The sequence below is a fragment of the Alteromonas lipotrueiana genome, assembly GCF_019249245.1.
Classification (GTDB): Bacteria; Pseudomonadota; Gammaproteobacteria; order Enterobacterales; family Alteromonadaceae; genus Alteromonas; species Alteromonas lipotrueiana.
The window spans coordinates 346,029-391,245 of sequence record NZ_JAESDK010000001.1 but is presented as its reverse complement, the minus strand read 5'-3'; the positions used below and the strand labels follow the sequence as shown (position 1 = coordinate 391,245).

The following is a 45,217-nucleotide window of genomic DNA, read 5'->3' as shown; positions in this document are numbered from 1 at the left end:
GAATAGCTCAGTTGGTAGAGCACAACCTTGCCAAGGTTGGGGTCGCGAGTTCGAGTCTCGTTTCCCGCTCCAAATTTAAAATTTCTTTGTTTATGATCCAACTGCTCAGTTGGCAGAGCACACTTTCCTCGCCGAGAAACGGTCGTCATGAAGTGATTGCCAGGGCTGGGGGCGCGACAACGTGGTTGCCAGTTGCGAATCTGTTTCCCGCTCCAAATTTCAGATTTAAAATTTCTTTGATTATCATCCAATTGCTCAGTTAGTAGAGCACCCTTGCTTCTCTTACGCCCTCCTTTGTTGTCACTATGCGATAACCCGATAGTGTCTATTGATATAGTCTGACAGACCCTGACCCATCAATAAAATTCCCGATTATTAGCAATTTAAAACTTAACATTGTATTTATGCTTTGCTCACGCTATCTTTACTGGTCTTACCAGAAGGCAAGGTGTCTTTTATAGGTCGTTTTAATCCGGTAGGTCTTTTTGCTGAGAAGGCGAATCAATATCCTGATTGGTCGTCCCGTCGAGGTTTAGCCTGGATGATCCGGTATAAAGTGAAACAGATTCCTTCGATTTGCAATTGATAAAATTTTGTACAAAAAGATAAGAATTAATATGGCCGATAATTATTTACTGAAAATATATGACAAATTTTTGAAGCTGCCATATGGCAGGCAACTTTTTAGCTGGTATTCAGCGCGAAGAGCTCCTTACTTCTCAACAATATCGCCCTTAATTACAGTATTAAGACCTGACCATTGCGAGGTAGCGATTAAGAAGCGAAAACTATTACAAAATCACATTGGCACTATGCACGTCATAGCGATTTGTAATGGGCTGGAAATGGCCATGGGCTTCATGTGTGAGGCATCTATTCCAAAAAATCTACGCTGGATTCCAAAGGGTATGGAAGTGAAATATCCGGCAAAAGCTGCTACGGACATTCGTTGTGTTGCTAAGGTCGCGCATGATGCCTGGAAACCGGGGGATTTATCGGTAGAGGTAAAGGCCTATGACCTTGACGACAACATTGTTATTGAAGGTACGATAACAATATGGGTTAGTGAAAAAAGTAAACAAGTCAAATAGGACAGTCATACTGCACTGCCTGGCAAAACAATCCGGTCGTCACTTTCATACAAAAAGCGCGGCAAAATTAATGATGCCGCCGCTCCTATGCTCATTTGAGTTGAGTTAGAGCATATCGGCTCGATATATTACTGCTCAATGCATTTCAAACACAATTTAAAATCTCGCCAAGCCTCGAAAGCCTGCTGTTTCGACCCAGAAAAGACGTAAAACACAATTCAGTTTAGATGTGATAAACGCTTATCTTTAATCACATCCTGTAACCCCATATATACTAGTCGAAACTGGTCATTACGCTTTTGTATCCAGTTTTCTGTTCTAAGACTGCCTTTGTATACAAAAATCTTCTAAAGCGGTAAGAACGAAATGTGGACGTTGCTTCACAAAGCCTCCAGGTGATCAATATGGCGTGAGGGCGATGCCAACCTGTCTTTGATTAATTGTTTTAGCCCTTGTTTCACATCAGAAGGGATATACTTGTCAGTAGCAGCCCAAAAGTACTCTGCATTGTTTTTACCCGCCTTTCTATTGGTATTTTTAAAGTCTTTCCAAACATCAAAAATAGTGTATTTACCCTGTGATAGCTCGCGAGTTTTTTTATCAATTATGGAGTGAATAATCATTCCACATTGATAATACGGCCTATATTTCCCTTTATCAGCGGCATCTGCTAAACGATAGCTGATTAGCACATCAATACAGTTGGCCTTGGCTTCGTCCCACTTTTTGGCGATAAATGACTCACTTATTTCTGGATAAAGTTCGCGTAACGCAATGGCTGCTAACCACTCGGCGTTGCCCTCATGTATCCAGCTTTCAGATTTATCTTTGCCAAGTAATGGACTATTTTGATAAAAATGCGCGGCTTCATGGGCAAACGTCCATAAAGTGGCAGTAATAAAGTCTTCATCTTTTAGTCGTTCGTTCAGGTTGTTCATATTCCAGTGTATGAACACTTGATTGGGCAAAACGCCGCCTTGAATATCCTGCCCTGAGGTATTCGAATAAGAAGCAAATAGCATGGGTTTTACATTACTGCTGTATTTTCCCAGGTGAGATTCAAAGAATGCCATTATTTTTGGCAGAGACTGATTCAGAGGTATCTTAATTTTTTCAGGAAGATTTGCATCTACCACCGCAATAAAAGTGTCCTCCTCAATAGGGGATTGCCTGCCAATATAGACATATTGGCCATCGTCATACCCCTTCCAGTTTGCAGACTGCTGATAAATTTTTCCATTGGCAATGATATGAGTATTATCTTCGACTTCAACCTGCAGCTGCCCCCCATTAGCGTCTTCATCACAGCGGTTCATACATGCGAATAACCGGCCAGTGTGAATAAGCGCACCGCCATCAGAATAGGGGGCAAAAGGGGCATAAGATTTCGGTAAATGTGTATAAGTGGGGGTTAAAGTAAGTTGCACTCGACTAAAGGCTTTTCCATCTTTTTTCTGAATAAACTCCTGTTTGTTGTCATAAACAACTTCGAATTCATCATTAGTAGATTTCCATCTTTTAGTACGGGCGTCATCAGGGTTACTAATAAAGGCGATTCTATCGGTCAAAGTATTGGTGGTGTAGGTAACATACCAGGTATCGGCTTTTTTACTGAGGTGTATGTTGACCTCTTCCTTAGCAAGGACTTTTGCCTGAACCAGTATGCATAATCCTAATAAAAATGAGAGGTAATGTACTGCTTTCATAGACCAAAAAATCCTTTTTCGTTGCATGTTTGATTTACTATACCTTGCTATTGTATTAGTTCAATTGTGGGTGGGTTTTGTTTACCCATGTAGATAAAAAGGTCAGCTAGTACTAGCGTCTGGTGCCAATGAGCCGTCTGAGCAGCCCAGAAATACTCACACTTCAATAGACCTTAATATCTTAAGTGCAGCATCTACTTTGATTCCAGGATAGCAGACAGTGCTCTGCAGTTTTATGTAGCGAAATCTCGCTTTTTACCTTTTGGCTCAAACCCGATATGAATATGCCAATTGTGGGATATCTGAAGGAGACCATTGGTTTTCAAGGTTATTATTTTTTTGTTCGCCAGGACCAGGATGACAGTACATCAAAACGCTGCAGTTTACGAAGCGTACGTTTTTTATTGACACTGGTTAAAAATCAATCTAAAAAGTCTGAGTCGGGCTGCTGTTTCAATTTATGTGGGATGTCATAGATAGTTAACCGGTTACCCATAGTCTTTTTATCTTTTTAAGGGCAGGCAAACTGTTTGAGATTGATTATGACAAAGTTAACCCGAGCTTCTTTACTAAAACATCCATTCTCGGATAAACGTTTTTATCCTTATGGATTTTCCCGTTCCGGGGATTTTTCTATAAACGAAAGTAATCTGCTTACCCAGTACGGCTCGTTGATCGCGGCGTTAATCGACGGAGAGCTGTTACCCGAATGCGATGCTGAAAAAGGCTATATTGATGTAGCGTTGGGACGTCGTCCGCCAAATGATGCTATCGAAAGGGTTTGGTCTAAGTATCAGCAACGAATTAATCGTCCGCATCCGGGGAGTATTTATGGTACCAAAATGTCCGTAAATAATGATGAGATCGACGAAACTACCTCTTCAAATAAAGATGATATTACGCAACTGAATATTCAGCCCGATACTGACTAAGTGTTAACGGTATGTTAAATCTCATCCTAAAATGCGTTTATTAATACACTCGTAAAGTATATTCATCCTAATATTTCCAGATAATAGGATAATTATCTCACTTTTTGTTCGTTTTACTGTTTTCACTTTTGATATCCTTCGTTATAGTCGAGTTATGCCCTGGACAACTGATATTAGCGAAAACTGGAGAAATGACTGTGAAAATGATGTCGGGCGCAGCCATGGTGGTAGAAGCGCTGAAAGATGTAGGAGTTACACACGTATTTGGTTACCCCGGTGGGGCCGTACTAGACATCTATGATGCGCTGTTTGCGCAAGACGCAGTCAAACATGTGTTAGTACGTCATGAGCAAGCCGCAGCCCATATGGCTGACGGGTACGCCCGTGCCACAGGACAAACCGGCACGGTGTTGGCCACTTCCGGACCAGGGGCGACCAATACCATCACCGGTATTGCAACCGCGTACATGGACTCAATCCCTATGGTAATTTTGTCGGGTCAGGTCCCTTCAATGCACATCGGCGAAGATGCTTTTCAGGAAACCGACATGGTGGGATGTTCAAGACCCATCGTAAAGCATAGCTTTTTAGTAAAGCGCGCCGTCGATATTCCAGAAGCCATTGCCAAAGCGTACTATATTGCCAATACCGGCAGACCGGGCCCAGTGGTGGTTGACCTTCCCAAAGATTTGGTTAACGTTCAGGATGAACATGCTTATCATTTTCCAGAAAAAATTGCCTTACGTTCTTATAATCCCACGCTAAAAGGGCATCCAAAGCAAATTAAAAAGGCAGTGGCAAGCCTGGTGAAGGCCCAAAGACCGGTGTTGTATGTGGGAGGGGGATCTGTAGCCAGCGAAGCCAGTGCGCAGGTTATTGCACTGGCAGAACGCCTGCAGGCACCTGTGACCTGTACATTAATGGGACTGGGAGCCTTTCCAGGGACGCATGACCAGTTTGTTGGTATGTTGGGTATGCACGGTACGCTGGAAGCCAACAAAGCTATGCACAATGCCGACTGCATAATTGCATTAGGGGCCCGGTTTGATGACAGGGTAACGAATAATGTCAGTAAATTTTGTCCTCATGCCGATATTATTCATGTAGATATTGACCCGGCATCTATCTCTAAAACGGTAAATGCGCATATTCCGGTGGTGGGAGCCGTAGATAAAGTTTTGGATCAGATGCTGTCGTATCTCAAGCAGCATGATTTGGCCGATCAAAGTAGTAAAGTAGCCGAATGGTGGGAGCAGATTAACCAGTGGCGCAGTCGTCAGTGCTTAAATTATACCGATTCCGCCGAAACCATTAAGCCACAAAAAGTGATTCAGTCGCTGTACAAGCACACTCATGGTGACGCATATGTTAGCTCCGATGTAGGACAGCACCAGATGTTTGCTGCGCTTTATTATCCTTATAAAAAGCCGCGTCAGTGGATTAATTCAGGCGGTCTGGGCACCATGGGCTTTGGTTTGCCGGCTGCCATGGGCGTGCAATTTGCTCACCCCGACGCGCTTTCGGTAGTGGTTACCGGTGATGGCAGCATACAAATGAATATTCAGGAGCTATCTACCTGCTTGCAATATAACCTGCCGATCAAAATTATCTCGCTAAACAACCGGGCGCTGGGCATGGTCAGACAATGGCAGGACATGAACTATCAGGGACGGCATTCGCATTCTTATATGGACTCTATGCCTGATTTTGTGCGACTGGCCGAGGCCTATGGGCATGTGGGTATTCGGGTAACGCATCCCGATGAGCTAGAGGACGCCATGCAGCGATGCTTTAGTTATACCGACCGGCTGGTGTTTATGGACATCGAGGTTGACCAGAATGAACATGTGTACCCTATGCAAATTAAATTTGGGGCCATGGATGATATGCGTCTGAGCAAAACGGAGCGCACCTGATGAAAAGAATTATTTCAGTATTGATGGAAAACGCACCCGGCGCACTGTCACGTATCGTAGGGGTATTTTCGCAACGTGGCTATAATGTAGACTCTTTGTGCGTGGCGCCCACCGCCGACGCCAGCTTGTCGCGGTTGACTATTATTACCCATGGTGATGATAAAATTATTGAGCAAATTACAAAGCAGGTTAATAAGCTTATTGATGTGCTTAAGGTGGTAGACTTGACCGAAGGCACCCACATTGAGCGTGAACTTATGCTGATAAAGGTGGCTACCCGAACCGAGTCGGTGCGGGCTGAAGTCAAACGGAATACCGATATATTCAGAGCCAGAATTGTTGATGTTAATGTCAGTAATTACACTATTGAAATTACCGGCACAACTGAAAAACTTGATGCGTTTTCAAGCACTCTGGGACAGTGTGCTGAAATTATTGAGTCTTCGCGTACCGGGGTCTGTGGTCTGGCCCGGGGCGAGCGTGCTTTACGTCCCTAAAATCTGTGGCCCGCTAGCGCGGGCTGCCGTAATACACTTCAATACGCATGGCTACACCATACGATGGCGAGAAGTCTTCGTCGCGCAAAAATAAAATAAAGGGCTCAACCTCATAAAATAACCAGTCGCGGGTGGGGTTACTACGCCACTTTGCACTTAGGTATACCTCGTTCAGGCGATAGTTCGGGCGCGAACTGCCTTCGCTGAACAAGGTATAAATTAATGCAGTATGTGCGTCAACGGGCTGCAGGTATTGCCCTTCATGTTGCCAAATCCAGTCTTCAGAACGATCGCGATAGTAAAAGCGGTGATTAAACCGAAATACATGGTCGTGAGGACTAATGTACTGAATAGTTGCCCCGGCCTCGGCGCCAAACTGATCGCGGTTATAAAGATAGGCTTCGGCATCGTAAAACAAAGCCAGCTGCTTATTAAATGCGGCCATGTCGTCAAACCGGGATTTTACATATATCTGGCCCCGACGACCGGTTCCAATTCGGTGCGACAATTTGGCATCTTCGCTTGACCGATAGCGCAGGGCGATGGTGGTATTGCGACGGTTACGCTCAATGGGTTGTCGGGCTGCTTTTATAGAGGTGTCCTGTTCGTAATCTTCATCGTCGCTAAGCAGCAAGTCTACCCGGTCTTGTAGCGCGGGTAACCGTACCCGAATTTTAAAGCGCAAATCTACCTCTGACATATCCCGGCTTCTGGGCTCCCATCCTAAGCTGATGCGGCCCTGAGCACGGGCATCTTCATAGCGGTCAGAGCCTTTCATCGCAAAAAAACTATCAATTTGCTGAACCGAATAGTTCATAGAGTCGGTTAAACTTAGCTGCCACTCGTCCATCCAGTGAACAGTATTTTGCTGTTTAAACGAGGATTCTGTTATGGAAGAGCGCCCAACAGGGTACCTATCAGACTGCGCCGAATGTACTGGCATACTCAGTAATGTGCAAAAAACCAAAGAGATACAAGCCATAAGATGCTTAGTAATTCGTCCTTTTGTGTGCTGATATCAAAAGTAAAACAATAAGGTCAACAGCAACCTTCGTGGGCTCTACTAAATAACGCCACAATATACTTTAGGTTTCAAGTGTACGTCACCTTACACATGGCTGAATATACTTTTAAATATGTTGGTGAAAGGTTTAGTTTGCAATGGCATACTGTAACGACAAACAAATAGGAGAATTTTTATGGGCGGTATTGGTATCTGGCAGTTGCTGATTGTGTTGGCTATTGTAGTACTTTTATTTGGTACTAAACGTCTCAAAAGTATTGGGTCAGACCTGGGCAGCGCGATAAAAGGCTTTAAAAAAGAAATTACCGACGAAGAAAAAAGTGATGCCGACTTTGAACAAAAACAGCAGGTTGAAAAAAAAGACGCAGCTGAGCCTGTTCAAACCACCTCACAGAGTAATACAAAAGAAAAATCCTGATGTTTGATATTGGTTTCTGGGAACTACTGGTCATCGGTGTTCTGGCGTTATTGATTCTGGGGCCAGAGCGTCTGCCCGGAGCTATTCGCTCGACCTTGGATACGGTTCGCGGTGTACGTAATGCAGCCACGGGATTTAAACAGGAAGTAGAACACCAGCTGCGGGTTCATGAGCTGCATGAAAACCTGAAAAAAGCAGAGCAGCAAGGCCTCAAGGACATGTCGCCTGACCTAAAAAAAAGTGTTGATGAGCTTAAAGATGCGGCAAAATCAGTGCAGGAACCTTATAAGAAAGACAAATGACCGACGCTTCGAGTCTGATATCTCATTTAATTGAACTGCGTAACCGGGTACTTCGCGCACTACTTAGTGTGTTGGTCGTCTTTTTGTGCCTGGTTTATTTTGCTGAAGATCTGTATCACTACCTTGCTAAACCCTTACTGGAAGTGCTGCCTGAAAATTCATCGATGATCGCCACAGACGTCGCTTCGCCTTTTTTCGCTCCTTTCAAATTAACCCTGGTATTGTCATTTTTTCTGGCCATTCCTTATGTTCTGTATCAGGTTTGGGCTTTTGTAGCGCCTGGTCTCTACAAAAATGAAAAAAAACTGGTGATACCCTTACTGGTCTCCAGTACTTTGTTATTTTATGCCGGAATGGCCTTCGCCTATTTTGTGGTTTTTCCGTTGGCGTTCGCTTTTTTCACCAGTGTTGCCCCCAGCGGGGTGACGGTCAGTACCGACATCACCAGTTACCTGGACTTTGTGCTTAAGCTGTTTTTCGCCTTTGGCGTGTCTTTTGAAATACCCATTGCCATTATTTTATTGTGCTGGACCGGGGTCACCGATGCAAAATCATTACGTGCAAAAAGACCCTTTGTCATTGTCGGCGCTTTTGTCGTGGGCATGTTGTTGACCCCGCCTGATGTTATTTCTCAAACCTTACTGGCTTTACCTATGTGGGTTTTGTTTGAAGTAGGGGTTATTGCTGGCAGTATGTATGTAAACAAAAAAGAGCCTGAGGGCGACGACTCCTCAGCCGATGATTCAACACAATAACAATAGGATCATAACTTATGCGTTTGTTCAGTATTTTACTGGTGATTGCCAGCGTGCATCCGATAACTGCCCAGGCCAGCCCGGTATCTTCTCAAGCACTATTAAAATGTACCAAAATAGCGCAAAACGAGGATCGCCTGCATTGTTTTGATGCCGTAGCAAGTCAGCTTCAGGTAGCGCCTGAAGCCGTGGATTCTACAAAACCGCAGTCTGCTCAATCGACTCATTCTGTCATAAAGCCGGCGCCGGTGGCGCAGGAAAATACGCCATCATCTTCTGAGGCCACCGCACAGTTTGGTCTTGAGCAAAAACAGGTACAGCAGGCAGCTGATGAAATATCAGCTATGATTACCAAAGTAGACAAAGGACCAAGAGACAAGCTTATCATTGCATTAGACAATAATATGGTTTGGAAACAAAAAGATTCAGCATACCTGCGAGCCAGAAAAAATATGACAGCCAGTGTTGAAAAAGGCGCACTTGGTGTGTTTTATCTGAAAGTGGAAGGCAGTAATCGTCGCATCAAAGTAGAGCGCGTGCGCTAAATGAAATGGTTTGATGCAGGGGTGAACCTGCTTGATTCTCGCTTTGATGCAGAAGCCGTAATACAGCGTGCCAGCCAGGCAGGGGTAGAGCGCTTGTGCATCATTACCACGTCTCCCCGAGAATGGGAGGCTGCCGCAGACCTTTATCAGCGTTTTCCTGAACAATTATGTTATACCGTAGGTGTGCATCCGCATCATGCCAAAGAGGTAAGCAAAGGCGACTTACAACGCCTTGAGCAAAAAGCTACTGCACCGGGTGTTGTGGCTATTGGTGAGTGTGGACTAGACTACAACCGCAACTTTTCACCCGCTAACGTGCAACGAGACGTATTTGAGGCACAACTGGCCATTGCAAGCCGATTATCGCTGCCGGTGTATCTGCACGAACGTGACGCCTTTGATGATCAACTTGCGCTGTTGCAGCGTTATCAGCCTGAAGCTGGTATCGCTCACTGTTTTACCGGCGACCTTCAACAAATGCAGGCTTATTTAGCCCTGGGTCTGTATATTGGGATCACCGGCTGGGTATGCGACCCTAAACGAGGCGATACGCTACGCGAAGCGGTTCAGCAACTTCCGCTTGAACGGCTTATTTTAGAAACCGATGCGCCTTACTTGTTCCCCAAAAATCTGAAGCCGCGAAATCGTAATAATGAACCGGCTTTTATTGGCGCAATTGCCGCTAATCTGGCCGATATTCTGGGCCTTAGTCAGGCTCACCTCAGCGCTATATGTATGCAAAATACAAAGCAGCTATTCAGGGTGAATTAGGAAGTAAACACTATGCAGTTAGGCTCGCAACTACAACGAAATTACGACGGTTGGTTGCTTTTTTTCAGCGCGTTGGTGACTGCATTTTTTATCTTCATCTATAGCTCTTTAACCACTCATCATATTGCCGCTTACAATCACTTTGATGTTCATTACCAGCTACAAACCGAAAACCTGGCCACAATATCGGATGTAACCGCCAGCTCCCAGCAATGGCTGGAAATTGAAGAGCCGGTGAACTTAGGAATGAAAACCGCGCCTTATTGGTTTCGCTTAACTTTGCCTCCTACCCCTAACGAGCAAGGGCGCTTTTTACTAAACATCAATTATCCGCTGCTGGATAATGTCACGCTGTACTTTTACAACCCGCGTACAAAAACTGTGGTCAGTCAGGCAGAAGGTGGAGATAAGCTTGAATATAACAAGCGGTCTATTATGCTGCCGTCGCTGGTATACGTTGTGCCCGCCAGCTCTGAAGGGTTGCTTGTCTACTTAAAGGTTAAGACCAGTGGAACCTTAAAACTACCCATGCGACTGTGGGAAGCGCACGACTTTTTAGCCTACAGCGCCACAGATAACCTCATGCTTGGAATATTTCTGGGGATTTTAGTAGCTATAGGTTTAAGCAATTTATTTTTGTACATTACCACCCGGTCGGTCACATTCTTTATTTATTCGGGCTATGTAATTTCCCTTGCAATGACCATCACCGCGCTATACGGCTTGGGGTATGCCTATTTATGGCCTAGCTTGACGGGCTTTCAAGGTCAGGCGGTGGCGCTGTTTGCAAATGCGACTTTAATGTTTGCGATGATATTTTGTAATCTGATCCTCAACGTTCAGGACTACAGCAAAAAGTTATCGAAAGCATTGCAAATTCTTGCCAGTATATTTTTTATCAATGTCATTATCAGCTTCTTTCTGCCGTACGCGTTCTTAATCCGTGTATTTTTAGTTTTGTTAGCTTTTTCTGCAATTTTAACCCTTAGTATAGGGGTCTGGATTGCCTATAAAGGTTCTACCATCGCCCGTTATTATTCATTTGCCTGGTGTGTATTGTTGGTAAGTGCTTTTACCGCAGCGGTAGACAATTTAGGGTTATTCGACTCCCCGGTTCCTTCAAATTACTTACTCATGCTGGGCGCTGGGGTTGAAACCTTACTACTGGTGTTGGTATTAGCAATTGATTACAGCCATAATCGAGAGACAATGCTTGAGATAAAAGAAAAAACCCTGAAACAAGAACAGGACATTCTCAAAGCGCGCGAAGAATTGCTTGATGTACAACAACAATATCAGGATGACTTGGAATATAAGGTACAAGAGCGTACTTTAGAATTAGAAGTAGCGCTACGGGAATTATCCAGCGCAAATATAGAGCTGGAAAACTTAAATACCATCGACCCACTAACCGGTATTCGCAATCGCCGGCATTTTGACAAGCGACTGCTGGCAGAAGGACGACGTAGCCGGCGCGAACAGACCTCCTTATCATTAGCCATCATCGACATAGACCACTTTAAAAACATCAACGATACCTATGGGCATAGTATCGGTGATGCGTGTATTTCCCATTTGGCTCAACTTCTGCAAAGTGTATTAAAACGGCATACTGACGATATTTGTCGCTACGGGGGGGAAGAGTTTGTGGTAATACTTCCAAACACAGACCTTGAGGGCGCCAGCCAGGTTATTGAATGTATGCGTCGTGAAGTTGAAAAAGACACCCTTGAGATTGAAGGCCATCAACTCAATATGACTATAAGTGCAGGGGTGGCAACCGCTGTTATCGCCTTCGAAGCCCACGAAAACGCGCTATTCAAACATGCAGATACGTTATTGTATCAAGCTAAAAAAGCGGGCCGAAACCGTATCCAAACCGACAATTTCACAGGACTTACTTCATGACACAAGCTTCATTTCCAGCCCGTCGTATGCGTCGGCTAAGAGCTCACGATGCAATGCGCACACTGGTCGCCGAGCATCATTTAAAAGCACAGGATTTAATTTACCCCATATTTATTCTTCCGGGCCATAATCAGTCGCAGTCGGTTCCTTCTATGCCGGGCGTAATGCGGCGTTCTGTAGACTTATGGTTGCCAGAGATAGAAAAGTTGCTGGCCTTAGGTATTCGCGTCTTTGCACCGTTTCCGGTGACGCCAGCCGAGTTAAAAACCGATTGTGCCAGTGAAGCTTTCAACCCTGAGGGTCTGGTGCAGCAGGCTATTGGTGAAATTAAACAGCGTTTCAGCGACGCTATTATTATGAGTGATGTCGCACTGGACCCATTTACCTCTCATGGGCAAGACGGACTGATTGATAGCACCGGGTATGTGGTCAACGATAGCACTATTGAGGTGTTACAAAAGCAGGCGCTGTCGCATGCGCAAGCGGGCGCAGATATCGTTGCACCGTCAGATATGATGGACGGCCGGGTAGGGGCTATACGCCAGACGCTTGAGCAATATGGCCATATAAATACCTGCATTATGGCTTACTCTGCAAAGTACGCGTCAGCCTATTACGGTCCTTTTCGTGATGCTGTTGGCTCGGCCGGCAATATTAAAGGCGGCAATAAAAAGGCGTATCAAATGGACCCGGCAAACAGCGATGAGGCAATACATGAAATCGCTCTGGATATTGCCGAAGGCGCTGATATGGTCATGGTTAAACCCGGTATGCCGTATCTGGATATTGTACGTCGCTGCAAGCAGGAGCTGAAAGTACCGACCTTTGCTTATCAGGTAAGCGGCGAATATGCCATGCACCAGGCCGCGTTTGCGAATGGCTGGCTGAATCGCGACGCGGTAATTTTAGAGTCGTTGTTGAGTTTTAAGCGAGCCGGTGCTGATGGAATTTTGACCTACTTTGCTCCAGAGGCAGCCAAATTGCTACAACGCTAACTAACAGATACCGGTAGGCGTTACTGGCAGGTAAGCTGCCAGCCTGCCCGATGCTGTAACCAGCTTTCGTTGGCCAGTTCAACATTTATCAATGGATGTGCTGACAACCAGCCCTCGGGCAATTTGAGCGTCCAATGATCGCCCTTAACAATCAGCTCAGCCTCGGGCACGTGTTTGTTTTGTCGACGCAAACATAATACTGTGGCAATACGCAAAATACGCACAAGAGCCAATAACATCGGGCGTACTTTTTCATGGTAATTATTAAAAATAGCGGGATCTATGGTTAGCCGATGGCACAGTACCAGATCGCGTATGGCTTCACGCTGAAGCCTTGTGTAACCGGGCAGGTCGATATGTGACAGAATATAGGCGCCATGTTCATGATGCTTTTTGTATTCAATGTGCAAGCCTGTTTCATGCAAGGTCGCGGCCGCACCCAGTACCGCTTCGGTGTCAAGATGACATATTTCAGCCTGTCGACACATTTGGTGACATAGCGTTAATGCCACACCACGTACGGCTTCGGCATGAGACTTTTCGATATGATAACGACGAATGGCCTGATTGAGTGTCTGAGCTCGTCGGTCGTTGTCTTGTAAGTTATCTAACATCCCGTAAATGAGGCCCTCACGCAGAGCGCCGCCAGAGATATTCATGGCCTCGATATTTAATCGCTCGAAAAGACAAATAAGAATAGCCAAACCACTGGGAAAAATAGGTTTTCTGCCCTCTTCTAAACCGTCTATGTCGAGGTTATCGATAGTGGCGCAGGTAATACATTGCTTTTCCAGGTCATATAGGTAATTCAGGCGAATTGCGTCACTGATGTTTTGTGCGACCAAAATCTCAGTAATAGCCTGAGGGGTGCCTGAAGCGCCCAGGCAGTTATTAAAATCAAAACACAAAAAGGCATCGGCGACATTATCTATTAGCCGATTGGCGTGCTGCTTAGCCGCAGCAAAATTTTCAGCAGTAAGCTTGCCTGCTTTAAAATAACGTTCCATAAAGGTCACGCATCCCATATCCAGGCTTTTCAGATGGATAGGCTGCATATCATTACCAATAATGATTTCGGTGCTGGCTCCGCCAATATCAATCACCAACGAATTTCCCTGGTTGGCCGAGGTATACGCTACGCCCAAATAGATTTGACGGGCTTCTTCTTCGCCGGTAATTACATTAAGCTTATGATTTAATATACTTTCGGCTTTGCTGATAAAGGTTTGTGCATTGGTCGCCAGGCGCAGGGTTGCGGTCGCTACGATCCGAATGTTTGATGCCGGGATATCCTGCAAACGTTCTGCGAAGGTTTTCAGGCATTCCCAGCCTCGCTCCATGCTAACCTCATCCAGCTCCAGTTTCTTGTTCAGGCCAGCAGCCAGGCGCACCTTCTGTTTGACCTTACCAATAATCTGAACACTGCCATTAACCACATGCACAATAACCATGTGGAAGCTGTTAGAGCCTAAATCCACAGCGGCGTAGTATTCGCTGTGAATTAAGGTATCGTGCTGGATTTCTGGTTGCATAAATTAATTTTTCTTGGCCGGTGAAGGCTTGTTATTATGATTGCGACTACGGCCACGGCGGTTAGAATTGCGAGCATTCGGAGTACGCTTTCGTGGCCGGGCTTTAGGTGCTTTCACATCTTCAAGCAGCGCGGTGCTATCATAGTCTGTCACCGGAATACTATGCTGAATATATTGTTCGATTGCCGGCAAGTTTAACGCATATTTTTCACAGGCAAAACTAATCGCAATGCCGCTTCTGCCGGCTCGCCCGGTACGACCAATGCGGTGAACATAGTCTTCTGCATCATCGGGCAAATCATAGTTAAATACATGAGATACCGCATCAATGTGCAAACCTCTGGCTGCTACATCGGTGGCAACCAAAACATCTAGCTGGCCTTTGGTGAACTCATCCAGAATACTCATGCGTTTCTTTTGCGGTACATCACCACTTAATAAACCCACACGATGACCATCAGACTCTAGCCAATCGTTCACTTTCTCGCAAGAGTGCTTAGTGTTGGCAAACACAATCGCCCGCTCAGGCCATTCTTCTTCCATGAGAGTAAGCAGCAGACGCATTTTATCTTCATCAGAAGGATAAAACAGTTCTTCAGAAACCCGCTTAGCGGTTTTAGTCTCAGGTTCTACTTGTACATGGGTAGGATTGTTCATGTGTTCGTAGGCTAATTCCTGTACCCGGTAACTCAGGGTTGCAGAAAAAAGCATACTCAACCGATTAGCCGCAGGCGGCATGCGATTGAACAAATAACGAATATCTTTGATAAAGCCTAAATCGAACATACGATCGGCTTCATCTAATACCGCCACCTGAATATTGTTCAGGGTGAAGATATTTTGTTTATAATAGTCAAGGATGCGGCCGGTGGTGCCAATCATAATATCGACACCTTCTTCTAGCGCTTCACGTTGACTTTGATATCCTTCACCCCCATATATCAATCCAAGCGATAAACCCGTATGTTCGCTAAGGGGCTTCGCGTCATTGTAGATCTGCATCGCGAGTTCGCGAGTAGGAGCCATAATGATAGCGCGTGGACCTTTTGAGTTAGACGTGTTTTCCTGGGTATTGGAAAGCAGGTAGTGAAATGTTGCCACCAAAAAGGCAATAGTTTTACCCGTGCCGGTTTGGGCTTGTCCGGCAATATCCAACCCTTCTAACAAGGGGGGTAATGACAACGCCTGAATCGGTGTACAATGGGTAAAATTAGCTGCTTTAAGTGCATCAAGCACTTTTGAGTTGATAGGCAGATCGGAAAAATTTGTTTCGGTTAAATGAGTTGTTTGCATAGCTTATAGCTTATCGGTGCTTGCATTAAAAAAGACAGTTTCTTATAACACTTATGGTGTGGCTGAACAAATCAGCGACAGTCCAAACAATGGAGAACAGAATGAGCGACAAAATTATCCAGTTAACTGACGACAAGTTTGAAGCGGATGTAATCAATGCTGATAATCCTGTGCTGGTAGACTTCTGGGCTGAGTGGTGCGGCCCTTGTAAAATGATCGCACCTATCTTGGAAGAAGTTGCTTCCGAGTTTGAAGGCAAGTTAACAGTTGGTAAGTTGAATGTCGATGAAAATAATGAAACACCGCCAAAATACGGTATTCGTGGCATTCCTACACTTCTGCTTTTCAAAGGCGGTAATGTAGCTGCAACTAAAGTGGGCGCGTTATCAAAAGCCCAGTTAACTGAATTCTTGAACGAAAATCTGTAATCATTATTGATTTGCGTTAAGTTAAAAAGCCGGCATTTATCCAATGCTGGCTTTTTTTGTTTTATTGTTGGCGGTGTTGTAGTCATCCAAATATTAATAACCACAGTAATACACCTGTGATTAATTAATCTCTACGTCCCAAAACATTTTTATACGTAAAGTATTTTAACGATTGTTTGTTAAAATACTGGACGATAATAAAATTAGGTGCTAACGTTCTATTAGCTCGTATCCGAGCAGCGTTCTGCTTGCCCATATCCGGGTGTAAATAACCTTTTCTATAAACGAGTTAGTGACGTAGAAGTCCTGTAAGCAAAGTCCAAGCACAAAGACCCACCAGTATGAATTTAACTGAATTAAAGAATAAACCAATTAATGAGTTGGTTGCCCTGGCCGAAGAAATGGGCCTGGAAAATATGGCGCGAGCCAGAAAGCAAGACATTATCTTTTCTATCTTGAAAACGCATGCGAAAGGCGGAGAAGATATTTTTGGCGACGGAGTACTGGAGATTCTTCAGGATGGCTTTGGGTTTTTACGCTCTGCCGACTCGTCTTATTTAGCCGGGCCAGACGATATTTATGTTTCGCCAAGTCAAATACGTCGCTTTAACCTTCGAACAGGCGATACTATCGCCGGAAAAATCAGGCCACCAAAAGACAGCGAACGATATTTTGCATTACTGAAAATTCGTGAAGTTAATTTTGATAAGCCAGAAAATTCCCGCAACAAAATCCTGTTTGAAAACCTGACACCCCTTCATGCCGCATCACGTATGCGAATGGAGCGTGGAAATGGTTCTACCGAAGACATCACCGCCCGTGTTCTGGATTTGGCCTCGCCTATTGGTAAAGGTCAGCGCGGTCTGATTGTCGCACCGCCTAAAGCCGGTAAAACGTTGTTGCTGCAAAATATTGCTCAGTCTATCGCCGCCAATCAGCCTGAATGCGAACTGATGGTACTGCTAATTGATGAGCGTCCCGAAGAAGTCACCGAAATGCATCGCCTGGTTCAGGGTGAAGTTGTGGCCTCTACGTTTGATGAACCAGCCAGCCGACACGTTCAGGTGGCTGAAATGGTCATCGAAAAAGCGAAACGTCTGGTTGAGCACAAAAAAGACGTGATTATTTTGCTGGATTCTATTACTCGTCTGGCTCGTGCCTACAACACAGTCATCCCATCATCAGGTAAAGTTCTTACCGGTGGTGTTGATGCCAATGCGCTGCATAAGCCTAAGCGTTTCTTTGGTGCAGCCCGTAACGTTGAAGAAGGTGGTAGTTTAACTATCATCGCCACCGCTCTGGTAGATACCGGGTCGAAGATGGATGAAGTTATTTACGAAGAGTTTAAAGGCACCGGTAACATGGAGCTTCATCTACATCGTAAAATTGCTGAAAAACGGGTATTCCCGGCTATCGACTTTAATCGTTCTGGCACGCGTCGTGAAGAATTGCTGACGACTCAGGATGAGCTTCAGAAAATGTGGATTTTACGTAAAATTGTGCACGAAATGTCAGAAATTGATGCCATTGAATTTTTAATTAACAGACTTTCAATGACCAAAACCAATGATGAATTCTTTAGTGCCATGAAGCGTCAAAAAAGTTAAGTTGAGCAATGTCTCTTGAAAAAGCGCGTTTTTAAAACGCGCTTTTTTTATGTCTGAAACTTCTTAAATGAGCACAAACTAGTCCTTTCAGTTAAGCCATAAATTCGCTAATGTAGAAAAAAACTACAAGGAAATATTATGAAACGTACTGCTGTAGCGCTGGCGTGCATGCTGGTAAGTGGGTTGTCTTATGGACAAAGCCAGGTTGACCAGCTTATAGACAAAGTAGAGCCACAGGTTATTGAATGGCGTCACCATTTTCACCAGTATCCAGAGCTGTCTAATCGTGAATTTGAAACCGCTGAATACATTACTAATTATTTAAAAACGCTTGATGTTGAAATAACCACAGAGGTGGCAAAAACAGGCGTGGTTGCGGTACTAGACAGCGGCAAGCCCGGTCCCGTGATTGCGTTGCGCGCCGATATGGACGCCTTGCCCGTACCTGAACAAAATGACCTGCCTTATAAGTCTACCCAGACCGCCCAATACAATGGCGAGACCGTACCTGTTATGCATGCCTGTGGTCATGATACCCATATGGCAATGCTGATGGGTACAGCAAAGGTACTGACTGAAATGAAAGACCAGCTACGCGGCAAAGTGAAATTCATTTTTCAACCAGCCGAAGAAGGTGCGCCAGAGGGCGAGCAGGGCGGTGCTGAGGTAATGGTCAAAGAGGGCGTGCTTAAAAACCCCGATGTCGATGTTATTTTTGGTTTACACATTAATGCCAATACCGATATTGGTAAAGTACGCTATACCCCCAAAGGCGCTATGGCCGCGGTCGATCCATTTAAAATTGTAATCAAAGGCAAGCAGGCCCATGGTGCTTACCCTTGGAAAAGCGTTGATCCTATTGTAACGGCTGCGCAAATGGTCATGTCGCTACAAACTATTGTTAGTCGTGAGCTTAAACTTATTGATGCCGCCGCGGTGGTGACGGTGGGCTCGATTCATGGTGGCAACCGTTCAAATATAATTCCTGAAGAGGTAGAACTGGTCGGAACAATCCGCACCCTTGATAAAGACGCCCGAGAGCATGTTTATGAAGCAATGCAACGCAAGGTGAAAGGTATTGCTATGAGTATGGGCGCTCAAGCCAATCTGACATTACCGCTGGATTACAGCTATCCTATTACCTTTAACGACCCTCAGTTAACAGCGCAGATGTTACCCACACTGAAACGTACAGCGGGTGAAGACAACGTATTGTTGTCTAATCCGGTAACCGGCGCGGAAGATTTTTCTTTTTTCCAGGAAGAGGTTCCGGGTTTGTACTTGTGGGTAGGGGGGAAGCCTCTTGATGTTTCTGAAAAAGAATCGCCCGCGCATCATACACCCGAGTTTAAAGTTGATGACAAAGGGATGAAGCTAGGCGTAGAGCTTTTAACCCATATGACGCTGGATTATATGCAGGCAGCAGATAAATAAACGCAACTAAAAATGGCCCTGCTACTTTTAAGGTAGTCAGGGCCATACATTTAAAACAGGCTGTCTTTAGCCAGAGGTGTCCTTTTTCACAAGCGGTTTGCCCACCATGTACAACACGAGGTAGCCTGCAATGGCACTCACTAGCGACCCGGCTAAAATGCCTACCCGTTCATCAAATATACGATTTAGACCAGATTCTTCAAATGCAAGAGCGCCGATAAATAAGCTCATTGTGAAACCTACTCCGCACAACAATGCACACCCATAAATATGTTTGAGCGTTAATCCGACCGGCAGCGTTGCTAATTTAAGTTTGACGGCCAGATAACAAAATGAGAATACACCAATTTGTTTACCGACAAATAATCCCAGGAAAATTCCGAAGGTTACAGGGTGCATGATGCCTTCAGGTCTTATGGCGCTAAAATCAATACCGGCATTAGCAAAAGCAAATAACGGCAAAATCCCGAAGCTAATGGCAGGGTTTAGCTCATGCTCGAGCCGCGTTACGGGCGAATAACTAGCGTCACGCTTGCTACGCATAGGAATAAACGCAGCCAGAACCACCCCAGCCAGGGTCGCGTGTACACCCGATTTTAAAAGAGCTACCCACAATACAAGCCCAACCAGCATATAGGAGGGAAGATCAATCACCCCCCTACGGTTCATAATGGCCAAAATGCCCAGACAAACGCAGGCAATAATTAATCCGGCGACGGTAATGTTATTGGTATAAAACAGCGCAATGATTGCAATCGCACCAATATCGTCGATGATGGCCAGGGTCACTAAAAAGATTTTAAGACTGGTGGGCACCCTGTTGCCTAATAGGGCTAATATACCCAATGCAAATGCGATATCGGTGGCAGCCGGTATCGCCCAACCCGACATTGCTGTGCTGTCGCCCCAGTTAATCCATACATAAATTAACGCCGGCACTGCCATACCGCCTATCGCACCGGCGGCGGGCAATACCATGTCTTTGGGGTTGGATAGTTCTCCCTCACACACTTCCCGCTTTAATTCTAAACCAATGTGAAAGAAAAAGATGGCCATCAAGCCATCGTTTATCCATAGCAATAGCGGCTTTTCTATACCCCACTCGCCCGCTTTAATCACTACTGGTATTTCGATAAGTTGGTTGTACCAGGGAGACAGGGGCGAATTAGCGACGATTAATGCCAGCGCCGTAGCAGCCATTAAGATAATACCAGCCGAAGAGTCACGCTTTAAAAAATCAGCGACAACTTCGTTGATTTGCTGCACCTCATCAGACAAACTCATATTTTTTTCTCCAGCAAAGATGTTTTAAAGGCGTGGGCTGTCAGGCTAAGCGGGCGGCTTTTACGCGTGACAACATACCATGAACTTCGTAAAGGAAAATCCGTTACGTTCAGTGTTCTGATATTATCGGGCGCGGCCTGCGCCAGGGTATGCTTTGAAAGAATTGCCAGTCCCAACCCCGAAGCAACCGACAAACGAATAGCTTCGTTAGACTCAATAATCATCAAATCATTGAAAGTTATATTATTTTTAAGACAGTATTCATCAATGGCTTTGCGGGTGCCGCTGCCGTTTTCTCGCAACAAAAACTTTTCATCAAGCAAATCCTGCAATGTACAGTTATCAGGACCCTGGTAATCAGGCGGTGCAATGACCACCAGCTGATTATCTAAAAAAGCACTCGCCTGAATACTCTCATCTTCAGGAGGTTGACTGAAAATATAAATATCGTCGCGGTTTTGTTTAAGGCGTGCCGCAATTTGCTGGCGATTGCCTATGGTAAAGTGAACATCAATATTGGGGTGAGCCTTGCAAAAGGCGCTAAGCATAGGCGGAATAATATATTTTGCTGTGGTTACAGCAGCAAGTTTTAAAGAGCCAGTTTCAATGCCCTGCAGGGCCTGTATATGAGTACTTAGCTTTGCCTGTGAGGTAAGCACTTCCTGGGCACATAAATAAGTTGCTTCACCGGCTTCTGTCATGTGCACTTTACCGCCGAAATGTTCCAGCAGGGGCAACCCGACAATTTGCGACAATTTTTTTAGTTGTAATGAAACGGTGGGCTGCGACAGCGCCAGCGAGTGCGAAGCAGCCGTTACCGACCCGCCATCAACCACTTCCTGAAATACCTCCAGTAAACGAAACGTAAGATTATTCATGTTTTTCTGTGCGCATTGCCCTATGTTTTATAATTATGAGGTGTACAGATGTGTATTACAAAAACCCTCGAATGGTTCAGTTATGAACTTGTCTGCCTGTAGGCTTAACCCTGATTATGCGTTACAATCTTTCGCCTTTAAAGGCACTGAAAAGTATACAACCAGTGCGCTATTTTTTTATGCATTCATCCATTAAAGGAAGCATTTGATGGCAAAAGTAGCAATCGTAATGGGCTCCACGTCTGACTGGCCAACCATGCAAGCAGCAGCAAAGATGCTTAGAGGCTTTGGGGTCGAGTTTGAAGCTAAAGTAGTTTCTGCTCACCGTACCCCAAATTTATTAGTGGAATTTGCTGAAAACGCTGACGAACAAGGCTTTAGTTGTATTATTGCCGGCGCGGGTGGCGCTGCTCATTTGCCTGGCATGCTGGCGGCGCACACGCACTTACCGGTATTTGGGTGCCCTGTAAAATCTAAAGCGCTTAACGGGCTGGATTCATTGTTATCCATTGTGCAGATGCCAAAGGGTGTGGCCGTAGGCACGTTGGCCATTGGTGAAGCCGGTGCCGCCAACGCCGGGCTTCTGGCGGCGCAGGTGGTGGCGCTACAAGATTCAGCTGTAAAACAGGCAATTATTGATTTTCGCTCACAACAAACCGACTCTGTGCTGTCAAATAGCCAGTTGGAGTTAGACGAATGAGAGTGCTGGTTTATGGGGCTGGGCAGCTTGCGCAAATGATGTACCTTGCCGGCGCGCCATTAGGTATAGAAGTGGAAGCTGTGAATGTCACCACCGATACGGTTGTTCATCCTGTTAGCAAGTTGCCCTTAGACTTGAGCCTTGACCAGGCTATTGAAGCCGCAGATGTTCTGACAGTTGAGTTTGAACATGTCCCTGAGCGTTTGTTAGAGCAGGCTGATAAAAGCGAAAAGCTGTTACCGTCGATGGAGGCTATATTAGTAGGCGCCGATCGGGTACGCGAAAAGCAATTGTTGGAAAAGCTCGATATTCCTAATTGTGCCCACCGCATTGTCAGTCATCTGGATCAACTGGATGAGTGTATAGATGCGTTAGGTGACCAGCTCATTATTAAAGCCAGCAGAGACGGCTACGACGGCTACGGTCAATGGCGGCTGACCGATGCTGCTCATTTACCCAAGCTAAAGCAACAGCTCGATGGGCTGGATCTTGAGTTAGTGCCGTTAGTGGTAGAGCAAATGCAAAACTTCGACCGTGAGCTGTCACTTATCGGTGTACGCAGTAAGTCCGGCGATATAAAGGTCTATCCTTTAACCGAAAACTTACACCACCTTGGGCAGTTGCATGTATCTATAGCTCCGGCTCCCGCTGTTTCACAAGAGCTGCAGCAGCAGGCAGAAGATATTTTCAATCGGCTGGCTCAGGGTATGGATTACACCGGTGTGCTAGCGGTAGAGATGTTTCAGTGTAAAGACACCTTGCTGGTCAATGAACTGGCCCCCCGGGTGCATAATTCTGGACACTGGACCACCACAGGAAGCGATACCAGTCAATTTGAAAATCATTTACGCGCGGTGGTGGGTTTGCCATTAGGTGATACGCAGGCGCTTTCACCTTCTGCAATGATAAACATTATTGGATGCGGCACCTTTTCGCGCGATTTGCTTAGTATTGAAGGGTGTCATCTGCATTGGTACGGAAAATCTGTTCGTGACAAACGAAAAATGGGGCATATAAATCTTACTGCGGCTACCTACGCTCAGTTAGGGCAAAAAATGCAGCAACTGGTCAATTACGTACCCGAAGATGCGTTTCCAAAACTGGCTGGTGAAGCTCAAAAACTCAGCAGTTACAAATAAATAAGTGTAAGTGGCTTGACAAAAGCTATGGTCGCTTTAGAATACGCCCGGCTTGCTTATTGTAAGTAAATAAGTAAGCGGTTTTATGTGTGCCGACTTAGCTCAGTTGGTAGAGCAACTGACTTGTAATCAGTAGGTCGCCAGTTCGATTCCGGCAGTCGGCACCATTCTAAACCTTCCCCATTGTGTATTCGCTGACTTTGCTTAGCGCCCTTTCTGACGTAAGATAAAAAATAAATCCTGTAGGATGTTTTTATGTTGCGCGTATGTTTAGCCATTATCTTTCTTAGCATCTGTACTTTGGCCTCGGCGATGCCGCGGATTTCTGATACATCTGCCACTTTATCTGTTGAAAGCCCATATATCACCGCCGGGTTTGCACTGGCAACTACCGCTGCAGGTTATGTAACCTTACACAACCCACAAAGCTCGCAGGTCCATATTATCCGGGTCAGTGTACCTGAAGCCGTGGCGCGTCATGCTTCTATTCATCGCAGTGTCGCAGAAGACAACCTGATAAAGATGCGGCCTGTGACGAATGATCTGGTTTTACAACCCAACGCGGGCTTAGTATTTGAAGCCGGTGGATATCACTTGATGTTACAGGGGTTAACGCAACCCCTAACAGCAGGCGATACAGTGCCTGTTACTTTTCATTTTCGGCAACGCGACAACCAAAACATAAACTTTGAGGTGCGTAAGCTTGATAATGGGCAGCATCAGCACCATCATTGAATAGGTCTGAGTAAGGCAATAAGCATCATGAAGTAATCCAAATCCTTACTGACTCAGTATCTAAAACTAAGATGATAAGCAATGCTATCAATCGCAAAAACTGATAAAGGAGCGTGTAATGAGTAAAATCGATATCGGAATTTCAGAAGATGATCGTAATTCAGTAGCTGAAGGTCTCAAAAGGTTACTGGCAGATACGTATACCCTGTATTTGCAGACACATAACTTTCACTGGAATGTAACAGGGCCGCAATTTCGTAACCTGCACCTGATGTTTGAAGAGCATTATGTAGAGCTGGCAGAAGCGGTCGATGATATTGCAGAGCGTATCCGTACCTTAGATGTGGTTGCACCGGGTACTTACAAAGCGTTATCTGACTTAAGCTCAATTGAAGAAGTAGAAGGCGTTCCAGAGGCAACCGAAATGGTACGCTTGCTGACCCACGGCCACGAGCAGGTAGTTAAGACCAGCCGTGATGCGCTTAAAAAAGCTCAGGATGCTGATGATGAGTCATCTATTGCTTTGATTTCAGATCGTATGCGGGTACACGAGAAAACGGCATGGATGTTACGTGCATTGTTACCCAACTAGAAAGTAACGATAAAAGAACATAACTATGCGTAAAAATTCGCTTACCAAACGCCTGGCCATATTGCTGCCGGGCGTTTTTGTACTGTGTGGCGCCAACGCTCACAGTAACGAAAAAACAGAAGATAGCAAAATACAGGTTAAAGAACTGGCCACAGGTTTAGCCAACCCCTGGGGTATGGCATTTTTACCCGATGGCGACCTGCTGCTTACTGAACGAGCGGGTAATATTCGCCGCTATTCGTTTGATGGCGGGTTGAGTAACCCACTAAAAAACGTGCCCGCGGTCGATGCGGTTAATCAGGGCGGTATGCTTGATATTTCGTTAGATCCTGAGTTTGCTAATAACCAGACCCTTTATTTTTGCTATGCAAAAGCGGGCAAAGGTGGACGTAGTAGCGCGGTATCTAAAGCAACGCTTAAAGATAATACTCTGACAAATGTAGAAACCATCTTTGTGGCTGAACCTCTTGTCGATAATGGCTTTCATTTTGGATGTCGATTGGCTTTTGACAGCGAACAACACTTGTACGTGTCGTTGGGCGACCGAAATTCTTATATGGACGAAGCGCAAAACACCGACAACCATTTTGGTACGGTTGTGCGTATTAATAAAGATGGTTCAGTTCCCGAGTCAAACCCGTTTGTTGACGGTAACGCACCTGAGATCTTCACCTATGGCCATCGTAACGTACAGGGGATGACTATTCATCCGCAAACCGGGGCTGTTTGGGCAATGGAGCACGGTCCTAAAGGGGGCGACGAGGTCAACATTTTGTCGAAAGGCAGCAACTATGGCTGGCCAGCGATTACTTACGGTATCGACTATGACGGCAGTGTTGTTTCAGACAAAACTCACGATGAAAGTATGCAGCAACCGTGGGTTTACTGGGACCCGTCTATTGCCCCGAGCGGCATGACCTTTTACACAGGTGAAGCCTTTAAAGACTGGCAGGGTGATTTATTGGTTGGGTCACTGAAATTTACCCACTTGCGTCGTATTGATATTAAAGACGACAAGCCCGGCGAACAACACGAGTATTTACGTGATAACAGCGCCAGAATTCGTGATGTAGAAGTAGGACCCGATGGTCTTATTTATCTGCTGACCGATTCCCCGGACGGCAAATTACTTCAGCTTTCACCGGCAAAGTAGACAGCAACTTTTAAAAAACCAGCGTTTGTAGCTGGTTTTTTTATGTCTTGAAAGCTCATATTGTCTGATCTTGTCTGAAACAGCGCAAGTAGCTATAAGATAACTGCCAGCTATTCGGGCTAGCAAATGACCAGGTAAACTCTGATAATTTGTGGGGTTTATCTTTTGGCAAAAAAGGAGAAATTTTTTATGCGCAAACTTCTTATCGGTGTATCGGCGGCAATGTTAACCCTTGGTGCTACCAGTGTAGTGGCAGCAGACAGCTACACCGTCAAAATGCATGCCCCGGGCGAAAAAACCTCCGCCGGCTCGGTGATTATTGAAGAGCACGATGACGGCTTAGTTTTTCGCCCCTCGCTAGAAGGCTTGAGTGCTGGCGGGCACGGGTTTCATGTTCACGAAAATGGCTCATGTGACAGTGCAATGAAAAATGGCAAGAAAGTGCCTGCTGGGGCGGCTGGCAGTCATTTAGATCCTTCAAATGACGATTCTCACGGGTATCCATGGGGCGATCAGAGTCATTTAGGTGATTTGCCATTGTTGTATGTTGGCGAAGACGGCAAGGCGACGCATCCGGTACTGGCAACGCGTTTGTCATTAAGCGATGTAAAAGGCAAAGCCCTGATGGTTCACGAAGGTGGCGATAATTATTCTGATTCACCTGAAAAGCTAGGCGGCGGTGGTGCCCGGGTTCTGTGTGGCGTAATTAAATAGGTCTCGTTGCCTGAACGACGATTAATTATCCAAAAAAAACAGGGCGATATTTATCGCCCTGTAAATTTACCCGCTTATTTATTTTTGTATCGCTCAAACCAGGCTAAAATATTTCCGGTTTTTTGAATCAATCTGGAAGGCTTGCCCGCAATACCGTGACCCGCACCAGGAATTCTCACCATTGCCGCGTCAACCTGTTGTAAACGCAGCGCTTGATAATACTGTTCAGACTCACTGATAGGGGTACGATAATCGGCCTCACCGGTAAGCAATAAGGTAGGCGTGGTTACATTTCCAACCAGCGACAACGGGGAATGTTCCCAAAGATGATCGGCAACCTCCCAAGGTTTACCGGGCATCCAGTATTGCGAAAAATACGGGTATGCATCGGCCGTCAATGCAAAGCTCATCCAGTTAATAACCGGCTTAGCCACCACCGCAGCGGCGAATCGATCTGTTTTACCTATGGACCAGGCAGTCAGTACACCGCCGCCTGAGCCACCGGTAATAAATAAGTTATCAGTGTCTATGGCACTTTTTGCAATCACCGTGTCAACCACATCCATTAAGTCCTGATAATCATCAGACGGGTAATTGTGATGTATTAAGTTTCCGAATTCTGCGCCATACGACGAGCTTCCTCGAGGATTTGACCATACCACTACATAGCCTTTGGCTGCCATGAGCTGTATTTCCATAGCAAAATGGGGACCGTATGCGGCGTGAGGCCCACCATGAATCTCTAAAATCATGGGGTAAGATTTGTTTTTGTCATAACCTGGAGGGTAGGCCACCCAGGCATCAATCGTGCGCTCATCGACACTAGATGTGACCGGTACATGTTCTACTTTGGCTAGATTAATATGCCCAAGCGCATCTTCATTTAATGAGGTTAACTGCTTGTGGTCACCTTTTGGGGTAATTAACGACAAGTCGGCAGGGCGCTGATCGCTGGCCTGAGTGTAAGCTATGTGTCCATTTGCGCTCAAGGCAAATTCGCCAGAGGTGTACGGACGACCCAGTGACTGCCCCCCTAAACTGACATCATAGCGTGTTAACTGACCTTTCAGGTTAACTTTCGCCAATCGGTTATAGCCTTTGTCCAGATAAGAAAAAACCAAAGAACGGCTGTCCCGACTCCAGACAAAATCACCCAGAGAGCGGTCTAAAGCGCCGGTTAAGCGGGTGACATCACCCGTATCCAGTTTCATTATTACCAGGTCAGGGGTTTGGTACGATTGCTTATTATCTTTCAATTGGGTGAAAGCCAGATACTTACCATCGGGGCTTAATTGCGGTCGGGCTTCAGGTCCCGGTGTTTTCGTAATTTGCTCAACTTTACCGGTTGTCGTAGAGAGGCTGAATATGTCTGCGCGGGTTGGATGTAAGGCAAAATCCTCACTGCGGTCTGCGGCAAAATAGAGCGATTCGCCATTTGCCGAAAAGCTAAGTTTTCCACTGTTAGGGTAAGCGCCGGTAGTAAGCTGGCGCGGTGTACCACCATCAGCAGGAAGCAGGTAAATTTGTTGATGGCCGCTGTCCAGGTAGCCCTGACCGTCGGCACGATAATCTGTTTTTTCTATATATTTGGCGTTTTCAGCCCATTTAGCGCCTTCTGGCTTGTTCGGCATATCACTAAACAAAGGTTTTTGTTTTTCAGGGGTAAACAGCGTAAAAGCCAGTTGCTTACTATCTGGCGACCAGGTTAGCTGGTCCGGGCTTTGTGTCAGCTTTGTTAAACGGGCTGTCAAACCTTCTTCTAAATAATGCATATAGATTTGAGCACTGCCGCTTTCATCACTGATGTAGGCAAGGCGGGTACCATCTGGCGATAGCAGTGGTTGGCGAATATTGCCGTCGTTTGCCAACAGCGGGCTGTGGCGTTGTTCGTTTAAGTCAACCTGCCACAATGCGCTGGTGGTGCGGTCATTCATTATATCCATACTGCGGCGAACATAATAAACCGTGTCGCCCTGCTGATTGAAAAAAGGCGCCGCAGCATATTCCAGATTAAAAATATCCTGATATTGCAAAGTATCGGGTAACGCGTCGGAATCTTTTGCTTGTGCGGGCGTAATCAGACATGCCGTCAGGGCAACCGGTAAGTATCGCCGGTAAAACGAAGTGAAGTTCATAGGTTATCCTTGTGAAGAGTAAGTTTTATCGTGTTGGTGGCCTTTCAAAGAAACACGTCCTAGCAAAATATCTTTAAACATTACCCAGTCCCCGGCAAGACTGTAAAGCGGGTAAGAAAATGTCGCAGGTCGATTTTTTTCAAAAAAGAAATGGCCCAGCCAGGCAAAGCCATAGCCAATCACAGGTAATAAAAGCAGTAACCAGCCATTGGTTGAAACCACAGCAATGGCGATAACGGCTAAGACCAGCCATGACCCAATAAAGTGTAAAACCCGACAGGTACTGTTTTGGTGTTCGCTAAGGTAATAAGGGTAAAACTCTTTAAAAGAGCGAAAACGCGGCGAATCCATAGCAGGTACTCCATCGGTGTAAACAGGATGTAAACTGTAAAGGGGCGCACGCTAATTTGCAACTTGAATGGGAAAGGGCCGCGTGCGTTACAATACTCAGGCAAAGCATAAATTCCAATCGCTTGTTTTTTAGCGTGTATACCCCATATCTTGAAGCAAATACATTTTTACGGGCATGAATAATGGAACATATGGGGCAGACAAATATCGTTGATATTAATGTTGAAAACTTTCAGCAGGTTATTTTACAACAGTCGCAGGAAAAACTTGTGATGGTCGATTTTTGGGCCGAATGGTGTGAGCCTTGTAAAGACTTAATGCCAATGCTTGAGCGTATTGCTGGAGAATATCCTAACGACATGGTTCTGGCCCGGGTAGATTGCGAACAGCAACAGGAAATCGCTGCTCAGTTTGGTATTCGAAATTTGCCCACAGTAATGCTGGTGAAAGACGGTCAGCCGGTTGACGGTTTTGCTGGCATGCAGACCGAAAGCCAGATTCGCGAACTATTGGCTAAATATTTGCCTCAACCAGGCGATGAAGAATTACAAAAAGCGGCCGGTCTTATTCAGCAGGGCGATTTTCAAAGTGCCTTTCCATTGGCTAAGCAAGCAGTCGATTTAAGCCCTGACAACATTGATGCACGCTATATGTATATTGATTGTCTGATTGAAACTGGCTCTATTGCGCAAGCTAAAACTGAATTAAGCCAGATTCGAATGGTTGACCAGGATGCCCGCTACCAAAGCATGACCAGCAAAATAGAATTAGCTGAACAAGCGGCAGACTCTCCTGAGCTAAAGCAATTACAACAGGCAGTGGCGCAAAATCCTGATGACCTGCAGCTGAAAATTGACCTGGCGGTGCAGCTTCAACAGGCACACAAAGCTGATGAAGCTTTAGAGTTGTTACATACGGTACTTTTGACCGATTTGAATTTTGGCGATGCGAAAAAACGTATGTTAGATATGATTAATGCGCTGGCAGACGGCGACCCACTAAAGTCACTTTACCGTCGTAAGGTTTATAGCTTACTTTACTAAGCAGGCACTCACTACCCATCCACAATTTAGCCAGAAAAGGGCTCGGTTAGAGCCCTGATAAGAAGCTATTTTTGCGTGTAAGGTGAAAAACCTTCGGTATTAAGCCAGTCAAGCGCGCTAAAGTAGCTATGAAAATAATTTCGCTGATAAGGCGTTGATGTGGCGGGATGGGTTCTTTCTAACTGAGCACGCTTAACCATACCTGTATCCAGTACATAGGCCGCCCGGCATAACCCGTGATCGATGCAATGCAGTATAGATTCGGCCATTCGATTTTGGCATTCCGGGGTGGTTAATACCCAGCGCCGACCGTCTAATAGCGCGCCCCATGGTTGTTGATCAAATTTTGGAATAAGCGCATGAATTTCTTCAATCGCTGCTTCTGTGGTGGCCCGTGTCCATGCACCTGTGGCGTAAACTTCCAGCATGTTACCCGAGACATCCAACGCATATTGCCCGTAACTGGGAAATCTCATTGCTTGTATACCTGGCTGAATCCTGTCTATCATTTATAGCAGAAAACCACGACCACCACATTATCTTATTACTGGTCGTAGTAGTCCCTTGGGTCGCTTTTTCTAAACCGTAACTACTCACCGTATGTAGACTCTGCTACATTGAGACAAATACCCGATAAGAGACACCTGAAGATGTATCAGCAGTTTTATCAGCGCTATTTAGATGCCCATCAGGGTAAACAACATTTTGCCTGCCATAGTCACTACTTCTGGCCCGATGTAACCCGACAGGCCATGCTGGATTATTGGGATGACAGCGCGCGTTATGCTGATGAAAAATGGTCGTTTTTCTTTGATACCGTAGTGCCTCAAAATCAGCAATTTATTAGCCAGACACTAAATACCGGTTTACCCGAGCAAATAGTATTTGCCCCCAATACTCATGAGCTGGTGGCCCGACTACTAAGTTGTCTGAATTTTTCTAAAACCGTAAATGTATTAACCACAGACAGTGAATTTCATAGTGCCAGCCGTCAACTTACACGCCTGGAAGAAACCGGTCAGCTTGCCTGCACGCGAGTTCAGACTCAGCCTTTTGCCAGCTTTACTGAGCGATTTATCGCGCAGATAAAACAACAAAAGTGGGATATGATTTTATTTAGCCAGGTTTTTTTCAATTCGGGTTGGGTTGTTGAAGATATTCACAAAATTGTTCAGGCGGTAGAACATACCGACACTTTGATAGTGATTGATGGTTACCACGGTTTTATGGCCTTACCTACTGACCTGAATGCTATAGCGCAGCGTGTGTTTTATTTGGCCGGAGCCTACAAATATGCGCAAGCGGGAGAAGGCGCATGTTTTGCGCACGTGCCTCCGGGTAATGGCCTCAGGCCGGTCTATACCGGGTGGTTTGCTGAATTTGGTGAACTGGCTAAATCGCGGGCAGATGAGGTAACCTATGCTTGTAACGGCATGCAGTTTGCCGGCGCAACTATGGATTTTTGCGCTTTGTATCGCTTACGCGCCGTGTTTAATTTATTTGCCGAACAAAACCTGTGCGTTACTACTATCAATCGCTATATCAAACAATTACAACAGCGCTTTTTACAGTTATTAGATGCGCACAACCATCCTCATCTGAACCGTGAGTCATTGTTAATTGACGACGAAAACCAAAGAGGGCACTTTCTTACCTTTGAACTTAATGATGAAGACACCACCAAAGCGACTTCACAGGCGTTGCGTGAAAAAGGTATTTTAACCGATTATCGTGGTCGGCGGTTGCGGTTTGGGTTTGGGTTGTATCACAGCATAGACACAATGACCCTGGATGAGTTGAAACAAGTTTGAATGAGGTTAGCTGGACACATTTACTGGCCTTAACCCTGGCGCTGGTCTTCGTTATCGAAGGGATTGGGCCATTGTTAATGCCTAATCGTTGGCGTCTTTTTTTGCTACAACTTAGCCAGCAACGATCAGCGTCCCTGCAAAAATACGGCGGCATCATGGTCGTTATTGGCCTGATTAGTCTGTATTATTTGTGGCCTTAGGGTACTTTCAACCCTATGAATTATAGATAAATTTTTCATATAAATTGTTGATGAAAAACCTCAGTAAGCTATCTGGCTATAAATTGCGCATAAAAAGAGATGATCAGCGACAATGATTTTTGATAGAATCCCCGCCTAATTTTCTTATACATTCGATCCATGGCAAAGAACGTAGTGGTATTAGGCACCCAATGGGGTGACGAAGGCAAAGGCAAAGTAGTTGATCTTCTAACCGACCGGGCCAAATATGTGGTGCGCTACCAAGGCGGCCATAATGCAGGTCACACATTGGTGATTGACGGTGAAAAGACCGTACTGCACCTTATTCCTTCCGGTATTCTTCGTGACAATGTTACCTGCATCATTGGCAATGGCGTAGTGCTAAGCCCTGAAGCTCTGATGACAGAAATGAAAATGCTTGAAGATCGCAATGTTCCGGTTCGCGATCGGCTCAAGATCAGTGAGGCGTGTCCGCTTATTCTGCCTTACCATATTGCGTTGGACGTCGCCCGCGAGAAAGCCCGTGGTGCGAAAGCGATTGGTACCACCGGCCGTGGAATTGGTCCTGCCTATGAAGATAAAGTATCTCGGCGCGGGTTACGAGTAGGCGACTTATTCAATGCCGAAGATTTCAAAATCAAGCTTAAAGAAGTTCTGGATGTACACAACTTTACGCTTACTCAGTATTACCATGAAGACGCGATAAATTTTGACGAAGTCTATGAGCAAGCCATGGCGGTAGCCGATATTCTTAAGTCAATGGTGGTCGATGTTACTGATGAACTCGACAAAGCGCATCGTGCGGGTTTGCCGATTATGTTTGAAGGCGCCCAGGGCACATTACTTGATATTGACCATGGTACTTATCCTTACGTTACTTCTTCAAACACCACGGTAGGTGGAGTGGCTACAGGGGCTGGGTTTGGGCCGCTGAATCTTGATTATGTACTAGGTATCGTTAAAGCCTATACCACCCGTGTAGGGTCGGGGCCGTTTCCTACTGAACTAGACTGTGATGTGGGCCAGCATTTGGGCGAAAAAGGCCATGAATTTGGTGCCACCACCGGACGCAAACGTCGTACCGGCTGGTTTGATGCCGTAGCAATGAAGCGTGCGGTACAAATTAATTCAATAACCGGATTTTGTCTGACTAAATTAGATGTATTGGACGGGCTGGAAACACTGCGTATTTGTACTGGTTACAAAGATGCAGATGGTACGGTAAAAGATGTTCCGCCTATGGCCGCCGATGGCTATGAAAAAATCACCCCTGTGTATGAAGAAATGCCGGGTTGGTCTGACACCACCTATGGTGTGCAAGATTTCAAAGCGTTGCCGCAACAGGCTAAAGATTATATCAACAGACTCGAGCAGATCACCGGTGTGCCGGTAGATATTATCTCTACTGGTCCGGATCGCAATGAAACGATCGTTTTGCGTAATCCTTACGACGCCTGATCACACTTTATCCAGAAAGTTATCCACAGCCTGCCTTGCGCAGGCTGTGTTATTTTCAGCTTATTAATTCTTAGCTCTTCTTTGCCAGTGGAGCTTTGATATACTGGAAAAAATACCCTACCGGCCACGCTTAACTATGACTCATGTTTCAACAGAATCAATGTCTATAGACTCCCCTTCTCAAGATTCAGCTCAGCACGTGTTTGCTCAGTTAAAGCAAAGTTTTGCCAGCGATAGAACACGGCCTTTGCAGTGGCGTCAAACCCAGTTGCGGGCATTACAAACTATGCTTAAACAGCATGCTGAAGAGCTAATAACAGCCTTAAATCAAGATCTTGGGAAGCCCCAGACCGAAGCGTGGACGTCTGAGATTGGTTTTTTGCTTACCGATATCAAGCATACCTTACGGCATTTGAAAAAATGGATGCGTCCGCAAAAGGTAAGTACACCTATTATTGCGCAACCGGGTAAAAGTGCGATTTACCCTGACCCATTAGGCTGCGTACTGGTTATCGGAGCATGGAACTATCCGTTGCAGTTAACCTTAGCACCGTGTATCGCTGCGCTCGCTGCCGGTAACTGCGTTTTACTAAAACCTTCTGAGCTGGCGCCGGCCACCTCGGGCTTGATAAAAAAACTTATCCCCAGATATCTTGACAATACTGCGATCGCAGTGATCGAGGGCGAAAAAGCACAAACAACCGAGCTTTTAAAGCAACCCTGGGATCATATTTTTTATACCGGGGGCGAGGCCGTTGCAAAAATAGTTATGCGGGCCGCCAGCGAGCATTTAACCCCGGTAACCCTGGAGTTAGGTGGTAAAAGCCCATGTCTGGTAGAGCGTTCGGCAGATATTGAAGTTACGGCCAGGCGTATAGTGTGGGGAAAATGGATGAATGCGGGCCAGACCTGTGTGGCGCCTGATTATATTATTGTTGAAGAGTGCGTCAAAGATGCATTATTAAAAGCACTCAAAAAAGAAATCAGAGCACAGTATACCCGCCAGCCATTAGATAATGCTGACTATGGAAAAATTGTTAACCAACGTCATTACGATCGTCTGTGCGGTTATCTTGAACACCAAAACGTGTACTTTGGTGGTGAAACACAGGCTGATACGCAAAAAATTGCGCCTACCATTATTCTGGACCCGGCCAGCGATAGCTCGATAATGCGCGAAGAAATATTTGGTCCATTATTGCCAGTACTAACCACGACCCAAATATCAGAAAGTTTAAATTTTGTTCGGCAACGAGCCAAACCTCTGGCTTTATACCTATTTACTAACGACACCAAACTTGAACGGCATGTGGTTAATACCGTTAGCGCCGGTAGTATATGTGTAAATGACATAATGATGTTTATGACGAATGCAAATTTACCATTTGGCGGAGTGGGGGCAAGTGGTATGGGTCAGTATCATGGCAAAGCCGGGTTTGAACAGCTGAGTCATCAAAAGGCAGTCATGATTAGAAAATTCTGGCTTGATGTTGCTGTGCGCTATGCGCCATTTTCATCGTTCAAGCTCACATTATTAAAAAAACTTCTGTAGGAGAAAAATATGGTTCAGCCGTTTCATTTGGCTATTCCGGTAGATGATTTATCTGCCGCCACACAGTTTTACGGAACCCTCTTTGGTTGTGAACAAGGGCGCAGCGATAACGATTGGATAGACTGGGATTTTTTTGGGCACCAGCTGGTCACCCATAAAGTTGATGCAATGCCTGCCCGTCTTAACCCTAATCAGGTTGATGAGCACGCGGTTCCCGTTCCCCACTTTGGAGTGGTTCTGACCATGACCCAGTGGCAAGCGCTTGCACAGCGCCTGCAACAGGCAAATCAAGAATTTATTATAAAACCTTATGTTCGCTTTAAAGGTCAGCAGGGTGAACAAGCGACCATGTTCTTACTTGACCCGGCTGGCAATGCATTAGAATTTAAGGCGTTTGCCGACGCCGGGCAGTTGTTTGCCCGCTAAGCAGGCAAAACTATTGGTCAGAGGCGGCCGGGGCCTCAACCAGACTCAGGCCCCGGCCGCTTCGCTGAGAAGCAGCATCCAGCCCTTCTGGCGTGCGTTTAATCAGCTGCAAATCACCAAAGTTCTGTTGCTTAAGTGTATAACCTAAACGTTGTAATTCCTGCTGTTTAACCTCATCAATACCCGAATGGATTCTGATCGTGTTTTCTGGCCAAAGCTGATGGTGAAAACGCGGTGCGTTTACCGCCTGTTCGGCACTCATATCAAAATGCAGCGCGTTTAATACCGACTGGGTAACTGACGAAATTATAGTGGTACCGCCCGGTGAGCCGGTAACCAGTGCTACGTCTTTGTTGGGGGTTAATACTACCGTAGGGGTCATTGACGACAGCATGCGCTTGTAGGGCTGTATTTCGTTGGCTTTACCACCAACCGCGCCAAAAAAATTAGGCACCCCGGCTTTAGCACTGAAATCATCCATTTCATCGTTTAGTAAAAATCCGGCCCCAGAGACCACCATGCCGCTGCCAAAGCCTAAGTTCAACGTGGTCGTTATGGCCACCGCATTGCCCCATTTATCAACAATACTAAAATGGGTAGTTTGTTCACTTTCATGCAGCCCTGGCTTTATACTTTGACTGTCAGAAATCGCCGCAGGGTTTACCTGGCTGGCGCGACGGGCAATGTATTTATCGTCAATCAGTTGCGCCATGGGTACATCAATAAAATCAGGATCGCCCAGATATTTGGCACGATCGGCAAATACCCGTTTACCAATCTCTGACAATAAATGGATATACTCTACGCTATTGTGACTGGCTGGAGTCATGCCTTGCTGGGCCTGTTCAAACATGCCCAGCCATTGGGCCACAGCAATACCGCCTGAACTGGGCGCCGGGGCGGTCACCAGGGTATAGCCTTGCCAGCTAACCTGAACGGGTTCGCGCCAGATAGCCTGATACCGGCTAAGATCGTCCTCGGTAATCAAGCCATCATGCTGCTGCATGAAGTCGGCCAGTAGACGGGCAGTTTTGCCCTCATAAAAGCCCGCTTTTCCTTCATTCTGAATACGTTTTAAGGTGGCGGCCAATTCAGGCTGTACAAACGTAGACCCGGCTGTAGCCTTTGAAAAATAGCGACTAAAATTATTACTTAGTCCTTTTTCCTGGCCTTTTTTTACAAACCGCTCAATATTACGTGCGAGTTTTTCAGGTACCACGAAGCCTTGTTCGGCCAAATTTACCGCTGGTTGAAGCAGCCGTGACCATGGCATGCTGCCATGTTTTTGATGCGCCGCCCACATGCCAGCTACCGAACCAGGCACTCCTGAAGCTCTTACCCCATAAAGTGAATCATGGGGTTTAACCTTCCCGTTAGCATCCAGATACATATCACGGCTGGCTTTACCGGGGGCCATTTCACGAAAATCCAGAAAACCGGGTTTACCATCGTGCACCAGGGTCATAAAACCACCGCCGCCGATGTTGCCGGCCTCAGGCAGCGTAACGGCCAGCACAAACTGTGTTGCAATAGCAGCATCTACAGCGTTGCCCCCCTCTTGCAATACCGCCATAGCCGCATTTGCACTAAAGGTGTCTGGTGCGGCTACGGCTTGCTGTGGGGCTGTATCAGCGGCTATATCGGACTGATAAGCGCAACCGGTTACAGCAACAAACAAAAATATCCATAAAATGTGACGCATAAATTTATCCAATCATAACAATACTGGCAATAACATAGGCTACCAGCGTTAACGAACCGGCAACCAAAGCGTAAGGCAACTGTGTGCGAACATGGGTCAGTAAATCGCACCCAGCCGCAATTGAGGATACCGCGGAGGTATCAGAAATGGGAGAACAGTGATCGCCAAAGATGCCACCTCCCAAAATTGCAGCTATAACTAACGAGGGGGGCAACCCCAACGTTTCTATAAGCGGCACACCAATAGGGATCAGTATGGCAAACGTACCCCACGAGGTGCCGGTGGTAAACGACATGACTGCTCCGGCTAAAAACAGCATCGGAACAATAAGTACCACCGGTAAATACTCGCCCACAATGCCTGATACAAATACACCGGTACCAAGGATCTTTAAGCTGCTGCCTAAGGTGAGTGAAAGCAATACGATAGTAACCAGAGGCAATAATTCCCCCATGCCTTTAAACCCTGTTTTAACCGCTTGCTGATGGGTAAACTGCCGGTGCGAAATAAGCAGCAGGTAGGCCACTGCGGTAGCCAATACCGTAGCGTAAAGCACTGACTTACTGCCGCTGCCCTCGGCCAGAACCCCATTGCCGGTCCAGAACATAAACCCCACCATGCTGCTTACCATTGTAAACAACGGAATCAACATAAAACGGGCCTTGGTGGCCGGGGTGGTTTCTAAAGGTGTTTCAGACTGTGCCTGCAGGTCGTCTTCTCTGGCCATTGGGCCGTGTACCTTATCTTTTACGATGGTGTAAACCACAATAGCCAGGGTAATTAATGCATAAAAATTCAGTGGTACCGAGCCCCATAAAATACTTACCGACGATTGAGGAAGCTCGTAGGTATCAAGCATACCCAGAACAAAGGCCCCCCAGCCATTAAGTAATATCAGAATGCATACCGGTGCGCTGGTACTGTCGATAATATAAGCCAGCCGGGCTCGGCTCATATTGAATTTATCAAATAATCCGCGGGCAAATATACCGGCAGTTAGTACGCTTAAATTAGACTCAATAAAAACCGCAATGCCGGTGAACATAGTAAGCCCGCCCACCTGTCGCCGACTCTTAGCCACTCCTTTGCCAATCAACCAGTTCACGGTAGCGGTAACGCCGCCAGAATCGCGAATATAAGCCAGCAATGCACCTACTAATACCGAAAACAGCAGAATTCGGGTATTCCCCGGACTCGCCGCCACGTCTATGACACGTTCTATCGAATTAATGGGCGCCAACACCAGGTGTTGCCCGGCTGCCTGGAAGGCAATTAATGCTTCTGAGCATAAAACCGCCATCAATAGCGCCATAATGACTTCTTTTTTCCAAAAGACGACAAAGATGGCCACGAGAGGGGGGATGACTGACACCCAATCCATATTTTTTCCTACAAATACATCGGTTGGTATAAAAAGTTACTGAAACAGTGCGCTTATTTTCGGGTATAAATGAAAGGCAGAGCCCCGGCCTGAAAAAGTAAATTTTGTGCTGGCTATAGGTGCAAAGTGAGATAGTGTACCTATAACCACGTCGCAAAGTTTATTTTCCAGAACATAATTTTTATTGCTAACAGGCTATCGTTAATGTTTTCCTAACGCCTTTAGCTACTGTGTAGCCTGTAACATTGCACAGGCATTTTTGTAATTAGGCAAATATCAATCTCTTATCACTTATGCGTATTGTATTATTCTTTTTAGTTTTACAGGCATCCATGGCGATGGCGGCCCCTAAACCAGGTTCGGATACTTTTATTCTGGGTCAGAAAATGATTCTTGATTTGCGGTATTTTTGCGCCGACAACACCCCGGCGGCTCAATGTCGAACCCCGGTTACACACCTGAGCGATCCCATCAAAGAATTGCTGGTCTCTAACGCAATTGGTGGTGTTATTTTATTTGGGCAGAATATCGCGTCGACCACCCAGCTGGTGACGCTTAATTATGAACTGCAACAACTGATGCAGCAGCATAATTTGCCGCCGTTATTTATTGCGATAGATCAGGAGGGCGGCCGTGTCGCCAGGGTGCCTGATCATATGGCTACGCGGTTTGTGGGCAATATGGCTGTGGGGGCTACGTTTGACGCTCATCAAACTCAATTTGCAGCAAAGGTCAGTGCCAAATTAGCGGACGCACTAAATTTGCTAGGTTTTAATGTTAATTTTGCCCCCTCAATTGATGTTAACAGTAACCCGCTGAATCCGGTTATTAATGTTCGAAGTTATGGAGAAGATGCGAATAAGGTTGCCATCCTGGGGCGCGCGGCTGTAGAGGCTATGCAACAGCGAAACATCATTAGTGCTATCAAGCATTTTCCCGGGCATGGCGACACGCAGACCGATAGTCATTCAGGACTACCCCGGGTAACCCATAGTCTTGAAGATATTCTGCACGCTGACTTGTTACCGTTTATCAGGCTTATCAATAGCGACGAACCCGCGCAGATGATTATGACCGCGCACATTCAGTACCCTGCACTGGATGACACTTTACTAACCACAGTAGCGGGTAAACAAACGGTCGTCCCGGCCACCTTATCAAAGAAAATTCTCACCGGTTTGCTGCGTAACAAGTTGGGGTATCAGGGACTTATTGTCACCGACGCAATGGATATGGCCGGCATTGCCCAGTTTTTTTCGCCTGAACAGGCGTTGGTTCAAACCTTCGCTGCGGGTGCCGACATAGCGTTAATGCCATACTCTGTCAGAAATGCAGATGACTTCCAGCATTTTGAGCGTATTCAGCGCCACGTTGTCGATGCGCTTGATAGCGAAGCACTAAGCCGAACAGCCATGCAAGCCTCGGCGCAACATATTGTGCAGGTTAAACAGCAATACCAGGCTAATCGTTTTATAAAGCGCTCGCTAGACCAGCGGGTAAAAACAGCAAACCACAGACTACCCGACCCAGACAGCCAGCATCTTGAAAATCAGCTGGCCACCGCTGCCTTGACCCCTTTGCAAGGCAAAACATTGCTACCGCTGGCCGCCAACCAGCATATTGAAGCTATTATGCCTGACACCGCCCGCTGCCTGGCTATGGCAACCGCGATTAAGCGCACCAATATTGAGCATACCTTTACGTGCCGTCACTCGTTGCAGGTGCCAAAGAAAGAGGCGTCAGCACTTGCTGAAAAAACCGATATTTTGCTAGTGGCAGATATTAGTCCGATACATACTGCCGCAGAAACCGGGGGCATGGACACTGCGCAGGCGGTTGGCAACCGAAGTCGGCAGTCTGAGCGCCACCAATGGTTGCAAGAAACTATGCAACAGGCTCGTCGTAAGGGTGTAATTACCGTATTTGCCCCATTACGAGCCCCTTATATTGCACAGGATTTTGCCGAAGTAAGCGATATTATGCTGGCGACATTTGGATACAATGTTGCTACGCTAAACGCTGAAAATGTACAGGGCGCTGTCTTTGATGCCCTGGCCAAAGGGCTGTTTACCCGCTTTGAATTTAGCGGCGTTTCCCCGGTCAGCATTGAGCTGCCGTCACAGCGTTAAGCATTCTGGTTTCACGACTCCGGGTAAGCATAATTGCTTTCACTTTGTTTATCTAACAGATAAACAATATGGCTGTAGGTAAGCCCGGCGGCCTTGCTAAGGCCCAATTCGCAGCTACGGTTATTGCTATAGCCTGCAACGGCCGTGGCGGGGATTTGGCTCGGTAGCGTTGCTAATGCACTTTCATTTAGCTGTGGACAGGTCAGGCCTTTATCTCCTGCAAAACCACAACATTTTATGTCCTCAGGCTCAATCACCTCGCTGCACAACTGTTTGGCGAGCGCTCTTAAATGCTTGCCGCTATCTAGCTGAGTACTGCTGCAGGTGGTGTGCAACATTATGGGTCGCCGGGTTGGGTAAATCGTTAAACGCTCAATAACATGATGCATTACAAATGCAGTAAGCTCCTGAATAACCGAGTTACCACTGATGTTGCATTGCAGCGCGCACGAGCTGGCATCGGTAATAACCGGCCACATGGCCCCGGGATTATGCTGCTCTAGCCATCCGGCTAAACCATGTTCATACTGTGCGGCCGCCAAAGCATTACCCTTACTTCGCCACGGTTGCCCACAACATTGTTTACTGTAGTCTTCAGGCACAATCACCTCATAGCCGGCTTTGTTAAATACACGGACCACGGTGTCGGTTAATGAAGGCTGCGTTTCAGGCGCGCCAAAAATCCGGTTGGCGCATGAAGGCAAATAGATAACTTTATGCTTAAAATGGCGAGACTGGGGCTTTACCGGCGCCGCACCCTTAGGTAAGTGTTCAAAGTACTCGGGCAATCCAGGCGCAATATTCCGGACTAGCTTAGTCGCTGAAGGTAATAGTTTTACCGGCAAGGCTCGTGATGCCCAGTGAGCCAGAGTCAGCGAGCTACGCGCCAGTTTGTGACTGCCCGCTAAATGCCGGGCCATCATTGCCGCAGCATCAGGGTTTTGCTGCGAACGACGTTTTTTAACCCATGCACCTGTATCAATATTTACCGGACAACTGGTCGCGCACATGCTGGTGGCAGCACAGGTGGTGTCTATCAGATAGGTTTGCTGTTGTTTTATGGTTTTTTGTTGTTCTTCGGTTAACAAAGACATACGCCGCATCAGCGCAATGCGCTGGCGCGGGGTAACAGAAAGATCTTTAGACGGACACTGCGGCTCACAAAAACCACATTCAATGCAGTTATCAATCAGTGGGTCGACCGGGGGTAAGGCTTTGAGGTGTTGTAAGTGCGATTTCGAATCATCGCTAAAAATAACCCCTGGGTTAAGTATATTCTCAGGGTCCAGCAATTGTTTTATACGCTGCATAATCGCTACCGCCGGCGCTCCCCACTGATGCACTAAAAACGGCGCCATATTTCGTCCTGTTCCGTGCTCGGCTTTCAAAGTGCCATCAAACTTATCGGCTACCAGCTCGACAACATCTTGCATAAACGCATCATAACGCTGGCGTTCAGCAGGGGTATCAAAACGCTGGGTAAAAACAAAATGCAGGTTACCGTCAAGTGCGTGTCCAAAAACAATGGCTTCGGTGTAATTGTAGCGGTCAAACAGCTGGTTGAGTGCGTGTAAACCCATGGCTAAATTTGAAAGGTCGAACGCGATATCTTCAATAATAACCGTGGTCCCGCTTTCGCGAACCGCGCCTACCGCCGGAAATAATCCTTTGCGAATCTGCCACAAGCGTTCAATGGTTTCTGGGGTTTGCGTAAAAGAACAGCCAATCTGAACCTTTTTACTGTGAATATCTGCATCAATTGTCTGCATGCACTGATTGATATTTGCCTGAAGGCTGGCTTGTGATGTCCCGCTGATATCAACCAGTAAGGCCACGCAGGAAGGGCTGATTGCAATAGTACCTATGTTACTTAATTGAGTGGAAACCCGCTGCAATGCGCGGCTGTCCATCAACTCCACGGCTTCGGCTCCGTATTTTTTAAGATAAGGTATGTGCGCACACGCCGCCTGAGCACTCTCAAAAATGAACAGACCACTGGCCCGGGCCGGGGCTACTGGTATTGTATGTAAAGTAATTTCGGCAACAAAACCAAGCGTCCCTTCTGAGCCAATGATCAAATGCGTCAAAATATCCAGCGGGTCGTCATAATCAAGCAGAGCGTTGAGCCCATATCCCATGGTATTTTTAAGTCTGAACTGGTGCGCTATATGGGCACGAAGCGTCGGGTTTTCGCGAACTTCGTCGCGCAACCCGGTAAGTTCGGCTAATAGCTTTTTATGCTTGTGGCTGAATTTTTTGCAAGACTGCAAACTGCGGGTGTTTAGCTCGGTGCCATCAGTAAGAATCAGATGCATGTCAGCCAGTGTGTGATAGGTATTGTGTTTAACCCCACAACACATGCCCGAAGCATTGTTAGCGGCGATGCCGCCTATTTTACATGTATTTATAGAAGCAGGGTCGGGACCAATTTTAGCCGCATAAGGTGCCAGCATACGATTTGCCTGCGCCCCGATAAGGCCAGGCTGCATCCGAATTTGACGCCCTTCACGTAACACCTGGGCATGTCGCCAGTTTTGATTAAGCATAATCAAAACCGAATCACTGATGGCCTGACCCGATAAGCTGGTTCCGGCCGCTCTGAAGGTAACCGGTATGTGCCAGCGTTTAGCCAATTGCAATATACGCCGAACTTCTTCGGTATTGTCGGGCCACAATACCCGCTTTGGAATCAGCGTATAAAAGCTGGCATCGGTGCTATAAGCAACCCGGCGCGCTAAGTCAGTGGTTTGTCTGGCAGCGGGTAATATACCATCGAGTTGTGTTACAAAACCCTGCCAGTTGCTGGTCTGTGGTTCTGTCATACTGATGCCACCTAAGAAATTGTTGGATAATTATATGTGTAGGTACAACCAAAGCGAACAATACTGTGCGGATGGTTACCGGTACAGCAGGTAAGGACGTCGCCGTTGCCTGAACCGGGCTAATTCAGCCTGCCAGTCAGCACGTATCTGCGCTTCGCTATGACCCGCGACAATTGCTTTACGCAGGGTGTCGGTGCCTGCAAGTTTGTCCATAAAATCAGGCCGGTCGAAAAAAGGCTCTCCGGCTTTGGCAAAAGCCTGGTAAGTTTCAATCAATACGCTCAGATCAAGCCCTTTTATCGTACTTTGGCGCATATCTCGGTAATAGCCTGGTTCATTCTCCAGTTTTGGATGTGGCGCTTGCGGTCGTGAGTCGGGAGTTAGCGCAAGCGAGCCCAGCGGTACAGTATTATGACCCACCACCTGAAAGGGCAGATCAGTGCCACGCCCCACACTCACGCGGGTGGCTTCAAAAAACACCAGCGAAGGATACAGCCTTATGGCGATATCATTAGGCAAATTAGGGCTTGGCGCTATTGGCAGCGAATAGCGCATATCACGCTGATAATCTGCCACCGGCACTACATGCAACGATAATTTGTCGGCATGCTTTATCCATTGCTCGCCTTTCATCATTTGGGCAAGCTCAGCAACACTCATACCATGTAAAACCGGCAGGGGGTCGACGCCCACAAACGAAACAAATCCTTCTTTACGAACCGGGCCATCTACAAATGCGCCATTAGGATTGGGGCGGTCCAGCACTATCACCGCCTTTTGATACTGTGCAGCGGCTTCCAGTACATAGTGTAATGTGCTGATATAAGTGTAAAATCGGGCGCCTACATCCTGAATATCGAAGATCAGAACATCGATATTTTCAAGCATAGCCGCAGTTGGCTTTTTCACCGAACCATATAACGACAACAGCGGTAAGCCTGTTTTAGGATCGGTACCATCGCGTACCTTTTCGCCCGCGCCCAGATTACCCCGAAACCCGTGTTCCGGCGCCATTACCTGGGTCACATTAACCTTTTTTGACAGTAAAAAGTCGACCAAATGCGTGGTCTCCACCACCGAGGTGTGGTTAACCACCAGCCCCACACGCTGACCCTCTAGCAAGGGCAGGTATTTATCAGGCTGTTCAGCCCCTACCGTAATAGCGCTGGCGGCGTTGAGCCACCCGAACAACAACACAATCAACAAACAAATGCGTAGCATAAATTAACCTTAGGACAACGATGAGCGCAATACGCCCTGATGCTGTGCGAGCAGTTGTTCCGCCTGCGCGAAATCGCACCGGGCAAGTAACATCAAAATAGCTACTTTAGTGTTTCCGTGAGCGGTTTTTAACGATTGTTGGGCCGTAGGCTCATCACAGTCGGTAGCCTGCATAACGATTCGTACTGCTCGGGCCCGCAGCTTATTGTTACTGGCATGAACATCAACCATCAGGTTTGAGTAGGTTTTGCCAAGTTTAATCATAACCGCAGTAGATAGTATATTTAATACCATCTTTTGCGCGGTTCCCGATTTCATGCGGGTAGAGCCGGTCAGGGCCTCGGGTCCCACCTGGGGGCATATCGCAACGCGGGCCTGACAAAGTATGCGGCTATTGGGCGAGCAGGCCACGGCAATGGTGACGCAGCCTTGCTCATTTGCATAGTCTAATGCTGCTGCAACATACGGCGTACGACCACTGGCCGAAAGACCTACCAGCACATCGGTTTTGCCAAGGTTCAGCGCTTTGAGATCGGCGACGCCTTGAGCTTCGTTATCTTCAGCCCCTTCAACCGCGTGCTCAATCGCGGTTTTGCCACCGGCAATAACCCCCACTACCAGATCATCGGGCACACTG

42 protein-coding genes and 1 tRNA gene (1 of these 43 running past the window's edge) are annotated in these 45,217 nt (G+C 46.5%); 29 read left to right on the top strand and 14 right to left on the bottom strand.

Translation table 11 applies throughout. The features are described from left to right. Positions 1 to 263: hypothetical protein (locus tag JK130_RS01750; RefSeq protein ID WP_218352473.1), on the top strand; the 263-nt coding region annotated here is incomplete at its 5' end. A gap of 354 nt (positions 264 to 617) precedes the next feature. Further along, entirely contained in the window at positions 618 to 1,091 is a 474-nt protein-coding gene (locus JK130_RS01745) for a hotdog fold domain-containing protein (protein ID WP_218352472.1), read from the top strand. Positions 1,092 to 1,471: 380 nt separating this feature from the next. On the opposite strand, the gene JK130_RS01740 is transcribed toward JK130_RS01745, so the two are convergent. Beyond that, positions 1,472 to 2,797: a gluzincin family metallopeptidase gene (locus JK130_RS01740; RefSeq protein WP_218352471.1), complete on the bottom strand. Its 1,326-nt coding sequence runs from the start codon at positions 2,795 to 2,797 to the stop codon at positions 1,472 to 1,474. A 542-nt stretch (positions 2,798 to 3,339) separates the two neighbouring features. Here JK130_RS01740 and JK130_RS01735 point away from each other — a divergent pair. The 3 genes from JK130_RS01735 to ilvN all read left to right on the top strand — a co-directional run bounded on the left by JK130_RS01735 (position 3,340) and on the right by ilvN (position 6,142). Then, positions 3,340 to 3,729 carry a MaoP family protein gene (locus tag JK130_RS01735; RefSeq protein ID WP_218352470.1) on the top strand — a complete coding sequence of 130 codons (390 nt, stop codon included), beginning with the start codon at positions 3,340 to 3,342 and terminating at the stop codon, positions 3,727 to 3,729. 197 nt (positions 3,730 to 3,926) lie between these two features. Then, positions 3,927 to 5,645: an acetolactate synthase 3 large subunit gene (locus JK130_RS01730; protein WP_218352469.1), complete on the top strand. Its 1,719-nt coding sequence runs from the start codon at positions 3,927 to 3,929 to the stop codon at positions 5,643 to 5,645. Further along, positions 5,645 to 6,142 (top strand): acetolactate synthase small subunit, encoded by a 498-nt coding sequence (gene ilvN, locus JK130_RS01725; protein WP_218352468.1) that lies wholly within the window; start codon positions 5,645 to 5,647, stop codon positions 6,140 to 6,142. The genes JK130_RS01730 and ilvN overlap by 1 nt, the downstream gene beginning before the upstream one ends. Before the next feature lie 13 nt (positions 6,143 to 6,155). Here ilvN and JK130_RS01720 read toward each other — a convergent pair whose 3' ends face one another. Then, positions 6,156 to 7,085, bottom strand: a complete 930-nt coding sequence (locus tag JK130_RS01720; RefSeq protein ID WP_246587656.1) for a hypothetical protein — start codon at positions 7,083 to 7,085, stop codon at positions 6,156 to 6,158. A 250-nt stretch (positions 7,086 to 7,335) separates the two neighbouring features. Here JK130_RS01720 and tatA point away from each other — a divergent pair, with 250 nt between their 5' ends. The 7 genes from tatA to hemB are packed head-to-tail and all read left to right on the top strand — an operon-like array spanning position 7,336 to position 12,860. Beyond that, entirely contained in the window at positions 7,336 to 7,584 is a 249-nt protein-coding gene (gene tatA / locus JK130_RS01715) for a twin-arginine translocase TatA/TatE family subunit (RefSeq protein WP_218352495.1), read from the top strand. Then, positions 7,584 to 7,886, top strand: a complete 303-nt coding sequence (gene tatB, locus JK130_RS01710) for a Sec-independent protein translocase protein TatB (protein ID WP_218352466.1) — start codon at positions 7,584 to 7,586, stop codon at positions 7,884 to 7,886. Before tatA ends, tatB begins: the two co-directional genes overlap by 1 nt. After that, positions 7,883 to 8,641, top strand: a complete 759-nt coding sequence (gene tatC, locus JK130_RS01705; protein ID WP_218352465.1) for a twin-arginine translocase subunit TatC — start codon at positions 7,883 to 7,885, stop codon at positions 8,639 to 8,641. The genes tatB and tatC overlap by 4 nt, the downstream gene beginning before the upstream one ends. Positions 8,642 to 8,658: 17 nt before the next feature. After that, positions 8,659 to 9,186, top strand: coding sequence for a hypothetical protein (locus JK130_RS01700; RefSeq protein ID WP_218352464.1), 528 nt, complete (start codon positions 8,659 to 8,661; stop codon positions 9,184 to 9,186). Beyond that, positions 9,187 to 9,957, top strand: a complete 771-nt coding sequence (locus tag JK130_RS01695; protein WP_218352463.1) for a TatD family hydrolase — start codon at positions 9,187 to 9,189, stop codon at positions 9,955 to 9,957. A 12-nt stretch (positions 9,958 to 9,969) separates the two neighbouring features. After that, positions 9,970 to 11,865 (top strand): sensor domain-containing diguanylate cyclase, encoded by a 1,896-nt coding sequence (locus JK130_RS01690; RefSeq protein WP_218352462.1) that lies wholly within the window; start codon positions 9,970 to 9,972, stop codon positions 11,863 to 11,865. Further along, positions 11,862 to 12,860: a porphobilinogen synthase gene (hemB, locus tag JK130_RS01685; RefSeq protein ID WP_218352461.1), complete on the top strand. Its 999-nt coding sequence runs from the start codon at positions 11,862 to 11,864 to the stop codon at positions 12,858 to 12,860. Before JK130_RS01690 ends, hemB begins: the two co-directional genes overlap by 4 nt. A 20-nt stretch (positions 12,861 to 12,880) precedes the next feature. Here the strand turns inward: hemB and JK130_RS01680 are convergent, their stop codons facing one another. Both JK130_RS01680 and rhlB read right to left on the bottom strand, forming a co-directional pair. Next, a complete protein-coding gene (locus JK130_RS01680) occupies positions 12,881 to 14,392 on the bottom strand; it encodes a Ppx/GppA phosphatase family protein (protein ID WP_218352460.1) in 1,512 nt (503 codons plus the stop codon). A 3-nt stretch (positions 14,393 to 14,395) separates the two neighbouring features. After that, positions 14,396 to 15,685, bottom strand: coding sequence for an ATP-dependent RNA helicase RhlB (rhlB, locus tag JK130_RS01675; protein WP_218352459.1), 1,290 nt, complete (start codon positions 15,683 to 15,685; stop codon positions 14,396 to 14,398). Between the two features lie 101 nt (positions 15,686 to 15,786). Here rhlB and trxA (JK130_RS01670) point away from each other — a divergent pair, with 101 nt between their 5' ends. From trxA (JK130_RS01670) to JK130_RS01660, 3 genes are all read left to right on the top strand, one after another. Next, positions 15,787 to 16,113 carry a thioredoxin TrxA gene (gene trxA, locus JK130_RS01670; protein ID WP_218352458.1) on the top strand — a complete coding sequence of 109 codons (327 nt, stop codon included), beginning with the start codon at positions 15,787 to 15,789 and terminating at the stop codon, positions 16,111 to 16,113. Positions 16,114 to 16,454: 341 nt separating this feature from the next. Then, a complete protein-coding gene (gene rho / locus JK130_RS01665) occupies positions 16,455 to 17,720 on the top strand; it encodes a transcription termination factor Rho (RefSeq protein ID WP_218352457.1) in 1,266 nt (421 codons plus the stop codon). Between the two features lie 138 nt (positions 17,721 to 17,858). Beyond that, on the top strand, positions 17,859 to 19,154 hold the full coding sequence (locus JK130_RS01660; protein WP_218352456.1) for an amidohydrolase: 1,296 nt from the start codon (positions 17,859 to 17,861) through the stop codon (positions 19,152 to 19,154). Positions 19,155 to 19,220: 66 nt separating this feature from the next. On the opposite strand, the gene nhaA is transcribed toward JK130_RS01660, so the two are convergent. Together nhaA and JK130_RS01650 are read right to left on the bottom strand one after the other, a co-directional pair. Beyond that, a complete protein-coding gene (gene nhaA, locus JK130_RS01655) occupies positions 19,221 to 20,438 on the bottom strand; it encodes a Na+/H+ antiporter NhaA (protein WP_218352455.1) in 1,218 nt (405 codons plus the stop codon). Beyond that, complete coding sequence (locus tag JK130_RS01650; RefSeq protein ID WP_218352454.1) at positions 20,435 to 21,316, bottom strand: LysR family transcriptional regulator; 882 nt, start codon at positions 21,314 to 21,316, stop codon at positions 20,435 to 20,437. The genes nhaA and JK130_RS01650 overlap by 4 nt, the downstream gene beginning before the upstream one ends. Positions 21,317 to 21,524: 208 nt before the next feature. Between JK130_RS01650 and purE the strand changes: the two genes are divergently transcribed. The 7 genes from purE (at position 21,525) to sodC (ending at position 26,349) form a co-directional block, all read left to right on the top strand. Next, positions 21,525 to 22,016, top strand: a complete 492-nt coding sequence (purE, locus tag JK130_RS01645) for a 5-(carboxyamino)imidazole ribonucleotide mutase (protein WP_218352453.1) — start codon at positions 21,525 to 21,527, stop codon at positions 22,014 to 22,016. Then, entirely contained in the window at positions 22,013 to 23,155 is a 1,143-nt protein-coding gene (locus JK130_RS01640; protein ID WP_218352452.1) for a 5-(carboxyamino)imidazole ribonucleotide synthase, read from the top strand. Before purE ends, JK130_RS01640 begins: the two co-directional genes overlap by 4 nt. Before the next feature lie 91 nt (positions 23,156 to 23,246). Next, positions 23,247 to 23,322, top strand: a tRNA-Thr gene (locus JK130_RS01635). A gap of 88 nt (positions 23,323 to 23,410) precedes the next feature. After that, positions 23,411 to 23,890 (top strand): copper chaperone PCu(A)C, encoded by a 480-nt coding sequence (locus JK130_RS01630; RefSeq protein WP_218352451.1) that lies wholly within the window; start codon positions 23,411 to 23,413, stop codon positions 23,888 to 23,890. A gap of 118 nt (positions 23,891 to 24,008) precedes the next feature. After that, positions 24,009 to 24,482, top strand: a complete 474-nt coding sequence (locus JK130_RS01625) for a Dps family protein (protein WP_218352450.1) — start codon at positions 24,009 to 24,011, stop codon at positions 24,480 to 24,482. Positions 24,483 to 24,507: 25 nt separating this feature from the next. After that, positions 24,508 to 25,635 carry a PQQ-dependent sugar dehydrogenase gene (locus JK130_RS01620; protein WP_218352449.1) on the top strand — a complete coding sequence of 376 codons (1,128 nt, stop codon included), beginning with the start codon at positions 24,508 to 24,510 and terminating at the stop codon, positions 25,633 to 25,635. 189 nt (positions 25,636 to 25,824) lie between these two features. Continuing rightward, the gene (gene sodC, locus JK130_RS01615) at positions 25,825 to 26,349 is read left to right on the top strand and encodes a superoxide dismutase family protein (RefSeq protein ID WP_218352448.1); all 525 of its coding nucleotides are present in this window, start codon (positions 25,825 to 25,827) and stop codon (positions 26,347 to 26,349) included. A 74-nt stretch (positions 26,350 to 26,423) separates the two neighbouring features. On the opposite strand, the gene JK130_RS01610 is transcribed toward sodC, so the two are convergent. Together JK130_RS01610 and JK130_RS01605 are read right to left on the bottom strand one after the other, a co-directional pair. Next, positions 26,424 to 28,484, bottom strand: a complete 2,061-nt coding sequence (locus JK130_RS01610) for a S9 family peptidase (protein WP_218352447.1) — start codon at positions 28,482 to 28,484, stop codon at positions 26,424 to 26,426. 3 nt (positions 28,485 to 28,487) lie between these two features. After that, positions 28,488 to 28,835, bottom strand: coding sequence for an Mpo1-like protein (locus JK130_RS01605; protein ID WP_218352446.1), 348 nt, complete (start codon positions 28,833 to 28,835; stop codon positions 28,488 to 28,490). 182 nt (positions 28,836 to 29,017) lie between these two features. Between JK130_RS01605 and trxA (JK130_RS01600) the strand changes: the two genes are divergently transcribed. Further along, positions 29,018 to 29,878 carry a thioredoxin gene (trxA, locus tag JK130_RS01600; RefSeq protein WP_218352445.1) on the top strand — a complete coding sequence of 287 codons (861 nt, stop codon included), beginning with the start codon at positions 29,018 to 29,020 and terminating at the stop codon, positions 29,876 to 29,878. Between the two features lie 65 nt (positions 29,879 to 29,943). Here trxA (JK130_RS01600) and JK130_RS01595 read toward each other — a convergent pair whose 3' ends face one another. Next, positions 29,944 to 30,354, bottom strand: coding sequence for a hypothetical protein (locus tag JK130_RS01595; RefSeq protein WP_218352444.1), 411 nt, complete (start codon positions 30,352 to 30,354; stop codon positions 29,944 to 29,946). A 174-nt stretch (positions 30,355 to 30,528) separates the two neighbouring features. Here JK130_RS01595 and JK130_RS01590 point away from each other — a divergent pair, with 174 nt between their 5' ends. The 5 genes from JK130_RS01590 to JK130_RS01570 all read left to right on the top strand — a co-directional run bounded on the left by JK130_RS01590 (position 30,529) and on the right by JK130_RS01570 (position 35,325). Continuing rightward, entirely contained in the window at positions 30,529 to 31,689 is a 1,161-nt protein-coding gene (locus tag JK130_RS01590; RefSeq protein ID WP_218352443.1) for an aminotransferase class V-fold PLP-dependent enzyme, read from the top strand. Further along, complete coding sequence (locus tag JK130_RS01585) at positions 31,686 to 31,889, top strand: DUF2065 domain-containing protein (protein WP_246587655.1); 204 nt, start codon at positions 31,686 to 31,688, stop codon at positions 31,887 to 31,889. Before JK130_RS01590 ends, JK130_RS01585 begins: the two co-directional genes overlap by 4 nt. 159 nt (positions 31,890 to 32,048) lie before the next feature. Beyond that, a complete protein-coding gene (locus tag JK130_RS01580) occupies positions 32,049 to 33,347 on the top strand; it encodes an adenylosuccinate synthase (protein WP_218352442.1) in 1,299 nt (432 codons plus the stop codon). 160 nt (positions 33,348 to 33,507) lie between these two features. Then, on the top strand, positions 33,508 to 34,899 hold the full coding sequence (locus JK130_RS01575) for an aldehyde dehydrogenase family protein (RefSeq protein WP_218352493.1): 1,392 nt from the start codon (positions 33,508 to 33,510) through the stop codon (positions 34,897 to 34,899). A 9-nt stretch (positions 34,900 to 34,908) separates the two neighbouring features. Next, complete coding sequence (locus JK130_RS01570) at positions 34,909 to 35,325, top strand: VOC family protein (RefSeq protein WP_218352441.1); 417 nt, start codon at positions 34,909 to 34,911, stop codon at positions 35,323 to 35,325. A gap of 10 nt (positions 35,326 to 35,335) precedes the next feature. Here the strand turns inward: JK130_RS01570 and ggt are convergent, their stop codons facing one another. Together ggt and JK130_RS01560 are read right to left on the bottom strand one after the other, a co-directional pair. Then, complete coding sequence (gene ggt / locus JK130_RS01565; RefSeq protein WP_218352440.1) at positions 35,336 to 37,027, bottom strand: gamma-glutamyltransferase; 1,692 nt, start codon at positions 37,025 to 37,027, stop codon at positions 35,336 to 35,338. Between the two features lie 4 nt (positions 37,028 to 37,031). Then, on the bottom strand, positions 37,032 to 38,408 hold the full coding sequence (locus JK130_RS01560) for a Na+/H+ antiporter NhaC family protein (RefSeq protein ID WP_218352439.1): 1,377 nt from the start codon (positions 38,406 to 38,408) through the stop codon (positions 37,032 to 37,034). A gap of 338 nt (positions 38,409 to 38,746) precedes the next feature. Here JK130_RS01560 and JK130_RS01555 point away from each other — a divergent pair, with 338 nt between their 5' ends. After that, on the top strand, positions 38,747 to 40,537 hold the full coding sequence (locus tag JK130_RS01555) for a glycoside hydrolase family 3 N-terminal domain-containing protein (RefSeq protein WP_218352438.1): 1,791 nt from the start codon (positions 38,747 to 38,749) through the stop codon (positions 40,535 to 40,537). Positions 40,538 to 40,548: 11 nt separating this feature from the next. Here JK130_RS01555 and JK130_RS01550 read toward each other — a convergent pair whose 3' ends face one another. The 3 genes from JK130_RS01550 to murQ form a co-directional block, all read right to left on the bottom strand. Beyond that, on the bottom strand, positions 40,549 to 43,359 hold the full coding sequence (locus JK130_RS01550; protein ID WP_218352437.1) for an FAD-binding and (Fe-S)-binding domain-containing protein: 2,811 nt from the start codon (positions 43,357 to 43,359) through the stop codon (positions 40,549 to 40,551). A gap of 75 nt (positions 43,360 to 43,434) precedes the next feature. Beyond that, the gene (locus tag JK130_RS01545) at positions 43,435 to 44,580 is read right to left on the bottom strand and encodes an exo-beta-N-acetylmuramidase NamZ family protein (protein ID WP_218352436.1); all 1,146 of its coding nucleotides are present in this window, start codon (positions 44,578 to 44,580) and stop codon (positions 43,435 to 43,437) included. Positions 44,581 to 44,589: 9 nt separating this feature from the next. Further along, positions 44,590 to 45,217: the 3' portion of an N-acetylmuramic acid 6-phosphate etherase gene (murQ, locus tag JK130_RS01540; RefSeq protein WP_218352435.1), read on the bottom strand. 290 nt of this gene lie beyond the right edge of the window; the window shows 628 of its 918 coding nt (coding positions 291-918); its start codon lies off the right edge, out of view; its stop codon occupies positions 44,590 to 44,592.

What these genes read in the sequence shown, in the direction of transcription:
- JK130_RS01745 (WP_218352472.1), top strand. Translation starts at nt 618, where the DNA reads ATGGCCGATAATTATTTACTGAAAATATATGACAAATTTTTGAAGCTG.
- JK130_RS01740 (WP_218352471.1), bottom strand. Translation starts at nt 2,797, where the DNA reads ATGAAAGCAGTACATTACCTCTCATTTTTATTAGGATTATGCATACTG.
- JK130_RS01735 (WP_218352470.1), top strand. Translation starts at nt 3,340, where the DNA reads ATGACAAAGTTAACCCGAGCTTCTTTACTAAAACATCCATTCTCGGAT.
- ilvN (WP_218352468.1), top strand. Translation starts at nt 5,645, where the DNA reads ATGAAAAGAATTATTTCAGTATTGATGGAAAACGCACCCGGCGCACTG.
- JK130_RS01720 (WP_246587656.1), bottom strand. Translation starts at nt 7,085, where the DNA reads ATGCCAGTACATTCGGCGCAGTCTGATAGGTACCCTGTTGGGCGCTCT.
- tatB (WP_218352466.1), top strand. Translation starts at nt 7,584, where the DNA reads ATGTTTGATATTGGTTTCTGGGAACTACTGGTCATCGGTGTTCTGGCG.
- tatC (WP_218352465.1), top strand. Translation starts at nt 7,883, where the DNA reads ATGACCGACGCTTCGAGTCTGATATCTCATTTAATTGAACTGCGTAAC.
- JK130_RS01700 (WP_218352464.1), top strand. Translation starts at nt 8,659, where the DNA reads ATGCGTTTGTTCAGTATTTTACTGGTGATTGCCAGCGTGCATCCGATA.
- JK130_RS01695 (WP_218352463.1), top strand. Translation starts at nt 9,187, where the DNA reads ATGAAATGGTTTGATGCAGGGGTGAACCTGCTTGATTCTCGCTTTGAT.
- JK130_RS01690 (WP_218352462.1), top strand. Translation starts at nt 9,970, where the DNA reads ATGCAGTTAGGCTCGCAACTACAACGAAATTACGACGGTTGGTTGCTT.
- hemB (WP_218352461.1), top strand. Translation starts at nt 11,862, where the DNA reads ATGACACAAGCTTCATTTCCAGCCCGTCGTATGCGTCGGCTAAGAGCT.
- JK130_RS01680 (WP_218352460.1), bottom strand. Translation starts at nt 14,392, where the DNA reads ATGCAACCAGAAATCCAGCACGATACCTTAATTCACAGCGAATACTAC.
- rhlB (WP_218352459.1), bottom strand. Translation starts at nt 15,685, where the DNA reads ATGCAAACAACTCATTTAACCGAAACAAATTTTTCCGATCTGCCTATC.
- trxA (WP_218352458.1), top strand. Translation starts at nt 15,787, where the DNA reads ATGAGCGACAAAATTATCCAGTTAACTGACGACAAGTTTGAAGCGGAT.
- rho (WP_218352457.1), top strand. Translation starts at nt 16,455, where the DNA reads ATGAATTTAACTGAATTAAAGAATAAACCAATTAATGAGTTGGTTGCC.
- JK130_RS01660 (WP_218352456.1), top strand. Translation starts at nt 17,859, where the DNA reads ATGAAACGTACTGCTGTAGCGCTGGCGTGCATGCTGGTAAGTGGGTTG.
- nhaA (WP_218352455.1), bottom strand. Translation starts at nt 20,438, where the DNA reads ATGAGTTTGTCTGATGAGGTGCAGCAAATCAACGAAGTTGTCGCTGAT.
- JK130_RS01650 (WP_218352454.1), bottom strand. Translation starts at nt 21,316, where the DNA reads ATGAATAATCTTACGTTTCGTTTACTGGAGGTATTTCAGGAAGTGGTT.
- purE (WP_218352453.1), top strand. Translation starts at nt 21,525, where the DNA reads ATGGCAAAAGTAGCAATCGTAATGGGCTCCACGTCTGACTGGCCAACC.
- JK130_RS01640 (WP_218352452.1), top strand. Translation starts at nt 22,013, where the DNA reads ATGAGAGTGCTGGTTTATGGGGCTGGGCAGCTTGCGCAAATGATGTAC.
- JK130_RS01630 (WP_218352451.1), top strand. Translation starts at nt 23,411, where the DNA reads ATGTTGCGCGTATGTTTAGCCATTATCTTTCTTAGCATCTGTACTTTG.
- JK130_RS01625 (WP_218352450.1), top strand. Translation starts at nt 24,009, where the DNA reads ATGAGTAAAATCGATATCGGAATTTCAGAAGATGATCGTAATTCAGTA.
- JK130_RS01620 (WP_218352449.1), top strand. Translation starts at nt 24,508, where the DNA reads ATGCGTAAAAATTCGCTTACCAAACGCCTGGCCATATTGCTGCCGGGC.
- sodC (WP_218352448.1), top strand. Translation starts at nt 25,825, where the DNA reads ATGCGCAAACTTCTTATCGGTGTATCGGCGGCAATGTTAACCCTTGGT.
- JK130_RS01610 (WP_218352447.1), bottom strand. Translation starts at nt 28,484, where the DNA reads ATGAACTTCACTTCGTTTTACCGGCGATACTTACCGGTTGCCCTGACG.
- JK130_RS01605 (WP_218352446.1), bottom strand. Translation starts at nt 28,835, where the DNA reads ATGGATTCGCCGCGTTTTCGCTCTTTTAAAGAGTTTTACCCTTATTAC.
- trxA (WP_218352445.1), top strand. Translation starts at nt 29,018, where the DNA reads ATGGAACATATGGGGCAGACAAATATCGTTGATATTAATGTTGAAAAC.
- JK130_RS01595 (WP_218352444.1), bottom strand. Translation starts at nt 30,354, where the DNA reads ATGAGATTTCCCAGTTACGGGCAATATGCGTTGGATGTCTCGGGTAAC.
- JK130_RS01590 (WP_218352443.1), top strand. Translation starts at nt 30,529, where the DNA reads ATGTATCAGCAGTTTTATCAGCGCTATTTAGATGCCCATCAGGGTAAA.
- JK130_RS01580 (WP_218352442.1), top strand. Translation starts at nt 32,049, where the DNA reads ATGGCAAAGAACGTAGTGGTATTAGGCACCCAATGGGGTGACGAAGGC.
- JK130_RS01575 (WP_218352493.1), top strand. Translation starts at nt 33,508, where the DNA reads ATGTCTATAGACTCCCCTTCTCAAGATTCAGCTCAGCACGTGTTTGCT.
- JK130_RS01570 (WP_218352441.1), top strand. Translation starts at nt 34,909, where the DNA reads ATGGTTCAGCCGTTTCATTTGGCTATTCCGGTAGATGATTTATCTGCC.
- ggt (WP_218352440.1), bottom strand. Translation starts at nt 37,027, where the DNA reads ATGCGTCACATTTTATGGATATTTTTGTTTGTTGCTGTAACCGGTTGC.
- JK130_RS01560 (WP_218352439.1), bottom strand. Translation starts at nt 38,408, where the DNA reads ATGGATTGGGTGTCAGTCATCCCCCCTCTCGTGGCCATCTTTGTCGTC.
- JK130_RS01555 (WP_218352438.1), top strand. Translation starts at nt 38,747, where the DNA reads ATGGCGGCCCCTAAACCAGGTTCGGATACTTTTATTCTGGGTCAGAAA.
- JK130_RS01550 (WP_218352437.1), bottom strand. Translation starts at nt 43,359, where the DNA reads ATGACAGAACCACAGACCAGCAACTGGCAGGGTTTTGTAACACAACTC.
- JK130_RS01545 (WP_218352436.1), bottom strand. Translation starts at nt 44,580, where the DNA reads ATGCTACGCATTTGTTTGTTGATTGTGTTGTTGTTCGGGTGGCTCAAC.